Origin of the sequence: Peptoclostridium litorale DSM 5388 (assembly GCF_900141635.1) — a bacterium.
Lineage (GTDB): Bacteria > Bacillota > Clostridia > Peptostreptococcales > Peptostreptococcaceae > Peptoclostridium > Peptoclostridium litorale.
This window is the reverse complement of sequence record NZ_FSRH01000019.1, coordinates 1-45,516: the sequence shown is the minus strand read 5'-3', so window position 1 is coordinate 45,516 and position 45,516 is coordinate 1. Positions and strand designations below refer to the sequence as shown.

At 41.5% G+C, this 45,516-nt stretch carries 44 protein-coding genes and 1 riboswitch; of the genes, 17 read left to right on the top strand and 27 right to left on the bottom strand.

Features of this window, described 5'->3' with window-relative positions; translation table 11 throughout:
• Positions 1 to 170 precede the first annotated feature (170 nt).
• Genes cas2 through BUQ87_RS13905 form a run of 7 tightly spaced genes read right to left on the bottom strand, consistent with a single transcriptional unit; the run spans position 171 to position 7,719 of the window.
• Entirely contained in the window at positions 171 to 461 is a 291-nt protein-coding gene (cas2, locus tag BUQ87_RS13935; protein ID WP_038261386.1) for a CRISPR-associated endonuclease Cas2, read from the bottom strand.
• Positions 462 to 476: 15 nt separating this feature from the next.
• A complete protein-coding gene (gene cas1c / locus BUQ87_RS13930; RefSeq protein ID WP_038261388.1) occupies positions 477 to 1,508 on the bottom strand; it encodes a type I-C CRISPR-associated endonuclease Cas1c in 1,032 nt (343 codons plus the stop codon).
• A complete protein-coding gene (gene cas4 / locus BUQ87_RS13925) occupies positions 1,505 to 2,170 on the bottom strand; it encodes a CRISPR-associated protein Cas4 (RefSeq protein WP_038261391.1) in 666 nt (221 codons plus the stop codon). The genes cas1c and cas4 overlap by 4 nt, the downstream gene beginning before the upstream one ends.
• A gap of 2 nt (positions 2,171 to 2,172) precedes the next feature.
• Positions 2,173 to 3,039, bottom strand: a complete 867-nt coding sequence (gene cas7c, locus BUQ87_RS13920; protein WP_038261394.1) for a type I-C CRISPR-associated protein Cas7/Csd2 — start codon at positions 3,037 to 3,039, stop codon at positions 2,173 to 2,175.
• A gap of 24 nt (positions 3,040 to 3,063) precedes the next feature.
• On the bottom strand, positions 3,064 to 4,878 hold the full coding sequence (gene cas8c / locus BUQ87_RS13915) for a type I-C CRISPR-associated protein Cas8c/Csd1 (RefSeq protein WP_038261397.1): 1,815 nt from the start codon (positions 4,876 to 4,878) through the stop codon (positions 3,064 to 3,066).
• Positions 4,879 to 4,885: 7 nt separating this feature from the next.
• A complete protein-coding gene (gene cas5c / locus BUQ87_RS13910) occupies positions 4,886 to 5,536 on the bottom strand; it encodes a type I-C CRISPR-associated protein Cas5c (protein ID WP_038261400.1) in 651 nt (216 codons plus the stop codon).
• A 17-nt stretch (positions 5,537 to 5,553) separates the two neighbouring features.
• Positions 5,554 to 7,719, bottom strand: coding sequence for a CRISPR-associated helicase/endonuclease Cas3 (locus tag BUQ87_RS13905; protein ID WP_038261403.1), 2,166 nt, complete (start codon positions 7,717 to 7,719; stop codon positions 5,554 to 5,556).
• Positions 7,720 to 8,199: 480 nt separating this feature from the next.
• Between BUQ87_RS13905 and BUQ87_RS13900 the strand changes: the two genes are divergently transcribed.
• From BUQ87_RS13900 to dps, 6 genes are all read left to right on the top strand, one after another.
• Positions 8,200 to 8,877: a corrinoid protein gene (locus BUQ87_RS13900; RefSeq protein WP_038261405.1), complete on the top strand. Its 678-nt coding sequence runs from the start codon at positions 8,200 to 8,202 to the stop codon at positions 8,875 to 8,877.
• Positions 8,870 to 9,955 carry a uroporphyrinogen decarboxylase family protein gene (locus BUQ87_RS13895; protein ID WP_242943849.1) on the top strand — a complete coding sequence of 362 codons (1,086 nt, stop codon included), beginning with the start codon at positions 8,870 to 8,872 and terminating at the stop codon, positions 9,953 to 9,955. The genes BUQ87_RS13900 and BUQ87_RS13895 overlap by 8 nt, the downstream gene beginning before the upstream one ends.
• A gap of 124 nt (positions 9,956 to 10,079) precedes the next feature.
• Positions 10,080 to 10,418, top strand: coding sequence for a hypothetical protein (locus BUQ87_RS13890; protein WP_038261408.1), 339 nt, complete (start codon positions 10,080 to 10,082; stop codon positions 10,416 to 10,418).
• 233 nt (positions 10,419 to 10,651) lie between these two features.
• Positions 10,652 to 10,825 (top strand): hypothetical protein, encoded by a 174-nt coding sequence (locus BUQ87_RS15620; protein WP_242943852.1) that lies wholly within the window; start codon positions 10,652 to 10,654, stop codon positions 10,823 to 10,825.
• Entirely contained in the window at positions 10,792 to 10,935 is a 144-nt protein-coding gene (locus BUQ87_RS15875; RefSeq protein WP_242943851.1) for a 4Fe-4S binding protein, read from the top strand. Before BUQ87_RS15620 ends, BUQ87_RS15875 begins: the two co-directional genes overlap by 34 nt.
• 88 nt (positions 10,936 to 11,023) lie before the next feature.
• The gene (gene dps, locus BUQ87_RS13880) at positions 11,024 to 11,575 is read left to right on the top strand and encodes a DNA protection during starvation protein (protein WP_038261412.1); all 552 of its coding nucleotides are present in this window, start codon (positions 11,024 to 11,026) and stop codon (positions 11,573 to 11,575) included.
• A gap of 139 nt (positions 11,576 to 11,714) precedes the next feature.
• On the opposite strand, the gene BUQ87_RS13875 is transcribed toward dps, so the two are convergent.
• A complete protein-coding gene (locus BUQ87_RS13875; RefSeq protein ID WP_038261415.1) occupies positions 11,715 to 12,353 on the bottom strand; it encodes a class I SAM-dependent methyltransferase in 639 nt (212 codons plus the stop codon).
• 254 nt (positions 12,354 to 12,607) lie between these two features.
• On the opposite strand from BUQ87_RS13875, the gene BUQ87_RS13870 reads away from it, so the two are divergent.
• Positions 12,608 to 13,285, top strand: coding sequence for a YczE/YyaS/YitT family protein (locus BUQ87_RS13870; RefSeq protein WP_143182483.1), 678 nt, complete (start codon positions 12,608 to 12,610; stop codon positions 13,283 to 13,285).
• 21 nt (positions 13,286 to 13,306) lie between these two features.
• Positions 13,307 to 13,867 (top strand): ferritin family protein, encoded by a 561-nt coding sequence (locus BUQ87_RS13865; RefSeq protein ID WP_242943848.1) that lies wholly within the window; start codon positions 13,307 to 13,309, stop codon positions 13,865 to 13,867.
• A 39-nt stretch (positions 13,868 to 13,906) separates the two neighbouring features.
• On the opposite strand, the gene BUQ87_RS13860 is transcribed toward BUQ87_RS13865, so the two are convergent.
• From BUQ87_RS13860 to BUQ87_RS13850, 3 genes are read right to left on the bottom strand one after another with little or no spacing between them, the layout of a single operon-like run.
• Positions 13,907 to 15,124 carry an EAL and HDOD domain-containing protein gene (locus tag BUQ87_RS13860; RefSeq protein ID WP_038261419.1) on the bottom strand — a complete coding sequence of 406 codons (1,218 nt, stop codon included), beginning with the start codon at positions 15,122 to 15,124 and terminating at the stop codon, positions 13,907 to 13,909.
• A 17-nt stretch (positions 15,125 to 15,141) separates the two neighbouring features.
• A complete protein-coding gene (locus tag BUQ87_RS13855) occupies positions 15,142 to 18,288 on the bottom strand; it encodes an AAA family ATPase (RefSeq protein ID WP_052635887.1) in 3,147 nt (1,048 codons plus the stop codon).
• Positions 18,288 to 19,472, bottom strand: a complete 1,185-nt coding sequence (locus BUQ87_RS13850) for an exonuclease SbcCD subunit D (RefSeq protein WP_038261422.1) — start codon at positions 19,470 to 19,472, stop codon at positions 18,288 to 18,290. Before BUQ87_RS13850 ends, BUQ87_RS13855 begins: the two co-directional genes overlap by 1 nt.
• A gap of 296 nt (positions 19,473 to 19,768) precedes the next feature.
• Between BUQ87_RS13850 and namA the strand changes: the two genes are divergently transcribed.
• Entirely contained in the window at positions 19,769 to 20,803 is a 1,035-nt protein-coding gene (gene namA / locus BUQ87_RS13845; protein ID WP_038261426.1) for an NADPH dehydrogenase NamA, read from the top strand.
• Between the two features lie 159 nt (positions 20,804 to 20,962).
• Here the strand turns inward: namA and trhA are convergent, their stop codons facing one another.
• From trhA to BUQ87_RS13830, 3 genes are all read right to left on the bottom strand, one after another.
• On the bottom strand, positions 20,963 to 21,616 hold the full coding sequence (trhA, locus tag BUQ87_RS13840; RefSeq protein ID WP_038261429.1) for a PAQR family membrane homeostasis protein TrhA: 654 nt from the start codon (positions 21,614 to 21,616) through the stop codon (positions 20,963 to 20,965).
• 140 nt (positions 21,617 to 21,756) lie between these two features.
• Positions 21,757 to 22,470: a hypothetical protein gene (locus tag BUQ87_RS13835; RefSeq protein WP_038261430.1), complete on the bottom strand. Its 714-nt coding sequence runs from the start codon at positions 22,468 to 22,470 to the stop codon at positions 21,757 to 21,759.
• 31 nt (positions 22,471 to 22,501) lie between these two features.
• On the bottom strand, positions 22,502 to 23,854 hold the full coding sequence (locus tag BUQ87_RS13830) for a glycosyl hydrolase family 18 protein (RefSeq protein WP_052635888.1): 1,353 nt from the start codon (positions 23,852 to 23,854) through the stop codon (positions 22,502 to 22,504).
• A gap of 134 nt (positions 23,855 to 23,988) precedes the next feature.
• On the opposite strand from BUQ87_RS13830, the gene BUQ87_RS13825 reads away from it, so the two are divergent.
• On the top strand, positions 23,989 to 24,276 hold the full coding sequence (locus BUQ87_RS13825) for a hypothetical protein (RefSeq protein WP_038261432.1): 288 nt from the start codon (positions 23,989 to 23,991) through the stop codon (positions 24,274 to 24,276).
• Between the two features lie 120 nt (positions 24,277 to 24,396).
• On the opposite strand, the gene BUQ87_RS13820 is transcribed toward BUQ87_RS13825, so the two are convergent.
• Positions 24,397 to 25,356 carry an ornithine cyclodeaminase family protein gene (locus BUQ87_RS13820; protein ID WP_038261435.1) on the bottom strand — a complete coding sequence of 320 codons (960 nt, stop codon included), beginning with the start codon at positions 25,354 to 25,356 and terminating at the stop codon, positions 24,397 to 24,399.
• 270 nt (positions 25,357 to 25,626) lie between these two features.
• Here BUQ87_RS13820 and BUQ87_RS13815 point away from each other — a divergent pair, with 270 nt between their 5' ends.
• Positions 25,627 to 25,944 (top strand): hypothetical protein, encoded by a 318-nt coding sequence (locus BUQ87_RS13815; RefSeq protein ID WP_038261438.1) that lies wholly within the window; start codon positions 25,627 to 25,629, stop codon positions 25,942 to 25,944.
• 129 nt (positions 25,945 to 26,073) lie between these two features.
• On the opposite strand, the gene BUQ87_RS13810 is transcribed toward BUQ87_RS13815, so the two are convergent.
• The 3 genes from BUQ87_RS13810 to BUQ87_RS13800 form a co-directional block, all read right to left on the bottom strand.
• Positions 26,074 to 26,757 carry an ABC transporter ATP-binding protein gene (locus tag BUQ87_RS13810; protein WP_038261441.1) on the bottom strand — a complete coding sequence of 228 codons (684 nt, stop codon included), beginning with the start codon at positions 26,755 to 26,757 and terminating at the stop codon, positions 26,074 to 26,076.
• Positions 26,757 to 28,406 carry an ABC transporter permease gene (locus BUQ87_RS13805; protein ID WP_052635889.1) on the bottom strand — a complete coding sequence of 550 codons (1,650 nt, stop codon included), beginning with the start codon at positions 28,404 to 28,406 and terminating at the stop codon, positions 26,757 to 26,759. The genes BUQ87_RS13810 and BUQ87_RS13805 overlap by 1 nt, the downstream gene beginning before the upstream one ends.
• Before the next feature lie 66 nt (positions 28,407 to 28,472).
• Positions 28,473 to 29,537, bottom strand: a complete 1,065-nt coding sequence (locus BUQ87_RS13800) for a Fe(3+) ABC transporter substrate-binding protein (protein ID WP_038261444.1) — start codon at positions 29,535 to 29,537, stop codon at positions 28,473 to 28,475.
• Between the two features lie 322 nt (positions 29,538 to 29,859).
• Here BUQ87_RS13800 and BUQ87_RS13795 point away from each other — a divergent pair, with 322 nt between their 5' ends.
• The 5 genes from BUQ87_RS13795 to BUQ87_RS13775 all read left to right on the top strand — a co-directional run bounded on the left by BUQ87_RS13795 (position 29,860) and on the right by BUQ87_RS13775 (position 34,841).
• A complete protein-coding gene (locus BUQ87_RS13795) occupies positions 29,860 to 30,408 on the top strand; it encodes an RNA polymerase sigma factor SigX (RefSeq protein ID WP_052635890.1) in 549 nt (182 codons plus the stop codon).
• A complete protein-coding gene (locus tag BUQ87_RS13790) occupies positions 30,398 to 31,573 on the top strand; it encodes a hypothetical protein (protein ID WP_038261447.1) in 1,176 nt (391 codons plus the stop codon). Before BUQ87_RS13795 ends, BUQ87_RS13790 begins: the two co-directional genes overlap by 11 nt.
• A gap of 7 nt (positions 31,574 to 31,580) precedes the next feature.
• Entirely contained in the window at positions 31,581 to 32,483 is a 903-nt protein-coding gene (locus BUQ87_RS13785) for an ABC transporter ATP-binding protein (protein WP_038261451.1), read from the top strand.
• Positions 32,480 to 33,331: an ABC transporter permease gene (locus BUQ87_RS13780; protein ID WP_038261454.1), complete on the top strand. Its 852-nt coding sequence runs from the start codon at positions 32,480 to 32,482 to the stop codon at positions 33,329 to 33,331. The genes BUQ87_RS13785 and BUQ87_RS13780 overlap by 4 nt, the downstream gene beginning before the upstream one ends.
• A 70-nt stretch (positions 33,332 to 33,401) precedes the next feature.
• Complete coding sequence (locus BUQ87_RS13775) at positions 33,402 to 34,841, top strand: copper amine oxidase N-terminal domain-containing protein (RefSeq protein WP_038261456.1); 1,440 nt, start codon at positions 33,402 to 33,404, stop codon at positions 34,839 to 34,841.
• Between the two features lie 165 nt (positions 34,842 to 35,006).
• Here BUQ87_RS13775 and BUQ87_RS13770 read toward each other — a convergent pair whose 3' ends face one another.
• From BUQ87_RS13770 to BUQ87_RS13730, 9 genes are all read right to left on the bottom strand, one after another.
• Positions 35,007 to 35,849, bottom strand: a complete 843-nt coding sequence (locus BUQ87_RS13770; protein WP_052635891.1) for a peptidoglycan-binding domain-containing protein — start codon at positions 35,847 to 35,849, stop codon at positions 35,007 to 35,009.
• Positions 35,850 to 36,131: 282 nt separating this feature from the next.
• Positions 36,132 to 36,422, bottom strand: coding sequence for a type 2 periplasmic-binding domain-containing protein (locus tag BUQ87_RS15870; protein WP_038261458.1), 291 nt, complete (start codon positions 36,420 to 36,422; stop codon positions 36,132 to 36,134).
• Between the two features lie 27 nt (positions 36,423 to 36,449).
• Positions 36,450 to 36,620, bottom strand: a complete 171-nt coding sequence (locus BUQ87_RS15865) for a transporter substrate-binding domain-containing protein (RefSeq protein WP_077216435.1) — start codon at positions 36,618 to 36,620, stop codon at positions 36,450 to 36,452.
• A 216-nt stretch (positions 36,621 to 36,836) separates the two neighbouring features.
• Entirely contained in the window at positions 36,837 to 38,273 is a 1,437-nt protein-coding gene (gene thiD / locus BUQ87_RS15860; RefSeq protein WP_074210128.1) for a bifunctional hydroxymethylpyrimidine kinase/phosphomethylpyrimidine kinase, read from the bottom strand.
• A complete protein-coding gene (gene thiM, locus BUQ87_RS13750) occupies positions 38,260 to 39,084 on the bottom strand; it encodes a hydroxyethylthiazole kinase (protein WP_038261461.1) in 825 nt (274 codons plus the stop codon). The genes thiD and thiM overlap by 14 nt, the downstream gene beginning before the upstream one ends.
• Before the next feature lie 131 nt (positions 39,085 to 39,215).
• Positions 39,216 to 39,320, bottom strand: a riboswitch (TPP riboswitch).
• Between the two features lie 68 nt (positions 39,321 to 39,388).
• The gene (locus tag BUQ87_RS13745; protein ID WP_159434350.1) at positions 39,389 to 41,434 is read right to left on the bottom strand and encodes an ATP-binding protein; all 2,046 of its coding nucleotides are present in this window, start codon (positions 41,432 to 41,434) and stop codon (positions 39,389 to 39,391) included.
• 191 nt (positions 41,435 to 41,625) lie between these two features.
• Positions 41,626 to 42,051, bottom strand: a complete 426-nt coding sequence (locus BUQ87_RS13740) for an NUDIX hydrolase (protein WP_038261464.1) — start codon at positions 42,049 to 42,051, stop codon at positions 41,626 to 41,628.
• A 48-nt stretch (positions 42,052 to 42,099) separates the two neighbouring features.
• A complete protein-coding gene (locus BUQ87_RS13735; RefSeq protein ID WP_038261467.1) occupies positions 42,100 to 42,972 on the bottom strand; it encodes a damage-control phosphatase ARMT1 family protein in 873 nt (290 codons plus the stop codon).
• An 85-nt stretch (positions 42,973 to 43,057) separates the two neighbouring features.
• Complete coding sequence (locus BUQ87_RS13730; protein ID WP_159434349.1) at positions 43,058 to 44,647, bottom strand: ATP-binding protein; 1,590 nt, start codon at positions 44,645 to 44,647, stop codon at positions 43,058 to 43,060.
• Between the two features lie 592 nt (positions 44,648 to 45,239).
• Here BUQ87_RS13730 and BUQ87_RS13725 point away from each other — a divergent pair.
• Positions 45,240 to 45,516: transposase (locus tag BUQ87_RS13725; protein WP_143182450.1), on the top strand; the 277-nt coding region annotated here is incomplete at its 3' end.

Genomic DNA, 45,516 nt, shown 5'->3' with positions numbered 1-45,516 from the left:
CTCTAAAAAACATTGATTTTACAATGGTTTTACAAACCATTTTCGCGAACCTCTATTTTCTGTATTATATTATTCAATTATAAAAACTCGTTGTTTCACCAAGCATAAGCCATATGCACTTTCTGCGAATGCCCCTCTGTTTAAATGTGTGCTTTATATTCGCAGCTAGCCTAAAGCATCAAAAAACCTTCTGGATCATATCCCTCTTTTGCTCCTACGTGCTCAACTCTATTCTTCCAATTTTTACCCAAGTAGTAGTATCTAATGCTATCTTTTTCCTTGTCCATTATGTTTTCCAACTTATTTCTAAGTTCTGCAAACTGCACTGGGTCCACCAAGCATTCAAACACTGAATTTTGGACTCTTTGACCATAGTTCTTACACTGCTTTGCTATATTTCTCAGCCTTTTCTGTCCCGCTGCACTTTGAGTTCTAACATCGTAAGTAATCAGCACCAACATAATATCTGCTCCTTTCTATCTGCATAAAAATGGAGGGTATCCATCCAAGTCTCCTCTTAAAAACCTGGCCATCAATAGAGCTTGAGCATATGGCAAAAGACCTACTTGGATTTTTTCACCTAAGAAAGGATGCATTATCTTGTCCTGTTTTCTTTTTTGCCATGTCAAAAGAACCTGTTTTCGGGTATCCTTATCCATAATTATACCCCCGCTTTCCTTTTTAACAAAACCCTTTTCGGTAATCTGCCTGCGGTTAATCAATGTAAGTGCAACCCGATCTGCTAGGTAGGGCCTAAGCTCTTCCATAATATCTAATGCCAAACCCGCCCTTCCAGGCCTGTCTCTGTGCAAAAATCCTACATACGGGTCAAGACCGACTGATTCAATCGCCGACTGGACATCATGAGCAAGAATAGTGTATAAAAACGATAGCAGTGCATTCATATTATCCATTGGAGGTCTGCGTGTACGTTCTTTCATATAGAAAGCTTCCTTTTGGCAAAGAATCAACTCATCAAAAGCAGAGTAATACTCCCTTGCTGCATCACCTTCCACTCCTCTAAGTTCATCTAGTCCTGAGCACCTTTCTATACGGTCGATCTTATACGTAAGTCCTTCACAAACTCTTTTCAGCTTATCCGAATCAAGCGAACTTGAATGATCCCTGATTGACCTTTTCAAAACTGTCCTGCTGTTGCCTATTTTGGCTGTTATGCAATTTCGGGCTACATCAAGAGCCTTCTCAAGATTATCCGCCTGCCTGTATTGCTCCCTTCTAAGAATTACATTCCCAGTCGTTTTGCCTGTAACCCTTGCATAAAAGTGCCCATTTTCACTTAGAAAAGATAGTCCAACATTTCGCTCTGCGCACAAAGCCATCAATGATGGACTTGCCCCCGTATACCCGAAGCATATAATTCCCTCCAAGTTATGTATGGGCATTCTGAATTTTTCTAAATTCTTCACTTTTATAACCACATTCTCGCCATCTCTTGACAAATAAGAATCCGGAGTTGTCACATAAAGTACATTCAACAGCTTTTTCATTCCTCTGCCAACCCCTTTTTTATATAGTCTTTAACCCTACACCTCTTCCCAGTTACTTTAGGCTGACACACTTCTTCCATCGAACAGGCCCTACAATATTTCTCTCTCCTTGCTTTTGGTGTCTTCTTCTCGTTAAACATGCTGTGCATTTCTTTCGATAATTTTATTACGCTAGCTCTCAAACCCTTGTCAAAATCAACCTCAGTTCTTCTTTTTATCGAATTATAAAAAATATATCCTTTTTCAATTTTCAAGCCAAGCATTTCTTCAAGGCACATAGCCTGTGCACAAAGCTGCACCTCGTCCCTTGCATCATCTTTTGGCTCTCCCCTTTTATACTCAACTGGAACGGGCATCCAAAGACCTTCTTTGTCTGAAAAACTTACTCCTTCATTCTTTGTTCTTCTAAATTCTATAACGTCTGCAATTCCATATAGTCCGATTTCACTTGACGAAACTGGGACCGATCTTGCTATTACAATATCTCCTCTTGTTTCAACTATAAACGGATCATCAGCCTTTTCATGTATATGCTTGCCTTCAATAGTTCTGACATTTTCAACCCACTGATTTTCCACATGAATAAGAGCCCATTGCCTTTTGCAAAAATAAAAGTGTTGTATCCCTGAAAGCATAAGCATTTCATCTTCACTATATTTCATTTCTAAAGCTTCTCGATTATTTTAACGCCATTTGGAACAGAACTTGAATCTATTTTAACGTTATAGTCTGAATATGCTCTTGCAGTCATATTTTCCTCTTTTTTCTTCACATCTATAAGATCAAATAATTTATGCGAAGGTGCATTTCCAAGTTCCGACTCATGTTCAAATACAATCAGCTTTCTGACAGCCATTTTTCCTCTTGACGCCGAATGGTCATGTTCGAACATATTTATTATTGCTTCCCACAAAAGCTCCAGGTCTGTTTCTGAAAAACCCGTCGTTTTCTTTGCTATATTCGCGGATATATATCCTTCGGTCTTGTAAAGTGCATACGGCACTATGTGCTTTCTTCCCATTTCATTAGTTTTGCTTTCAGCATCCTTTTCAGTTGTTACAGCCATTCTTGTTATTGTAACCTCTTGAGTAACTATAGGGTCTATGCTTCTTGCAAAGTTTATCTGGATAGGCCCTCTAACCTGGCCACAGTTGATCTTTGTAGTCATAACCGCTCCAAAAGCACGTATGTCATAGAAATTTTTGCACATGAAGTCCCTTAGTGGTTCACGGTTAGCCTTCGCCTTTTTATCATCCTTAACGTCAATTCCAAGTCCTATATACGCCGTTTCATGCTGCTTGTTAAGCACTGCGCCTTCCTTTACATATATCTTATATCCTTCGCTGTCCTCCTTTAAAATTTCTACATAATTTCTGATTTTTCTTTTTATACACACATCGGTCACAATCCCATGTCCGGTTTCCGGGTCAATTCTTGGCATATTCCCTGCATCCGGGTCTCCATTCGGATTTCCATTTTCAACATCAAAAAGTATCACAAATTCATAACGATTTTTTATCGACTCACCCATTCTTAAAACCTCCATATCTGAATTTTATTTTTTTGAATCACTTGATTTTTGGAATAGCGCCACCCTTTGATGATAATACCCCAGCACAAAAATTCCCTGCTGCTCAAGCGTCAAATGTGCTGGAAAACTGCCTATTTTGTCCATTATGGCTTCAATCTTCCTGTCTATGGAGTAGCCATACTCAGACTTAGAAACATGATGCTGTGCAAGTCTCAGCAGTATTGGAAATGAGACAGCTGGAGTTGCAGACGCTGATGAAAAATAACGATCCTTTATGGTTGCATTAATTCCCGGATTGGCATCCTGCTGCGCCTTTTCCAATACTGCAAAAAGTCTTCCCAGCAGATATTCGACATTCGTTGCATTTTCATTCAAGCTCACTGTTAAAACCTCCTCTACCTTTTTGTTATTTTGTATCCTCGCTTTTCTGGTCAAATACGCCTTTATTATCGATGCTCTTACATAGTTTATCTTTTGGATATTCTTGTCCTTATCGTCCATATCAGCCCTTATTCTCCCCATGATGGCATTGAATAGTATCGATGGGTACCCTGCTCCATTTACTATTGAACGCATGAGCGAACCCGCCAAAAGAGGGTTGACTTCTTTTTCCCTGCCTTTAGGCGATGCCGTCTCCTGTAAAAGCATCCACATAGGAATGTTATCTGTCCTTTCTTTAAAATCTTTTACAATTTCCAAATCCCTATAGTGCTGCACTGTTTTTTCTACAAAACCTCCAAAACTGTCTGCATGGAAAAATCTTATCGAAATCCTGGCTGCATTCGGCGAAAGGCCCAGTATGTAAAATTTGGTCTTCGGGTCAATATCGCTGTCGACGTCTCCGATTTTCATCCCTGCTTTCGCCCTTGAAATCACGTCTTTTACCAACACTTCAGTTTTTTCGCTCCTTCTGTATTCACTATTGCCTTTTTTCGCGCTCTTCTCTGCAAAAGGGTTGAAAAGCTCGGCTGCCAAATCCCTGTATATCTCTTCAGGACTCTCAGCCCAGAACACAGTTGTCGCATCCCCGACCTGAATCTTTTGCTTGTTGCTCGAAAGCATGTGATTTAACATCGCCGTATACGCAAAAGCTGAATATTTACCTATAGGCGAATTGTAGCTTTGCTTTTTTCCATAGGACTCATATGACAGTTCATTAAACGACACTATGGACGCCCCGCTCGACTGGGCATTTTTCACATTCTTTACATTGGGGTGTATCCTCTCTATCGGGCCGTATTCCCCCGTTATAAGGCACTGACCTACAACGTCATCTTCGCATTTTAAGATGTATTCATCCCACAGGGATTTTATCTCCCTGTCCTCGTGAATATATCCCTTATTGCCATCCAATTTAAATACTATATTGCTTCCTTCCATGATTTCCTCAACGGAGTCCAGAAGAGCAGGATGTGTTTTTGCATTTTCAATTTCCCATCTGTTTAAAAATGACAGCACAGCCTTTGCGTGGTCTCCCTCTGCATCTTTCAATATGTCTTCATGCAGCTTTTTAAATGCTTCAAAAGCTTCTATTGACCTTTTAGGCTTTCCCTTGTTATCAACTCCCATAACATATGTGCTGTTATCACACATGAAGTTCGACTTGATTCCTGCTGCTCTCACACTTTGTTCTGGCACTATCATTATCCTTGGAACCAGTCTTGTCTTTTTCCCCGACTGCACCTGCTCTTTCAGGGGAATAACATCGAGCAGTTTCCCTTGGAGTGATATATTGAACGCAAATCCAACTTTTGCACTACTATAGCCATATGGCGGCACTCCGCTTTTTTCATCTTCCGCAAGAATTTCATAATACCTTTTCAATGCATCTATAATCACCTTTTGATCACCCCTTTCTCTTAAGTTCTTCCACGTCAACAACCCCGTCTTTCATATTTGCCCTATAAAATATAGCAGCCATATCATTTTTAAAGTCTATGTCCCAGAGCATCCAGCCAAGGTCCCTCTCCCCCTTGTAAAAACTCTTTTCCACATCACCATCCACATGCTCGAATTTCACCGAAAACTCCCTGGTTCCAAAATACGGCTGATGGTAACACTTCCCCTGCCTCATCCTTCTGAGAGCTATATTGTAGTGCTTTTGCGGAGTGTCATCCTCTCCCGCTTTGTCAGTCATTTCAAAATGAGCCTCTATTATGTAGCATACATCTCTTAGCACCAAGGCCGCTCTTTGTTGCCTTATGTCCGGCGCAACCTGATACAATTCCACAGACTTTCCATCCATGGCCTTTTTAATATTCCCCTTTGGAATTTTCTGGCTGATCTCATTTCGCCTTATGTTTGTAAACTTGATTTCGTTAATCACATGAATCCTGTCCACAATCCAACGTATCGCTGGTTTCCAGTAAATAGCTTCAATTATCCCCCTTGCTGCAGACGGAGTCATAACATCATAGCTTACACGCTCCACCTTCATTTCCGGCCTTGTAAAACAGGCGTAATCACCATAGACCTTCAACTTAATCCCATATCCCATTTTTCAACCTCCTGCCTTTAAATAAATATTCCTTCTCCAGACATATCCTCAGGTATTATAAGGCCCGTATTGTCATCATATCCGTTTTTTAAGTCGTCAAGCACTGTAAATCTGTCATTAACTGTTTTCAGAGCAGTATTTTTAACCAGCATCCTGTATTCATGTTCATAAATGGACACCGTATATGGCTGCAGTTTTCTTGCCGAGCTCATTGGATAAGGGCTATACTTTGCCTCTTCCAATATCTCATTTGCCCTTGCATCATATGGTATCACAACGGACCTCATATCATTTTCAATCAGTTTGAATTTTTGGGCAGCCGTCTTAAAATCAAACTCCAGATGTCTGCCCCGTTCTTCAAAGCAGTCTATTATCCCCTTCTTATCAAAGGTTTCTTCTCCCTCTATGTCATACAGCAGTTTAAAGTAAAAATCGATCGCTTCAAGAGAAATCGGATCTTCGTATTTTCTAAAAACCATTTCAGCCACTTTTGCCGTCCTTGCAAGATACCCCTTTGATTTTGCCTCCTGAGAAGCCGGATTGAATACAAAAACCATTCCTTCTTTCATCCGTCCTTCTCTATTACATCTCCCCGCCGATTGGACAATCGAGTCTATGCCTGCCATAGCTCTGTATACAACCGGAAAGTCAACGTCAACCCCGGCTTCTATAAGCTGGGTTGAAACCACCCTGCACTGCTGCCCGCCTTCAAGCCTCCTTCTGATTTCATCAAGTGTTTCTTTTCTGTGTTCGGGACACATGAGTGTGCTCAAGTGGAAAACCTTTCCCTTCAGTAGTTTACATATCTTTTTTGCGTGTTTCCGTGTATTTACTATGCAAAGCACCTGCTCAAGCTCATTCATCTCATTTGCAAGTTCCTCATCTTCAATTTCACCCTTGCTCAAAACCCTCACCTTTTTGAAGTCTTGATAAAGTTGTCTTGGATCTTCCATTATCTCCTTAGGCGTCGCAAACTCCGGGAAAATATCATTCACTGCAGGCTGAGTGGCTGTACACAATATCGCTGTTGAGCCATAATTTTTGACAAGTTCGCAAATCGCCAAAAGACAAGGCTTTAAGTATTCCAGAGGCAGCATTTGAGCTTCGTCAAATATTATTACGCTTTTTGACATATTGTGTATTTTCCTGGATTTTGAGCTCCTGTTTGAAAAAATCGACTCGAAAAATTGAACATTAGTCGTTACTACAATCGGGATGTCCCAGTTTTCAGACGCAAGCCTTAGTTTTTCATTGAGACTTTGGATATATTCATTGTCCGAATTCTCAAATTGATAGTTGCAGTGATGTTCCAGCACATTTTCTTCTCCAAGCACATTCTTGAATACCTTTGCATTTTGCTCTATTATGCTGGTATATGGTATTACATATATTATTCTTTCAAGTCCATTCACATCGGCGTGATTGAGCCCAAATGCAAGTGAAGAATATGTTTTTCCGCCTCCTGTTGGTACTGTCAGCGAATATAGTCCAGGGGGGCTCAACGAAAACTCCATGCAGCATTTTAATATCTCTTCTCTTTTTTTATTTATTTTGCTCTCGTCACATTTAAAATTCCCCATGAACCGTTTCAATCGTCCATTCAAATTTTCAATATTCAGATTATTGCCCCTCTGATTTGCTTCATCAGACATGTACTGTTCCGTATCTATGAAATCAGCATCCACAAGGCAAGAATAAAGCATCCTTATAAAAAAAGACAGCGTAAAGCCCATAAAATTACCCAGAGGTTTAACCGGAACTGCCAGATTCTTCTCCATATCATCCAAATTAATCTCTTCTTTATATGCGCTGTAATCCGGCATATCCTTAGTTTTTCTTGAACAGAGAGTCCCTTCTGTCGACGCTTGTGAACCGTAATCTGGTAGTCCGCTGTGGTGACCTGCTATGCAATATGCCAATAGTATTCCAAGAGCGTCACCATAAAGCCTCAAAACCTCTTGCGCTCCTGCTGTGGAATGGTCAACTTTCACGCTCTTCCCCTTAAGTTTTTCCTGAAATTCTAGTGAATACTTCCCTACATCGTGCAGAAGTCCGCATATGTATCCAAAGTCTCGTGCATTAAACTTCAATGCATTACGACTTGCTATTTTAGCCGTTTGTTCCAAGTGTTCCAGCATGGTCTGCCATTGCTTTCCATCTGAAGAATGGGCAAAATATTTCATATATCACACAACTCCTATAACCTATTTTTAAATACACATGTATAAATAACGTGCTTCCCACTATACATTTCAACTCCATTTATGGAATCATTCTGCTATATTGGAATTTTTTTATAATTCATGTGTATAGTATACCTATTTTTTACATCTTTATAAATCTTTTTTTCAGTAATCTCAAATACAGTCAATCTTTTCACAGTGATCAGATTTGTATTCATTAATTGTTCATGTTTATATTATGAATGCATCCAACCCAAAATCCTGTATTTAAAAGCTCTTCAGCACATATCTCCAGTGCAGCCTGATTATGCTCGTTTTTCTTTATCAAATTTATCTATACTGTTATTTTTCATATAATATTTTTCAATTTGAACAGCAGATATTTTTGAGTTATAGTTGGTTTGTAAAAATGTGTTTTTATCCGCATTATGTGTCATGCGTTTAGTATTTTTATAAATCGATTATACGGGAGGGTACTTTATGTCTGAAATCAAATATAACTTAATAAGCGAACTGTCTGACGCCGTTGTTGAAATGGAAGAGGACCTGGTTGAAGAGCTTTCAAACAAGTACATAGACAACGGATTTGAAGCGTTCGATGCAATAAACGAGGGGCTTGCCGTAGGGATGGACAGGGCCGGAAAGCTGTACGAAGAAGAGGAATACTACATACCTGAACTTCTTATGTGTTCCGATGCAATGTACAGGGGGCTTGACGTTATTACTCCTCACCTTAGATACGATGACAGCGAGGAAAAGCTAAGGGCCGTTGTTGGAGTGGTTCAAGGAGACACTCACGACATAGGGAAGAACCTTTTCAAAATAATGCTTGAAACTGTGGGATTTGAAGTTGTAGACATGGGAAGGGATGTCCCTCCTGAGGACTTCGTTGCAAAGGCGAAGGAAATAAGCGCCTGCGTCATAGGGCTTTCAACTCTCATGACTACAACAATGAACAACATGCAAATCGTTATAGACCTTTTGAAATCGGAGGGCATAAGAGACGACGTAGTTGTAATGGTTGGCGGCGGCCCTATATCTCAAAGCTTCGCCGACAAGATAGGCGCCGACGGATACGCCCCTGAAGCCTCAAGAGCTGCAAAGCTTGCAAAAGAGATAGTTGAAAGCAAGCTAAAAAGAGGTGTTAAGAGTGCTTAAAGACCGAATGAATCCCCTTGATCGCGCAGCGGCCATGGCCAAGGGTGAAAGGGTTGACAGGATACAGTGCAATCCTAACCTTTCATGCGGTATAGCCAGAATAAACGGCAGAAAGATCTCAGAGTTCAACACAGACGCTAGAGCTCTTGCAAGCTCTGTAATTGCAACATACAAGACATTCGGCCTCGACGGTGCAAAGGTATTCACAGACCTTTTCACCCTTTCAGAGGCTATGGGCGCAAAGATGAAGTTCCCCTTGGACGACACTCCGGACCTTCTCGAACCTGCAATAACAGATGTCTCCCAGATTGATCATCTTGAACCTATAGATCCGTACAAGGACGGCAGGCTTCCCCTGCACCTTGAGTCCATGAAATATGTATATGATGAAATCGGCTTGCAGGTTCCCTGCTCGGCACTTGTAGTCGGACCTTTCACTAGCGCCTTTTTCCTGATAGGCGTAGAGCGTCTTATAAAGCTCATGCTAAAAAATCCAGAAGCAGTCCACAGGCTTTGTGAAATATCTCTGCAAAGCTGTATAAGCTTTGCGGATGCAGCCATAGAGCAGGGAATGACTCCCGGCATAGCAGAGCCAATGTCTTCATGTACTGTTGTAAGTCCAAAGCATTTCAGGGAATTTGCAAAGCCATATATCAAAAGGCTCGTTTCCCACCTCAAATCAAGGGGCAAGGGAGTTTCAATACACATATGCGGAAAGACCGAGGGGATATTTGAGGATCTTGTCGACATAGGAATAGATGCTTTCAGCATAGACAATGTTGTAGATCTTAGAACCTGCGTCGATGCCATAGGCGACAGGGTTAAAATAGCCGGAAACGTCGACCCATCAAATGTAATGTTCCTCGGAAGCCCTGAAGACGTCAGGAAAGAAACCATAAAATGCGTAAAAGCCGCTTGGGACAGTCCAAAGGGCTTTATGATAATGCCCGGATGCGGGCTTCCCGTTGAGACGCCCATCCAAAACATCCACGCAATGATGGACACGGCCCGTGAAATAGGCTGGCCTATAGATCCTGAAAAACTTGATTATCTTCTTTCAATAGATAAATACAAATAGCTTTTTCATATTAAATTCCTCCATAATAAAACAAGTGTGCAGTCTCTTTTAAATTCCAAAGAGATTGCACACTTGTTTTTTGGGGAATAAATTATAAGAATAAAACTACATTGGAGGGGTTATTATGAAAAGAGAAAAGCTTTTTGCAGACCTTGCGCAGTACTATATAGAAGATGCTCCGCCGGACAAGCATCTAATAGATGACGGCTACCTTGATGAGGATTACAATAAGACCAAGAAGGCTGAAAAATTCATAGAAGAGTTTTACAATGAAAAAAAGGACCTCATTTTATCAGCCATAGGGGGACAGGGAAGCTATCTTGAGAATCCGGCCCACGTCATGACGAGCTCGGGCCTGAAAACCGAAAGCGCATTCAATGCAATGCTTCATCTACTACACTCAAAAGGCGAGCTAAAGTGCACAAAAAACAAAGAAAACGAACCCGTGGACTACTGCGTTTGATATTGAAAATTTTTATTCATGCCACAGCTTTTTATAATGTGCAGTGCTTAAGAGTGATTTTGATATAAGGCCGATTGTGAAATTAATTGCAGTATGTAATTCAAAAAATTTGCCAAAGAATAATTAAATGAAAAAGTAAGGGGTATTTATAAAAAAATTGGAAATATAGTAACAGGGTATGGAATGGGTAAAAAAGGAATTGAACTAGCCGGAAAATAAGAGGAGGTATTATCGTGGCAAACAAGAAAATCGAAGTGGAAGTGGCCCAGGCTTACGGAAGAACCTTTGTAAGGGGAATATTCCAGAGATTAACGAGATTAGATGTCTTGGCTGCGGACATTGCGTTGCATTGTGTAAAAAGCTTGGACCTGATGTGTTGGAGATTAAAGATGGCATCGCTAAAATAGTTCGTCCAGAAAACTGCATTGGAGATGGCGCTTGCATGGTGGCTTGCCCGACAAAGGCTATTTTTATTATGAGCAAATATGATCCGGACTCTCCTCCAAGTGCAGTATAAGGTAGGTGCAAAAGTGTAGTATTCACAAACAAATAGCATTGGATATGAAGATATGATGATTTGAAATTCGAAAGGAGTGTTGTTTAAGATGGCAAGAGTTGCGAGAGAGATGGTTGAAAAATCAGGTGTTGATGTTGATAAGCTACTTGAACTACTTATAAAAAACGCATCGGCAGAGCTGACCACCTATTATTATTACACTATTCTCCGTGCCAACCTCATTGGACTCAAGGGCGAAGGCGTAAAGGAGATAGCCGAGGTTGCACGAATAGAGGACAGGAATCACTTTGAGGCGCTCGTGCCCAGGATATATGAGCTTGGTGGAAAGCTGCCAGATGACATGAAGGCATTTCACGATATATCAGCATGTCCTCCCGCGAATCTACCGGCAGATCCGACAAATGTCGAGGAAATGCTAAAGGTTTTAGTGAACGCAGAAAGATGCGCTGTCAGAGGTTACACTGAAATATGCAACATGACTGCAGGCAAGGACCACAGGACTTATGACTTGGCATTGGCAATACTCAATGAAGAAATTGAACATGAATCTTGGTTCTCTGAATTCTTAGGCGAGGGACCTTCGGGACATTTTATGAGAAGAGGAGAAACTTCTCCATTTGTTTCAAAATTCTTAAGATAAATATTGAAAACAAAGCCGCTACTTCAGTAGCGGCTTTGTTTTTTGAAATTTCGAAAACGAATTAAAATCCTTTATTGTAAATATATACAACATTCAGAACTCGATCACAATTTTCATTTTTATATAAAACGCCAGATGATCAAGGCCTTATATGCGGCTTTTTTACATTGTGTATGACTATCTTCTTGACTATGTCCTTCCATAGATTTTCCACATGTATGTCCGTAAATCCCGCAGCCCTTACATTTTCAACAGTTCTCCTGTTTATGTTGGCTCCATAAGAGGTTACTACCAATGGATTCAATATGTCCATAAGCGCCCCAACTATTCTTCCTTCGCTTCTGACGTGCTCTATCATTATTATTTTCCCTCCATCCCTGCACACTCTCATTATTTCCCTAAGCCCCTTTACAGGATCGGGTACCGAACAAAATACACACGTGGTAAATACAGTATCGAAAGTATTGTCTTCAAATTCCATATCCTGTGCGTCCATCAGCATGAGCTTGACATTTTTCCCGAGTCTTACCGCTCGATCTTCTGCCCTTTGAAGCATTTTACCGCTAAAGTCTATAGCTGTTATGTCTGCGCCTTCAGGATAGTATTCTATATTTTTACCGGTTCCAACGCCGATTTCAAGTATTTTCCCTTCAAGTTCATACATAAGCTCTTCTCTCCATCTGGAAAGGACCATTTTTTCCATGGGCTCCTCCAAAATATCATATATCCTTGCAATCCTGTCATATCTTCCCGATATCTTTTCATTAATGTCTTTCAATCTGAACCCTCCTGGCTTCTGTCTTTTTATTTTTCAGTTTGCGCTTCCCATATCACATTATATATTTGTATATTCCATATTAAACGCATTATCAATCCTTTTTAGTCGATATTTATTGACATATTATTATTTTTTGTAGTTATGCGCCTGTAAATTTGATAGAATGGAATATATAAAAATACTGTATCCAAAACAGGTTCAATGTCAACTTTTTTATTTTGCAAATTTAATTTTGCACGGAGGTTATCAATTTTATGATGAAGGATATAATAATAAGGTTTTCAAAGCTTTTATTCGGCTTATTCATATGTTCCGTAGGGATAGTCATGCTGATAAACGCCGGTCTGGGACTTGGCCCGTGGGATGTTTTCCACCAGGGCGTCTCTCTCAAAACGGGCATAACAATCGGTCAAGCCAGCATATGTACGGGATTTGTAATAGTTATATTCACAAGTTTCTTTGGTGAAAGGCTTGGTTGGGGAACACTCTTAAACACAGTCCTCATAGGGCTTTTCATGGATTTTTTGATGCTAAACAACATAATCCCTGTTGTTTCCAGCCTGCCCTTTCAAATTTTTATGATATCAGGAGGAATGTTTCTGATAGGCATAGGCAGCTACTATTATATGAGTGCAGAGCTTGGCTCTGGCCCAAGGGACGGACTCATGGTTGTCATTGCAAAAAGATCAAGCAAGTCCGTTCAGTTCATAAGAAATTCAATTGAAATTTCTGCTCTCACAGTGGGATATTTTCTTGGAGGTTTCTTCGGGATAGGCACAGTGATAATAGCCCTTACAATAGGTCATTTTGTACAGCTCGCATTCAAGCTTTTCAGATTTGACGTCAGCAAGATACACCACAGGTTCATAGACGACGACATAAGATGGATGGCCCAAAAAATAGTCGAAATTAAAAACAAAAAAGCTGCATGAACACAAGAAGGAGGAAATGAAGTGGAATCTTTCAAATGCCTTATATGCGGTATGAATGTAAATTCATCCAATATTCACATAAACAAGAATTCATTTTTAAACGGCAACAGTTTTGAGAATCTGTACTGTCCGTTTTGCGGAGCTGACAGCCCATACATTTCATCCGAAGGCGACATATTTATTCAAATAGACGAATCTCTCGACCAAGTGACCCTGGATGTTCTTGACAAGGCCATGAAGCTCGAAGTGTTCAACGGAGAATTCTATAGCGAGGCCTCAAAGCTTGCAAAAGACGAAAATACTAAAATCATGTTCGATGACCTAAGCAACATAGAGATGATGCATGCGCGAATCCACATGAAAATGGGCGGTTTTGAAAGCCTTCCAACGCTTACAAAGCCTACATATTATGAGAAGCTTTCAAGCGACGTACTCCTCATAAAAGAGGCTCATTCAAGAGAAATACACGCCGTTGCATTTTACGAAAAAAACATGGACAGCGTATGTTCCCCCAAAATAAAAGAAGTATTCAAGGTCCTTTCAGAAGTCGAAAAACAGCATATATATCTAACTTCGGAATAAAAAGGCGGCTCCTCGAAGGGGCCGCCTTTTTATTCCGGTTTAGCATTCTTCCATAATTCCGTCGCACCAAAGTATGGCCTCTATGTATGAATCGATTGCGTTCTTTTGGCTTATTCCAAGAATCTTCATATGTTCCATTGCCTGATCCCATCGGCCTCTTTCATAGGCTATTACAAACCTGTATATGTGCACAAGAGGCCCCCTGTCTTTTAAAAGCAAATCCTTTATGTCGTCGGAAATCCTCATTTCATACAGTATTTCCACAATAGGTCTGCTTAAAAGTACGTCAAGCATCGAAAACAGTCCTGCCATGAAAAGCTCCTCCTTGAGAGCCCCAAAAACAGTCCTGCTGGCTATCAGCTCTGCAAATCTCGCCCTTATGAGGGACTGCCTGACGATTTCGTCTGGCTGGTCTTTTCCAATTCCCTTGAGAGCCATTAGTATCACCCATTTTTTTATCTCCTGCTCTCCTATAGCCACAAGCGCATGGCGCACTGACCTTATTTCATTCCTGAACCCAAAATATGATGAATTTGCAAGCCTTAAAATATTGTAGTTAAGCGACAGGTCCATTCTTATGACATCTACAAGCTCATTGAAATCCATTTCGTCCCTGTTTACTTTTTCCACAAGCTTCATATAGCTTATCTTAAGGGGCGAGAGGCTCTTTGCCGAAAGTATTTCGGGCTTGCTGAAAAAAAAGCCCTGAAAAAGCGCAAATCCGAGTTTTTTTGCGTATTCAAAATCTTCAAGGGTCTCGACTTTTTCCGCGAGCAGTTTTACATTGGTGCCCTTGAACATTTTGACCGTTTCAAGTATTTCATGCCTTTCCATATTCAAAAAGTCCACTTTCACAAAATCCGCTATGTCCATAAGGGGCCTGTATTCATCCGAATATACAAAGTCGTCAAGCGCCAGCTTGTAGCCTCTTTCCTTGAGTCGAATGCATTTTTCAACTATCTGTTTGTCCGGCTTTACGTGCTCGAGTATTTCAACCACCAAAAGCTTTTGGGAGAACAGTGTTGCGACCTCGTCCTTTATGAGATTCTCAGTGAAATTTATAAATGCCGGTTTGCCCCCTGTGAGCTTTTTTATTCCGAAATTCTGAAATGTGTCTATTATCACCTTCGAAGTGGCTTCATCTTGCTTTATAATATTTCCAGCCCTGTTGGCCATGCTGCTTCTATAAAATATTTCGTATGCATAGACCTTCTGTTTCCTGTCAAATATAGGCTGCCTGGCCAAGAATGTATACATATATTCACATCTCCAATCTACATCACTAAAAATTCAGTGGTGCTTCCGCTGCTTGTGGAATATACCTCAAGTCTTGCATCTATTCTCTCCTTTAGCTCTGGAACATGGGATATTATTCCGACCAGCCTTCCTGATTTTTGAAGGTCTATAAGGCAGCCTATGGCGCTATCCAGCGATTCGGGGTCGAGAGTTCCAAATCCCTCGTCTATAAACATTGTATCGAGCCTCACACCGCCGCAGTGCGACTGGACTACATCTGAAAGCCCCAGCGCCATCGAGAGCGAAGCCTTGAAGCTTTCACCGCCTGAAAGCGTCTTTACATGCCTTGCCTTGCCTGTATAATTGTCAAATACCTTCAGCTCAAGTCCGCTTTGCTTGTTTTTCCGCTCAAGCTCCTCTGTTCTGAGCAGTTCATACCTTCCCGAGCTCATCTTTTTAAGCCTTGAATTCGCAGCGCTGAGTATGTCCTCTAAAAACGCCGCAAGCACATATCTTTCAAAAGTCATCTGCTTTGAATTCTTCCCATTTGCTATTTTTGCAATCTGTGCTACAAGTCCGTATCTTTTTTCGCGCTGTCCTATGATTTTCATTCTTGAGTCTATGTCCCCGAGTATCCCCCTGTTTTTGGATGATCTCTTTTCAACCATGCTCATTTTTTTCATTATTTCTTCCTGCTCTTGGCTCTGCCCTTTTTTGTTTTTTTTCATTTCATCGATGTTTGCAATGGCTGTTCCCGCAGTTTCGCGTTTTAAGTTTTCAATCTGCTTTTTTAAAGTATACACATTTTGTCTATATTCTTCAGCCTGTTTTTTATATCTTTCAATCTGCTTTTTTTCAAGCTTTGAATCAACATATTCATTGTATCCTTCAAAACCCGCTTCATTTGCTCCGGATTTAAATTCCTCTTTTGCCTTTTCAACTATATTTTTCAGCTTCTCGCTGTCCTTTTCAAGCTGCACTTTCAATGATTCAAGGGATGCCCTTTTGCCCATTGCATTTTCAAGATCCTTCCTGATATTTTCAAGGTCCTCCCTTTCACGGTCTCTTTGCCTTTCCCTACTGCTTATCAGCTTCTCAAGCGCTTCATATTCCCTTATTTCTTCCGGCACCTCTTTGTATATCTGATCCAGCAATGTAACGCTCTTTTGATGATGCGCCTTTTTCTCTTCAAGGGTTTTTGCCGTTTTTTCGGCTTCCTCTTCAAGCAGCCCTATTTTTTTTGTGTTTTCATCTATTTTTTCAATATGGGCCTTTGCAGCCCTGCCTAGCTTTTCAAGCTCCTCAATCTCTTTTTCAATTGCTTCGGCTGCCTTCCCGCTTTTTCCATACTCCAGCCTTGCCATTTGTAGCACTGAATCCCTATCCGTTTTTGAAGCTTCATATTTGAATGCATCGTTGAACCTTTCATAAAGCTCTCCCTCTTTTTGCTCGACTTTTTGTGCACTTTTTATGTGCTGCTTTTCCAGCTCGCTCTTTTCCCTTCTTGATTTTTCCAAACTTTCTGCGGCCTTTTCAACATCCTCGCTAGAAGGAGCGTCGTCTGAAAACTGGGCGAGCTTTTCATGGTGAGTCGATCCGCATACCGGGCAGGGCTTTCCAGGCATAAGGTCCCTCGCAAGGTAGGCTGCCTGGTTCATATTGTATTTTCGGGTCATTTCGTCCAGCTTTTGAGCTTTTTTGTCGTATGCTTCATTTGCGCTCTTTAATAGTTTTTCGTCTTCCAACGACTCTTTTTCCGCCCCTTGCAGCTGCTCGTAAACATGAATGACTCTTTTTAGCTTTTCCATTACATCCTTTATTCCGGAAAGCTTTGCAAATGTCTTTTCAAGCTCTATCTGGGCATCTTTTGATCTGTCTCTTTCAGCTCCAATTCCCAGTACTTCTTCCCTCAGCTTTTTAACTTCCAGCTTTTGCGATTCCCCTTGCTTCTGGAGAAGCAAGCATTCCCCTCCAAGCTCATTTGCAGAAGTTTCCAGCCCTTTTATTCCTCTTACCTTGTCCAGGTAGCCTCTCAACTTTAATATTTCATCCGACAGAGACTGCATTTTAATCTGGGCCTCCTGTGAAGTCGCCTCCATGTATCTTATTTGCAGTTTGTCATGCAGCTCAACAGCCGCATTTAGATCAACGGCCGCATTTGCAAAGGCTCTACTTTTTTCATCGAGCTCTTTTTTCCTATCCATGTAATTCTCCTCGAACACGGCCACCATAAGAGCGCTTTCACCTCTTTGTGCCCTGACATGGATGTCATCCATGTCGCTTTGCCTTTTTAGCTCTTCCTCCAGCGTCTTTTTCGCCGTTTCAAGCTCTTCCAGCTTCCTGTTTGTCTCCCTCGCCTTTTGCATTTCTTCTATTGTCCTGTCTATCAATTCTCTTTTGAGCTCCATTTCCTTTTTGAGCTCCTTCAAAAGATTTCCATCTGCTGTTATTGTCTTTTCAAGTGCTATGCTTATCTCCTCTATGTTTTTGTCCTCTTGTTCTATTAGGCTGCCTATGTCTTCATGTTCTCCGCAATCTATGCCGTTTATAAACGCATCCACAACAGATCTTTCCTTCTCTATTTCAGTTCCCAGCTTCTTCGCCCTTGCCTGGAGCTCGTTTTGGATCATCCTGTATATTCCCGTATCGAATATCTTCTGGAGAACAGATTCCCTTTCCTGGCTGTTTTCTGTAAGAAGCCTTCTGAAATCTCCCTGAGGTATCATCATTATCTGCCTGAACTGCTCTGCGTTTATGCCCATTAAAGACTCAATTTTGTCGTTTACGTCCTTTATTCCTGTTACGACCTTCTTCTCGCCTTCGCTAAGCACTAGAAGCTCCGCACTTGCCCCGTGCTCCGTATATCCGTCTCCTCTGGTCTTCGGCTTCATCTGCCTAGGAGTTCTCGATATATGGTATATTGTCCCGCGCAGTTCAAATTCAAGCTCCACCTGGGTGAGCAGCTTTTCGTCTGCAAACTGGCTTCTGAGGCTTTCAGCGCTTCTTTCATTCCCGCTGGTCTCTCCGTACATTGCAAAGCTTATTGCATCAAATATGGTCGTCTTCCCCGAGCCTGTGGGTCCGCTCACCAGGAAAAGGTTCTTTCCTTCAAGTTTCCTAAAATCTATGCTCTCTTCATTTGCATAGGGCCCAAAGGCCCTCATCACAAGCTTTATGGGCCTCATTACAAGCGCCTCCCTTCAATGTCCATCGCCTGGGTTATTTCAACAAGCTCATCTCTCTTTTCATGGTCAAACGGTTTGCCTGATATGTTCTCGTAAAATTCACAAAAAAGCTCTATGGGATCCCTCTTCACAAACTCATCCGCAGCGGAGCTTCTGTCCTCCCCTGCCTCTCTTTCAATTCCTTCCATCTCTATTTTCAGTATGTTTGGATATACGGCCCTTAGCTTTCCTATGGCGTCGTAAACCTCCTGCCTGTCCGTAAGAACCGCCATTATATAGTCATCTACATTGCCAAGCGAATATATCTCGCTTTTTATAAGGTCTTCAAGCCTTCCCTTTATTACTCTCATGTCCCTCAGAGGCTCCATGTCTGCGAAGCTTACGGATGTCTCCCCTTTTTCTTCCATTTCAATGCAGGTCACCGATTTTTTGTGCATGTGCTCTGAAAACGAGTATTTCATTATGGAGCCCGAATACCTTATGTTTTCAAACTTTACCCTTTGTGCCCTGTGAAGGTGCCCAAGCGCAACATAGTCGAAGCCTTCAAAATACGAAACATCCACGTGCTCACTTCCGCCTATCGAAAGAGGCCTTTCCGAATCGCTTGTCAGAGCCTCTTCTTCCTTGCCGTCTCCACTTGTATACGTTACAAATCCATGTCCTACAAATACATTCCTCTCATTCTTGTCCATGCTTTCATATATCGCCTGGGTTACAGCCTTCATGGCGTCATCGTGGCTTTTAATATCCTCCCTGTCAAAATACGACCTCACAACCGCCGGCTCAGCATATGGAACCACATAAAAGTTCACCCTTCCATGCTCGTCCTCGAGGCTTACTGGATTTGTGATATTTTCAAATCTGCCCCTCATGTAAAGCCCTTTGTCCACTAATATGCTGCTTGCAAAATTTATCCTGTCAGGGCTGTCGTGGTTGCCCGCAGCCGCTATTACCTTTACTCCAAGCTTTTTTAGCATTCCAGACAAGACCTCGTCCAAAAGCTCCACGGCCTCAACGGGCGGTATCGACCTGTCATATATGTCCCCTGCTATGATCACTACATCGGGCTTCTCCCTTTCCAGTATGTCCATGAACCTTTCCATTATGTATCTTTGGTCGTCAGTCATGTGTATATTGTGCACTATCTTGCCTATATGCCAGTCTCCCGTGTGGATTATCTTCATGCTCTGCTCTCCTCGATAAGTTTGGTTTTATTACTCATGGTATAATTCGACACTCCCATAAGTATTCTCATTTGTATAACATAATTATAACAGAATATTCCGCGTTAAGCCCGCATAAAGCCATATAATCCGGAGTATTTTACATCCCATATAATACAAACACCTGATTATTCTTTTAGTATTTGGAAATAATATTAATTGGGCATGCGTGTAATCATTTGCCTGTCTTTCACCCTAAGTTCCATGTGAGTTTCACAAGTTCAACCGCATATATACTATAATATGGAGGTATTTTCATGAAAAGACTTTTCGATTCAATATCCATAAAAAATATGGACATAAGAAACAGGATAATGATGGCCCCGATGTGCATGTACAGCGCTGATGAAAACGGCTATGCAAAAGACTGGCATTCTCTTCATTATGGAACAAGGGCTGTAGGCGGAGTTGGGCTAATAATGCTCGAGGCCACTGCGGTCGAGAAGAGAGGGCGGATATCGTCAAGAGACCTTGGTATATGGGACGATTCCCACGTGAAGGGGCTTTCGAAAATAGTTCAAAATGTAAAAAGTCATGGCGCCAAGATAGGAGTTCAGCTTGCCCACGCAGGCAGGAAATGCGTAGTAAAGGGGGAAGACATAATATCGGCCAGCCCGGTTTCATTCGATACCAAAGACACTGACTACCACGCCCCAAGGGAAATGGATGAAAGTGACATAGAAGATGTCATAAGCTCATTTGCAAAAGCTGCCGAAAGGGCGCATGCTGCCGGGTTTGACATAATAGAGATACATGCGGCGCACGGCTATTTGATAAACCAGTTCATGTCTCCTGTTACAAACATGAGGTCCGACAATTACGGTGGCGATATGGTCAGGCGATCAAATTTCCTGTACAAAATAGTAAGGGCAGTGAGGAAGTCATGGCCCGATGAAAAGCCTATATGCCTCAGGGTATCTGCAAGCGACTACGACAAATGTGGAAACAATCCCTACGACGTTGCGCAGATGATAAACATTGTAAAATGCGAGGGGATTGACATAGTTAATGTGAGCTCTGGAGGAGTAACCCCGGCTCCGGTCCAGTCTTATGAAGGCTATCAGCTGAAATTCGCCGAAACAATAAAAGCCATCACAGAGCTTCCTGTGATAGCCGGGGGCCTTATAATTCAGCCTTCAATGGCTGACGAGGCCATTAGAAACAAAAGAGCTGACATGATATTCCTCGGAAGAGAGCTTCTTAGGAATCCCTACTGGCCCATTCAGGCTTCAGAAAAATTGAAATCTGAAATAGAATACTGGCCTTATCAGTACGAAAGGGCAAAGAGATAAAAATCATTCGAATATTAAACAGCCTGCTTTGAATATCAAGAATATAAAAAACCCGAAAGTCCATCATTTTGACTTTCGGGTTTTGCCATTTCTTTGTAACCTCGCATGCTGTTTACCGCAGTTTTCATTCAGTGGCAAATCCACTTAAAAGCATATTTTTCATGCAAGGTATATGAATATGCCCAAAAAGTGGAGCACGCTTCCTGCAAGCACAAACAAATGCCATATCGCATGGTTGTAAGGTATTTTCTTTATTGCATAAAACACGGTACCTACAGTGTACACTATCCCTCCCGCAAGCAGCCACATGAAAAAACCAATCGGCACGTTTTCAATCATTGGCTTTACAGCTATTACAACAATCCATCCCATAACTATATATAACGCTATTGAAAATGCCTTGTATTTGTCAATTTTTTTATATGTAAAAACTTTGAAAAGTATGCCTAGAATAGCTATTGCCCATACTCCCGACAGTATTCCTATCCTCCAGTACCCCTTCATGGAAAGCAGTGCGACAGGGGTATACGTCCCTGCTATAAAAAGATATATCGAGGAATGGTCGAATATCCTGAGTATCCTCTTTGCCTTTTCATTTTTGAAGCTGTGGTATAGAGTTGAAGCCAGATAAAGTGATATTGAGCATATACCGTATATGCTAAAGCCCACTATTGATATTGCCCTTCTTTGCAATATTGCATACACAAGAAGCATAGTGAGAGCCACAATACTGAAAATCACTCCAACTCCGTGTGTTATGCTGTTTGCAATTTCTTCCTTAAACGAATATCTCCTGCTTAGTAGTTCGCCCATAATTCAGCCGTCCTTTCAAAAAAACAGTCAACATGGAGCCAGGCAGAAGTTGTATTTTCTTCCAACTACTGCCTATGCCCATATTATAGCATAAAAGATATTGTTTCGATATCATGTAATGCTTCCGCCAATATTTATTTTTAGCTTGCCGGATGTTCCCCGAATTCTTTATTTAGAATGTCCTCTATCTCGCCTTCAGGAACCTCTATCTGGATGAACTCTTCTGCGCTGTCGTCAAGAGGCATGTAGAAGAACACTATGCTGCCGTTGTCAAAATAAACCCTTATACCTTCTGCCTCGAATTCCATATTTTTTGACTCCTTTAGCTTTTGTGCAAGCACTTTCCTCATGCTCTCGTCGTCTTTCACGAGATTATCATATGTTATCTCGTTTGATGTTCCAACGTCTATGTTCACGCTTTTCATTATGTTTACGGTTCTTCCTAGACCTCTTGGCTCCGCTGTCCCCTTAAACACAATGCTGAGCACATCCGAATCCATCCTCTTTATGTTGTAGTCTATTTGCGCGCTCGAATAGCTGTCCTTGTCGGCATACATTTTCACAGCATTTTCAAGACTCTGGTTTATATAGTCCTGAGTAAGCTCTCCCTTGTAGTCCTGCATTTTAGGGTAGTACACCCTGCTGTCAGATCCGCCGTCTGCAATATCCAGCTCCATCCTTTCAATAGCATATCCCGATTTCGTAGAATCCGAAGAATATCCATCATCCTGAACCTGCTCCTGCTGATTGGCGTTTGCATCTTCATTTGGCGCTTCCTCCTTGGCGCATCCAGCAGTAATCATAATCCCAAGCGCCCCTGCCAAGGCCAATAGTCCCAATTTTTTAAATTTCATAATATTTTCCTCCTAATGTTTTCATTACATTCTATTTTTCGCCATAGAGCCCTTCAACCACATGCTTCCATGTGCTCTCGTCCTCATATCCAAGCCTCCATGCTGAAACCCCGGCAAGGCCGAGCTCTTTTACAATCTCCATCCTCTTTTTTATGGCCGTCTCATCTTCAAGCCATATCTTGGTAAGGCTTCCGTCGCCATTTTCATATACGGCAATATTTTGTCCCGAAGCCTCGTCGAGCGCCACCTGCATGTTCTTTTCCTTAAGCATGTTGTTTTGAATCCTTATGGCATGGGCTTTAGAAGACGCCCTTCCCTCGTTTCCGTAGTCTAAGGCACTTACATATTTCGAATGTACATATGCCTCGCTTCCATTGTAGTTTATACTGTACCACTTTGAACTCCCCGCTATTTCCTCTCCATCCACGCTTCCAAGCAGCTTGTAGAACGTCCCTTTCTTCACACTTGCCAGCTTTTCACCGTCCGTCGAAGGAGCCTTTCTTACATTTACAAAGGCGTTTGTCACTTCTACGCCCTGACCTTCTACCACTCTCCAAGTCCTCGTGTAAAAAGGTATTCCAAGCACCAATTTTTCAGGCGGAACCTCTTCAAGAGTGCTTTCAATATTTCCCTTAACCCATCCTATAGAAGATACTGAGCCCGCAACCTTGCTTCCAGACCAGTGTTCGTCATATCCCATCAGTATTATATAGTCGCACATTTTCGAAAGCTCCGCCCTGTCGTAGTACGATGAAAGGCTGTAAGAGTCGTATCCCGTCACATCAACGCTTATCACCTTGCCGCTTTCCTTTAGCTTCTGAGAAAGTATGCTCACAAACCGTGTAAACCCTTCCCTGTTTTTTCTTCCGTCTCCTTCAAAGTCCACATTCACTCCGTCTATGCCCTTTGCATCCACATCTTCAACTATAGTATCTATTATGCTGTTCATCTTGTCTTCATTTTCAAATATAAGCCTGCTTCTAGTAGGTGAAAAGCCGTCCGAGAGCATGGCCCAGACCTTATACCCGTTTTTATGAGCCAGATTCACATACTCGCTGTCAGAGGTTATCTTGAGCCTCACTCCGTCAATATCGCTCTTGCTCCCTTCTATCTTGTACCATAGGGGGGCCACCGTATTGTATCCCGACTCGGCTGATTTCTCCGAAACAAACTTCTTGTCTGCAAGGTAGTCCCATCCCATTATTACGTGCTCATATTCTGTCTCTTTTTTGCCGAATTCAAAATCCTTCACCTTGCTCCATATTCCAAACAGTCCTGCTGTTACAACGCAGCCTATTAGAATACCCATTAGTATTCCCTTTTTCTTGTCGCCCGTGATGTCATTCTCCTCCCTTTCTTTTCCTATTTCATAATATTTTATCACATATGCCCCTTAAACTCCCCTGATTTAATCTAAATTTAATCTACATGGCTTTTCCTCTGGATTTTTTGGGTAATAATCCAAAAAGCCTAAAATATAAAGCCATGTAGATTGTTCAATTTGGAAGGGGTGTTTTTATGGATGCAAATGTAAAAAAGATTCAAGACATTCACGGGGATTACATCGAAATAGAAAAAGACGGCAAGACAATGAGGTTTGGCTATGAAATCGCAGAAGACGGCGAGATAATGGACAGGCGGGTAATGCTTGCAAACGAGCACGCAATTGACTTTGTATCTGAAAATATTGAAAAGTTCGACTGGGATGACATACTATGCCTTCACGGGACAGATGCCAAGAAAATGGTCGAAAAGAGGCTAAATGAGCTGGGATTTGAGGAAACTGTATATTTCATAAAAAAATAAAATTTCAAAATCCATAGTTTATTCCAAATATGAAGGCCTTTCAGTATCACTACTGAAAAGGCCCTTCATATTTTTGCTCATTCACTTATACTGTAGATTTATTGCACTATTAATGCACTATCATTTCAGATTTGTTCCCCTGCCCTGTGCAGTCGCTCTTTCATATATCTCTTTTGCGACCACAATGTCAAAAAGCGCCATTCCCACGGATTTGAAAAGACGGGTTCCGTCTTGTATTACATATTTTTCCTCTGCAACCAGATTTGAAAATCTCTCTATTTTTTCTGCATATATGATGCCCTTTTCAAGAGGAACTTTTATATCGCCAGACTCCTCTGATGCAAAATCCGTGTCTATGTAGACATTTGAAAGGAGCGGAAAAAGGGCGTCCGGAAGCTCCCTCATATCCGGCTTATAGGAACCTATCGCGACAAAAAGCTTTCCCTCCAGAATATCCGGATTGTCAGGCAGTACAGTCTTTTGGGCAGACGTTGCGGTTATGACTATGTCGCTTTTTTTAAGAAGCTCCTCTGCGCTTTTACACTGCACTATGTGCACGTCTCCAAGTTGAGCCCTCAGCCTTTTGCAAAGCTCATTTGCCTTGTCCGCGGACCTTCCAAATATGCTTACCTCTTCTATTTCCGCTGCATGGCATGCAAAAAGCGCCTGGTAAAATGCCTGCGTTCCCGTGCCTATCACGCCAAGGCTTTTTACCCCCTCTCCTGCCAGCCGCCTAACAGCACACCCGCCTACCGCTCCTGTCCTCACAGCTGTAATCGCAGCACCGTCCATTATGGAAAGAATGCTCCCGTCCTTTGAACTGTTTAATATCATGATGCCGTCTACTGACGGTTTTCCCTTACTGCTGTTTCCAGGGAAAACCCCTATGACTTTTGTTCCAAATACGCTGTTTGAAAAGCACGGCATGTAAAGCAAAGTATCTTCCCCATGCGATATATGTATCCTGTCAGGCATATCGAAACTTTCGCTTTCATATATCTTATACGCCCTTTCTATACTGTCCATCATTCCTTCAAAATCCATATTTCCTGTTATATCGTCTCTTCCCATGTATAACATATAACCACCCCCAAATAAATTTTAGTCCCGTTTAAAGTATAGTTTACCAGATATATTTTGTTAAAACATTAATAAAATATATCTCCCCGTCCACTGCATTCGGGGCGGATTGTAAATGCCGCTAATATTTATACGCAATATTCAATGTTTTTGTTTTAAAAGGGGTTCTTATGTGGTATCATATAAATAACAATACATCGAGTACATATATTTTTTAAGATATATAGTTAAATAATTAATAAACAAAACATTTTAAAAGGGGTGTGTGTTATGAGTCTAAATATTAAAAAAGTTAACGATATTCTTGGAAATTATTTCGAAATCCAAATCGACAACAAGAAATTCTCTTACGGCTATGAAGGTTCTCAGGATGGAGAATTCCTAGACAAGAGATACGTCCTTTCAAACGAAGCCGCGATCGACTTTATGATGGATAATCCTGATCAGTTCAAATGGGAAAAGCTTTATTCTTCACCTGATGAAGTTGACGCCAAGGAGCTTTTAGAACTCAAGCTTAAATCTCTTGGCTTTAAAAACACTCAATTCTTTGTAAGAGGCCATGTAACTACAACGCTGAAGACCGCTTAAAATTTTTCATACCAAAGGAGCAAGGGGCTGCTAAACTTAGCAGCCCCTTGCTTTTCCAAAATATTCTCCACCGCTTCCCCTGCGGGCATCGCAGCTTGGAAGCTCAAGGCAGTCTCAGATGTTTTATTGTCACACCGCCAGAATATCTCTGGGCCTTCCGTTCCTTACTATTCTGCCCTTTTCAACGACTATTACCCTGTCAGCTATCGAAAGCGCATCCTGCTTGTCGTGGGTCACAAACACCGATGTTATTCCAGAATTTGAAAGTATATCCTTTACATCGGCCCTTATACTGGACTGAAGATTGGCATCCAGACTGCTGAAAGGCTCGTCAAGCAGCATCAGCTTTGGCCTTGGAGCCATGGCTCTTGCAAGGGCCACCCTCTGCTGTTGGCCTCCACTCAGCTCGTGGGGATACCTCTTTTCATAGCCCTTCATCCTCACCATGTGGATAAGCTCGTCCAGCCTTGACTTTTTCTCTTTGCGGGCAATTTTGCCCATTCCAAATATTATGTTCTGCTCGACGGTCATATGCGGGAAAAGCGCATAATCCTGAAACACCATCCCCATTCCTCTTTTTTCAGGCTCCGTGAAAACCCTGTCTGAAACAATTGTCTGTCCATCGGCCCTTATGATCCCGCACTCCGGCTCCTCAAGCCCCGCCAGAATCCTTAGTATTGTGCTCTTTCCACTTCCGCTCTCACCAAGTATCGCAAGAACCTCTCCCTTTGCTATTTCCATGTCCAGATTGTCAAGTACGCACTCTTTCGATCCCGGATATTTAAAGCTCAGACTCTCAATGCTGACAAACATTACTCCGCCTCCCTACTTCCTGTTTTGTTGAATGCATATATCGCCGCAAGACTAATTCCTATTATTATAAGAGACGCTATTGATGCCTCGTGTATCATCTCGTCATTCGCATACTGGTAAGCCTTTATCGCAAGCGTGTTGAAATTGAAAGGCCTGAGTATCAGCGTGAGCGGAAGCTCCTTTAGTATGTCCACAAACACCAGAAGAAATCCCCCTGTCAGCGCCGGCTGTATCAACTTGAGGTCTACCTGCCAGAAAGTCTGGATGCTGTTTTTTCCAAGCATTCTTGAAGATTCATGGAACCTCTTGCCTGTCTTTTGAAAGCCTGACTCCACGCTGCCGTATCCCACCGCCAAAAACCTCACACAGTATGCAAATACAAGCATAGCTATGCTGGTGCTGAGTATGAGCTTGGGCGATTCTATCCCTATGCCGCTCACCAAAGCATACAGACTTTTATCCACCGATATGAAAAATACAATCATCGCTACTGATATGACAGCTGCAGGTATTGAATATCCTATAGAGGTTATCCTTGAATATACTTTTGAAATACGACCTCCTGACAGCCTGCAATAGTTTGCCATCACAAGTGCAATTCCCATTATTATAAGCGAAGTGATGATTGCCATAAACAAAGATGTCATTGTCATGCTTATAAACTCCCCAGTAATTATGTCCCTGTATGTCATAATTCCCCAGTATGCAAGCTGCATTAGCGGCACTGCAAATCCAAATCCAAAAACCAAAATGCATGCCAGCGAGGCCATGGCCGAATGCGCTCCCCTTAGCTTTTTCCTTACTATGCGTCCAGCCCTGGCGCTGTTTAAACTGTATCTTCTCCTTCCTCTCATGAAGTTTTCTCCTACAAGCACAGATACCACCATGACCATAAGTATCGATGAGAGCTTTATCGCGGAATCAATGTCCCCCATTGAAAACCACGCCTTGAATATGGCCGTGCTGAATGCCGGAATCCCAAAATACTGGACGACTCCGTAATCATTTAAAACCTCCATTGCAACAAGGCTTGTTCCCGCAACTATTGACGCCCTGCTGACCGGCAATATGACATTGAAAAAAATTTCGAGTGAACTCTTCCCCAGAAGCCTGGCATTCTCTATGAGAGATGAGCTTTGCCTTTCCAAGAACGACTTTGTAATTATATATACATACGGGAATAGAAAAAAAGTGAATATGAAAATGGCGCCCTTCATTGACATTATGTCAAAGTACTTCTGGTCAGGCTGAAGCCCCATTCTGTTTCTCATGAATGTCTGTATCACGCCGGTGTAGCTTAGCATGCCACCGTATATATATGCTGCTATATATGGAGGAATAGCCAGCGGCAACATAAGGGCCCACTTCATGAATTTTCGAAGCGGAAAATCGTATGCACATACAAGCCAGGCGCACAGTGTTCCCAAAACCGATGCAAAAAGCCCGGTAAAAGATACAAGCATTATTGAATTTGCTATATAGTCCCTAAGGAGATATTTCCTTATATGCAGCCAATTTTCATTTGGTCTTTTAAATACAGCCGCAAGAACGCTTATGTTGGGCAAGATTATGAGCACTATGAAAAAAAAGCTCATTACAGCCCATATGTTAAGGCTCCTTTTTATGCTTCTTGTTTTAATACTTTGCATGGCAGTTCCCTCTAATCTCATTTATAGTCAGTGCAAAAAAGGCGCCTTTAAGCCGCCTTTTTTGCACTATTTCCATCCGACCTGGTTGAATATTTCAACTGCGGCCTTGTTGTTTTCTCCAAGTTTTGAAAGGTTTATATCCTGAGTTTCAAATTCTCCCCATGACTTTAGAAGCTCTGAAGGCTCCACATCAGGTTTTACTGGATACTCGTAGTTAGCCTGTGCAAACATGCCCTGGGCCTTTTTGTCCGACATGAACTCTATAAATTTCACAGCATTTTTTGCATTCTTAGAGTGCTTTATAACTCCTGCGCCGCTGACATTTATATGAGTCCCCTTTCCGTCTTGGTCAGGGAAGAACACTCCAACCTGCTCGCCGACCTTGACCTCCTCAGGGTCTGAAGAGTTAATCAGCTTTCCGACATAATAAGTGTTCATTATTGCAATGTCACCCATTCCAGCGACAACCGCCTTGGCCTGATCTCTATCGTTCCCTTCAGGATCTCTCGCCATGTTGTTCACTATCCCCTCAGCCCACTCCTTGGCGTAACCTGCTCCCTCCTGCTCTATTAGCGATGCCAGCAGCGACTGGTTGTATATGTTTGATGAAGATCTTACAAGGATTTTACCTTTCCACTTTGGATCGGTAAGGTCTGCGTAGCTTGAAAGCTCAGAAGGATTTACCCTGTCCTTTGAATATACTATGACCCTTCCTCTTACAGTGAGTCCGAACCACTCATTGTCCACATCCGTAAGATTTGAGGGTACGTTGCTTGAAAGAATGTCGCTCTCTACGGACTTCAAAAGCCCCTTCTCCTTAGCTCTGTAAAGCCTTCCCGCATCCGCCGCTATGAGTACGTCAGCCTGAGTATTCTCTCCCTCTCTCGAAAGCCTTTCTATAAGCTCATCAGACTTGCCTTCCACGACATTGACATTTATACCTGTCTCTTCTTCGAATATCTTGTACAGCTCTTGATCCGTGTCATAATGCCTGTCTGTATATACATTTACAGCGCCCGCCTCTTCAACAGCCGAATCCTTTAAAACGCTTTCCCCCTTGGATGTGCATCCCCAAAGAATTGATGTCGAAAGCATAAGTACCGAAATAAGTAGTGCAAATTTTTTGCTCATATCTGAATCTCCCTCCAATGTGTATTGTCGATATGTATAATCATTAACGTTTGATAACGATTATCATATTCACCATTCTAATTGATAATCTTTATCAAGTCAATAGTTTTTTAAAATTTTTTTCTGATCATTTTAACATCCGACATGCTGCTCCGGAATATAATGTGTTACTATTGTCTGGACATTAGTAATTCCCTATTGCTTTTTATTTTATGAATTCATGTAATGGCTCTTATACAAACCCTACATGAAAAATCTAAAATTTTTTTAAAATCTGTCATTTTTTTTTAACTGGCGGTGTCTATATATATGACAGGAGGTGGTGACAATACTCGGGATCCCATTTTTTAAGAAAAAGAAAAAAGAAAAAGAATTCAGCCTCATATACTCCAAGTACTACCCTGCTGTGTACAAGCAGCTTTACTATATGACTGGGAATAACGAACTTGCAGAGGATATAACACAGGAGGTATTCATAAAGCTGTACAGCTGCCAAAATGACATAGAAAATACAGGCTCCTGGCTTTCAAAAGTTGCTTCAAATACCGCCCTAAACTACATAAGGTCTCAAAAGCGGACCTTTGGGCGGGAAGAAGACGCTTTTTCAAAAGACCAGCCTCTTACAATGGCACTGTCGCCTGAAGACATCATCTGCAAGGATGAGGAAATATCCGATGTGAGAAAGGCTCTTTACAGTCTTCCTGAAAACCAGCGCATATGTCTTATACTCAAGTTTTCAGGATACTCGTATGAAGAGATCAGCTCAGCCTCTGGCATTCCCCGTTCAAACATAGGCCAGCTCATATCCAGAGGGAAAAAGAATTTCTTGAAAACATACAAAAAAGAGGAGGGTGATGCTAATGTGTTATGATGTTCAAACTCTTCAGCAGATACTCGATGGGAACTTTGATGGCGACATTCAAAAATCAATGGCGCACATAAACTCGTGCCCTCACTGTAAAGAGGCTTTTGAAAAGCTGCAGCTCGAGGAAATCGACGTCTTTGAACTTTTAGACATTGGAATAGACATGCCGCCGCCAAATCCAATTAGGCAGCTTGCGGCGTCAAAGGCCCAAAGCGACTATGCGGAAGCTTTAGAAAACATTGGCAAACCAAAAAACAATAAATTTATGGGGGTAATTAAATTGAACAGTGGATTAAAAAGATTTTCAGTGGCTCTTGCAGGAGTTGTAATTTGCTCAAGCATATTTTTCTCGGAGCCTTTAAAAGTAAAAGCCCAGGAGCTTCTCCAGATGTTCAGGGTCGAAAACATGCAGACTATTTCATTCAGCCGGGAAGATGCATACGAACTTGAAAAGGCATTTGAAAGCGGATCCGGAACCGCCGAAATTGAAAACTTTGGAAAAGTGGAAATGGATTCCGAAGTGGAGCCTGTATCAATAGACGGCGTCTCTTCCCCAGATGACATAAAAGCAGTAATGCCTGATGCAAAAGTGGCAAATCCTCCTGAAGGTTTTAAAATAGAAGATGCCACTGTTACAGATGACATAAACATGAAATTCACACTAGACATCGAAAAGATAAACGACTTTTTGAAATACATGGGCGAGGATAACCTTCTTCCGGAATCCATAAGCAACAAGCCTTTTTTCGTTCGTACAGGCTCATTTTTAAACTATGGCTTAGAGATAGAGCCTGATGACTCAAATTCAAGCAGTTATGCTCATGTATCAATATCTCAGACCCAGGCTCCTGAAATAGAGATCCCTTCTGATGTGGACAAGAACGAGCTTGTACACTCGCTTCTTTCACTTAAACTCATACCTCGAAATTTAAAGACTCAGCTGCTTGCGATAGACGATATAACAACTACAATTCCAATACTGTACAGCGAAGACGATGAAACTGCAGAGGATATCAGCATAAGAGGGCATCAGGGAATACTGATACAGCCAAAGGATGCAAACGACGACTATATAAGAGTGTGCTTCAAAGAAGACGGGTACCTGTTCTTCATAAGCTCTTACAGCGTGGACGAAGATACTTTACTTGAAATAATAGAAAGCATGGAGTAGTGATATCATGGTGATAGAAACTTACAATCTTACAAAGACATTCAACGGCAAAGGCGGGTTTTCAAACGTCTCCCTCTCAGTTTATGAGGGGGAGGTGTTTGGCTTTCTCGGAAAAAACGGTGCCGGAAAGAGCACCTTCATAAGGACTCTCATAGGCCTTTTGCATCCGACATGCGGCGAGGCTCTCATTCTCGGAAGCCCCATAGGGGATGTACCCACCAGGAAAAAAATAGGCTATCTTCCCGAGCTCTTCCAGTACCATTCATGGCTTACTGGAAGGGAGCTTCTTTTCAACCACGGCCTGCTATACAAAATGAGTAGAAGCGAAATAAAAGGCAGGATAGACCATGTTCTTGACACAGTCGGCCTTTCAGGCCATTCAGACAAGAGGATACGCGAGTACAGCAAAGGGATGAAGCAGAGAATCGGCCTTGGGTGCGCAATAATATCAGATCCCGAGCTTCTTTTCCTCGACGAGCCCACATCCGCACTCGACCCCGTTGGAAGAAAGCATGTGAGGGACATAATAGTGGATCTCAAATCGCAGGGAAAGACCATTTTTCTAAACACCCACCTTTTGAGCGAGGTTGAAATGGTGGCCGACAGGATAGCCATACTCGACAAGGGAAGCCTAAAGACCACTGGAACAATGAAAGAGCTTTTAAAATCTCCCGTCCAGATAAATGCATTGGGAATTAATGAAATAATAGTCGAACAACTCAAAAATATTGATTCAGGCCTCGAAATAAATGGTCAGACCATAAGCCTCATACCCCCTTCAAAGGATTCCCTTCCTGAGATAGCGAGAATTGTAGTTGGCGGAGGCGGCCAGCTTTTCGAGCTTAAAAATGTTGAAAATGCGCTTGAAGCGCTTTTCATAAGCACTGTCGGAGAGGAGGACTCAAGATGAGCACAATAATAAGACTTACACTTCTTGAAATGCTGAAAAAGAAAATACTATACATTACAATGGTGCTGACAATGATATTTATGATTCTCTACGGAACGGCCCTGCATTTCGCATACGAGTCGCTTCCAAACGAGGACCTTATAGTGAGACTTGCCGTGTCGTCCCAGCTCCTTTCAATGGGAATATACGCATCGAGTTTCATAATATCCTTCTTGTCGATATTTGCCAGCGTGGGCGCAATTTCATCAGAAATAGAACAGGGCACATATGACGCAGTGCTTTCAAAACCAATATCAAGAACTGAGGTACTTTTGGGCAAATTTTTTGGAATAATAGGAATTCTCATTCCATACCTACTTCTCCTGATAGCCGGAATACTCGGCCTGAACATGTTTTTTGCAGGAGATGCCTCGGCAAGCATTCCCTCATCGTCTATTGCGGGCTCATTCGCCACAATGTGCATACTCCCTGTATTTTTGGCTTCAATGGGCATATTCCTGAGCACCTTCATGCCCACAGTGGCCTCCGGAGTCATAATGGTGCTTCTTTATTTTTGCGCAATGGTAGGTGGAGTACTCGAAAAAATAGCGGGCTTCATGCAAAGCGCAGGAGCAAAGACGGCGCTTACGAACATAGGAATAGGCACAAGCCTTGTAATGCCATCTGACATAATATACCGGAAGGCATCCTCTCTTCTTTTCACCACAGCTTCCGGATTGAACCTTTCGGCAGAAGGGATGCTAGGCGTATCATCCCAGCCGAGCAAGGCAATGATGATATATATCGGAGGTTATGTAATAGTCCTTCTGATTACGGCTTTAGGTAAATTTAAGGTTAGGGACCTTTAGAAAATATAGTTAATATGTTAAAATATATCTTGATATTTGAAAAAATCAAAATTTTTAGGGGGTAATATCTTTGAAAAGGAAAACAATGATCAGTCTGGCACTTGCCTTTCTGATGACAACTTCTGTTGCCTTTGCTTCTAAGAAGGAACAGGCCCTGAAATGTAATTTCAGGGACATCAAAATCAAGAAAAACGGGCAAATGCTTAGTGTTACAAGGGAGCCCTTCATTTACGACGGAACCACATTCCTTCCTCTAAGGGACGTAACTGAGAACTTCGGATACACTGTAGGATGGGACGAGACTACAAGCACAATATCTCTTTCTGGCGGCGCCAGCGGTGATACAACGCTTCTTCAGCAGGATTTAAGAAACAAGGACGTAATGATACAGCAGCTTCAAAATCAGATCAAGTTCCTTAAGGATGAAAATGACAAGCTTAAAAAAGACCTTAAGGACGAAAAAGCCAAAGAAGACGACAGCGATGACGACGACATAAAAGACCTCAAAAATGACCTTGAAAAGGATTATGAAGAATATACAAAGGGCAAGAAGAAGCTTGAGTTCGATTTCGACCTTGATGATAAAAAGAGCGAGCTCGAAATAGAAATGGAAGGCGACTTCAAAAAGTCTGACGACGAATGGAAAGACAGAAACGAAGACAAGTTCCAAGACTTCATAGAAGACATCGCCAAAGCTGCCGCCAAAGAACTTGACAAGGACGTCGAGATAACAGTAAAGGATGAAAAAGGCGACAAGTGCGGCGAATACACTTACGACGAAGGCAAAAAATCCTTTAAGGTTAAAGACGAATACGGCTCAAAAAGCAGCGACAGCGATGACGACGACGTAAAGGACCTTAAGGATGACCTTAAAGACGATTACGAAAAATATACAAAAGGCAAAAAAGAACTTGAATTCGACTTCGACCTTAAGGATGGCAAAAGTGAAATTGAAATAGAAATGGAAGGCGACTTCAAAAAATCTGACAGCGAGTGGCAAGACAGAGACGAAGACAAATTCCAGGACTACATAGAAGACATCGCCAAAGCTGCCGCCAAAGAACTTGACAAGGACGTCGAGATAACAGTAAAGGATGAAGATGGCGACAAGTGCGGCGAATACACTTATGATGAAGGTAAGAAGGATTTCAAAGTTAAAGACGAATACGGCTCAAAGAGTAGCAGCAAAGACGTTGAAGATGAAATAGAAAAGATGCTTAAAGACGACTATGACGAATATGACAAAGGCAAAAAGGATCTTGAATTCAAATACAACATCAAAGTTAAAGACGATGAAGTCGAAGTCACTATGATACTTCAAGACTACGAAGAAGACGACGACGAGTGGAAAGACAGAGATGACGACGAGTTCGAGGACTTCATGGAAGATCTTGCAAAAGACATCGCCAAGATAAAAAAAGACACCGATGTTTCAATAAAGGTTTACAGCGAAAAGGATGACGACAATAAAATAGAGTCAAAAAGCTTCGATGCTAAAGACATAGACTAGATAAATCAACTACAATACAAAGAAGGTGGAATTAACAGCGTACTCTGTTAATTTCACCTTCTTTTACATCATTTTTATTTCCATAATGCACATTGAAATATCAACGCCCTATTAGCAGATATATATCCATGTTTTTTAAATTTCAAAATACACATATGCTCCATACTATTTTATTTGTCCTGATGCACGCTTTATGGCCTGCTGGTGCTTATAATCTACTTTCCCATTTTTATGCAGGGTACTGTTTTTAAAGTGAAGGCAAAAGTGACCGTCAACTCCATTTCCCTTTACCATGTCGTAATTAATACCTCTTCCATAGCCAGCGCTTCGGCTGTTTACAACAGCCTTGTACGGCTGATTGTCAAGTCCTGCATGGGGCATTCCATTCATAGAAGCTGCAATTACATTTGTTTTTGTAACCACGAGAACAGCTCTTCTTTCCCAACTGTAATTTCCACCCCAGAGCGACTTTATTGTCTCGGCATCTTTTTCTGTCAGCGGCTCTACGTCGGCATGGTTTGTCCCACCTTCGACTGCTATTTGAAAAGATTTGCCCGTTTGAAAATCCTTTATGAGCAGTACGTCATCCCTGTTTATTATTTTGCCTTTTACCTCACTCCACCAGTCAAGGGCCTGTCCATATCTTGAGCTTATAGATTTGCTCCTGTTTACCAAAGGTACACTCACTGGCATAGACTCCAAGAGTCCAAGCCCTTCCATTTTCTGTATTGTCACAGGTCCGGCCACTCCATCTGCAAAAAGGCCATGCTTTTTTTGAAAACTCTTGACCGCATTTTCAGTTATGCTTCCATAGTAATTCGTAAGCTTCGGATATGTAAACAACCCGTCTTTCTTAAGAGCTTTTTGTATCACCTGTACATCTTCATCTCTTGTACCAGTTTTGTATATGCTCTTTGAAAGTAACTGTCCATCTGCAAATGCAGCCGTGCCGCTCGCCAGTACTAATACCATACCTATAATTATCGACATTATACGTTTTTTAATCATGAAATTCCTCCCTATTGGTTTTTTCAAAACTCAAATCGCGTTTTAAAATTTACTTTTGTATTATATTATAAAAAAGTTTAAAAAGCAAATAGGTATAAAGTTGTATATTGTCGTATTTGTGTTTATTTTTCATTTCTTTGTGTACCCCACAAAACACTGTTTTAATTTGTCCATGTGATTTTTAGAAATAAAAAAACCAGACATTCCAACGGATGCATGGCTCTTTTGCTTTTATAAATCTCTACTGCCAGCAGCGTATATTGCGCACCCGCCACATAGCTTTTATGTTTCAATACTTGTTTGACTATGCGCACTTTCAATATCGACAAACAAATCCACAAGGTCAGGATCCAAATGGTATCCAACAGTGTCTACTGCTATAGACTCGATATCCATGTCCTTTCCCTTCAAAAACTCATGCACAATATCGTCTTTTTGGACAACCACCTTTTTTCCTCTGAGCTCTTCCCACGAATCTATGTCAGTGTCCTTTCTGGTGAAAATATCGCCTAATGCAACGCTGTGCTTTGCTGTAAACAGATACAGCTGCTTCCGGTCATTGGAGTAAAACATCCCCGATACGGCGTCTATTTCTCCTTTTTAAAGGGAAGCCCTCACGTCTTTCCATTCATCCAGCTTGAACACCATGTCAATATCCATGACTTTTGCTATCGCCTGGACAAGTTCTATGTTAAAGCCCGCAGGCCTGCCATTTGTATCTACAAAGCTGTAAGGAGGATTTACAATGCATTGTATATGTATAAGAACCATAAAAAAAATTAAATATGCTATGATTTATTCAAAATCATCAATGCCAAATAAAAACCCTGCATGATAACTAAAAACTTATCACATGCAAGGCTTTTACTTTTTATAATAATTATTAGTCTAATTCAAATAAATACTAAGGCACTATGCCATTTCAAAATCCACTTGATTTATTATAGCAGACCCATTTCAAAAGCTCTTTTTCCTGATCAATGCAGTCTACTGTCCACCGGCTGTTTTCAAATTATAGCAGTGATTCAAAGGCCCGCTGCCTTTTCCAATGTCCATCTGGTCTTTAAGTGCCCCGGTTATATACCCTTTGGCATTTCTCACGCTCTCCTCCATGCCAAACCCCTTTGCCAGATTGCTTGCAATTGCAGACGAAAGGGTGCATCCCGTTCCATGGGTGTTTGGATTGTCTATCTTTTCTCCTTCAAGCCATATGGCCTTTCCACCCGTCCAAAGAAGGTCATTTGCACTGTCCTCAAGGTGTCCACCCTTTATCAGTATGTTGCCGCTGTACTTTTGGGCTATCTTTTGTGCCGCATTTATCATGTCCTGCGCATTTGATATTTCAAATCCGCAGAGTATCTCTGCCTCGAATAAATTTGGTGTTATCAACGTGCCCAGCGGAATAAGCACATTGAGCAGCTTGTCTATTGCATTGTCGTCAAGCAATTTACCTCCGCTTGTCGCAACCATTACAGGGTCTATTACCACGTTTTTAGGGCCGTACTCCTTTAGCTTTTCGGCTATCGCCTCTATTATTTCAACAGAAGACACCATTCCTATTTTAACGGCATCCGGGAAAATATCGCTGAACACGCAGTCCATCTGGTTTTTGACAAAATCGCTGCTGCACGCCTGAACGCCGTACACCCCTGTTGTATTTTGCGCAGTCAAAGCTGTTATCACGCTCATGCCGTAGCATTTGTGGGAGGCTATCGTCTTAAGGTCCGCCTGTATGCCGGCTCCTCCGCTGCAGTCCGAGCCTGCTATTGTAAGCACTTTTTTCACGTCTGTCTTGAGCCCTTCGCACAGTGTCCTCAGACCTCTTGTAGCGCCTTCAATGTCATCTTGTGCAAGTATCGCAGATATGAGAGCAACTCCGTCTATTCCGCTTCCATTAAGCTTCGATATGTTGTCCTTTGTTATTCCTCCGATGGCAACAACGGGTATGTCAACAGCCCTGCATATATCGCTTAACATGGATATGCTGACTCCCGATGCATCTTTTTTGGTGTCAGTAGTAAATACCGCACCTACTCCTATATAGTCAGCGCCGCTTCTTTGTGCGTCTAGCGCCTCCTCCACAGTCCTAACTGACACGCCAAGTATCTTTTCAGGCCCTATGAGCTTTCTCGCCTCTTCTGCCGGCATATCTCCCTGCCCTATATGAACTCCGTCCGCATCACTCTTTTTTGCGATTTCAACATCGTCATTGATTACAAATGGAACACTATACTTTTGAGCCAGAGACTTCATTTCAATTGCGCTTCTCAAGAATTCATCCTTTTCAATATTTTTTTCCCTGAGCTGTAAAAACGTAGTTCCGTTTTCAAGACTCCTCTCCACTTGGCTCGCAAGGCTTTCATCTCCAGTCCAGCTCCTGTCCGTAACAAGGTAAAGCTGGAGTGATTTTCTATCTAGTTTCAATACTGGCACCTTCTTTCAAAGTCTTGTAGTCCATAAGGCTGACTGCGTCAATAAGGTATCTTCTGAAGCTTCCAGTTCCTTCTGACATCCTTTCCACCTTTTCATATGCAATCTCGCCGCAAATCCCCATTGCAGCCGCTGCCATTGCAGTTGCTTCATAAATATTATCTTTGTTCGATCCGCAGTACGTTCCAATCACACTGCCGCTCATGCATCCCGTCCCTGTGATCCTCGACATCATCGGATGCCCGTTTCTTATTATCGAAACCCTCTTGCCGTCTGTGACTATGTCAATCGCTCCTGTAGCCGCTATTACGCAGTCAAATTTTCGGGCCACCTTTTTTGCGAATTCAACGGACTCTTCTATGTTTTCATCCACTATGATGTCTTCTTCCTGAGCATCCACGCCCCCTGAATTCTTGCAGCTTGTATTAAGGGCCTTTATTTCCGACATGTTGCCCTTTATGACCGAAAACTGCACTTCCTGAATGAGCCTGTTTACGGATTCATTTCTGAGCCTTGAAGCTCCCATGCCTACAGGGTCTAAAACTACAGGCAGCCCCAGCTCATTCGCCTTTTTGCCGGCCTTGACCATGGAGTCGACAGTCCTTGAGTTGAGAGTGCCTACGTTTATATAAAGCGCGCTGCTTATTGAAACAATGTCTTCAACCTCTTCTATGTCATCAGCCATAAGCGGAGACCCTCCAGCAGCAAGCACTATGTTCGCGCAGTCGTTAACAGTCACATAGTTTGTGATGTTGTGTACAAGAGGCGGATTCTTTTTTAGATTTTCCATAAGTTTTTCAAACATAATATTTCCCTCTTTCCCTTTTATTAAAGTCTCTTATTTCAAGTTCCTTTGAAAAAATATTTTAAAGCACTTCTTCCGACTCGCAAATTTATGCATTAAAAAAGCGCACGACTATACTAGCGCACGCTGAAATACAAAGTTTACATATTCCCTACGCTGGCATTATCCAGATCAGGTCGATTGGTCAGAAGATACATCCTCTTTCTCAGCCGTTTACACAGCTCCCACATGCTTTTCCATTATATGTGTGTTTTTTCACCTCATTATATCTCATTAATTTCTTTTATGCAAGCCCATGATGACTTTATTCCGCATGTGAATATATGTCGGAAAACTCTATGTTTATCTTTTCAACCTTTTCATGAATATCTGAAACGCCTTCGGCAAAAGAAATATCTTCCTCTCCGCTTCCCACTGCCGGCATTTCTATTATGAATTCACTACCCTCTCCCTCTTTGCTCTTAAGGCTTATATTTCCATTATGTGCTTCCACTATCGACTTTACAAGTGACAGCCCTATACCGCTTCCCTCACTCTTTCTATTTAAGAGTGGGTGAACCTGCCTGAATCTTTCAAATATGTAAGGCTGTTCTTCTTCCGGTATTCCTATTCCGGTATCCCTTACTGACACCTGTACACTCTCGCCCCTGTCATATACATTTACAAATATACCTCCCCCTGAAGGCGTGAATTTTATGGAATTCGACAGAAGATTTAGCATGACTCTTTCAATATTATCGGCATCACATGAAATTATTTTTTCCTCGACATCCGTATCAAATATTATGTTTATTCCCTTTTCTTTTATGTATCCCACTACGGACATTGTTATGTCCTCTACCACCTGAACTATATTGCGGTTTTTAAAATTCATATTTAAAAATCCCAAGTCTATTTTAGTTGTATCTATGAGATTGTTCACAAGCCTTATCAATCTGTAGCAGTTTTGCGTAAGCAGCTTTGAATACCTGCTGTAATATTTGCACTGGCTCCAGTCGGCTCCATTTTTCGAAAAATCCCTGTCCATCAGCTGAATTGCTCCCAGAAGTATATTGAGAGGGGTTCTTAATTCATGGGATATATTTGCAAAAAACTCGGTTTTAAGCCTTTCATATCTGAGCTTTTCCCTTAGCACCCTTTGTTTTTCCTGCTCCCTTTCATTTCTTTGCGAAACGTCCCTTATCATTATAAGCTCCGACGGGCTTCCCTTGTAAGTCATGGGGCTTACAGACATCTCTACGTCCACAAAATTCCCGCTTTTTCTAATGAGCTTTTCTTCAATTGTAAGCACCGCTGAGTCCAGCTCTCTAATCGCTTTAATCTTGCTTTCCATGCTGTTGCGCGAAGATGGTCTTATGAAATCCGAAATCCGCCTTCCCTTGATGCTGCTGTAGCTTGTGTGGCCTATTATGTCCAGCGCGGCATTGTTGATATATGCTATCTTCCCATTTTTTTGTACAAAAATCCCGTCTGGGCAAAGCTGCACAAGCTTTTTATAGCTTTCCTCACTGTCTGCAAGCCTTTTCACTCCGGCTTCAATCCTCTTCCTGAGAAACAATGTATTCACAAAGAGAATCAGAATTACAGCAACACATATGCCCATTATTGTCTTTTGCAGTTTGTCCTTTGTAAAATATATCGCTACATATTCCCAATTTGAATATATGTCTGATTTTTGCGACGGAGACATCCTATTCATTCTCTCATTTATAAACTCCAAAAGCTCCTTTTCTCCTTTTTGGACCCCTGCCCTTAAAGGCTGAGTGTATAGGGTCTGAAGCAGATTGAAATTTTTTAGTTCAGGATAATAAAATGATATCTCCCTAAAATTGTTGTGGTAATCTATACATACTGCATCTATGACTCCTGAATCAGCAGCCTCCATGACACTGTCAAGATTATCATATATGTACAAGTTTACTTCCGGATAGTTTTTTTCCATGTACTCCCTTGCATAATTGCTCTTGGTCACTCCCACTCCTATATCCTTCAAATCCTTAATGTCAAATGCATCTACACTGTCCCTAACATATATTCCTGTCATAAGTTCAATTATGGGAGATGAAAAATCCATATACTCGTTTCTATCATCATTATAAAAAAGTCCTACAAAGACATCCCCTTCACCCTTTTTCAAGGCATTCAGTCCCGCCGTCCACGAGTCTTTGACATCAAAAACCACTTCGACATTGCTTACATTCCCCCATGAATTCCAGTAGTCTATAAGGACTCCCTTCAGCCTGCCCTTTTCATCGACATAGCTATAGGGCCTCCACTCACTTACAGCTACAATTTTCAGCTGCTTAGGCTTTTTAAATTCGGCACTTGATATGTAACCAAGTCCAATCATGATAGAAATGCTTAAAGCAAGCAGCATTCCCAATATTTTATTCCTTAATCCCCCTGAGTTAGAGTACATATGAAATATATCCTCCCATCCTTTATTCCCTCTGTTCAATCTTTAATATGAATTACATTTAAACCATCCATTTTTGTACGGCGGACTTTCTATGTATGCTATATGATATTTGGAGCATACTATCATATGCTTTTTCTCGCCTCGGCAAGCCTTTTGAATATCTGCCTTTGCACCGGATATGTGAGGTTTTCGGGCAAGTCGGCAAACAACGCTATTTCGTCTATCTCAAAATCCGGAAGCTTTCCAAGCCTTTCGACCTGTGCATAAAAAATCTTTCCGAAAGACCTTATTCCGTCCTCTTTCATGGAGTATATGCAAACCGGAGTGATTTCAAACTCCAAAGCTCCAGTCTCTTCAAACAGTTCTCTTGCCGCCGCAGAGTCTATGTCCTCTTCTTTTTCCCTGTGTCCGGCCGGAATCTCCCAGGTATCCCTTTCTCCGTGTCTCACAAATATCCACTTTCCCTTGTATACAGCTCCTATTATAGCAATTATAAGTTCCTTTCCATCAGCCTCTTTGTCATCCAGGCTGTGAAATTTCATGTCCATAACATATCCCCTTTGGCATTTTTAATATGACACTTTTATGTTGTCTTTTTACTTTGCATTTTCCATGCACAGTATGCTCATCTCGTCCACGCCCGCATATCCTGCCACAACCGGGCATTTCGCCATGAACAGGAAGAACAGTCCTTCTCTTTTGACATCGCTCAGGCTCTCATAGTTGCCCTGGCCCTTTGCTATTATCACATCCGCACTTTCAAACATCTTTTGAAAGCGTTCCCCCGTATTTTCGAGTATGGTTCCCGGGGTGCCGTCCTCGCTCTCTATTATGCTTGCAACCTCTTCCATTTTAACCATTTTTGCGTCCTCTAAAGTCACGTCGTTTATTATGGCCTTTCCCCTGACTCCAAAATATATATCAAGCTTTGGAAATTCGCTCTTTATCTGCTCAATGAACACCTTGTCGAGCACTATCTCCCCGCAGTTGTCTCCTATATAAAGCAGAGTATGAGAATCTGCAAGCATGTCCTTAAGCTTTTTGCTGTCGTCCACAACCATATTTTGTGAATCCAAATTGTTTATCATTTCAATAAGTATGTCCCTATCGAATTTGTGGCTCGGCCCAAAATCTATAAGATTCCCCGTTATAGCCATTTTCAGGCCTGTCTGGAAGCTGTCTTTTGAACTTTTCACTATCCCCATAAGCTCATTGTACATCATCAGCATTTCTTCATTATAAAACCTCTTTATATCCTTGTATGGATTGTCATTCCCAAGTTCCTCTACTATTATGTCCCAAGTCCCCTTCATAATCTGAGGGTTTGAAAGACCGTAGTCGGCATCTCTTAGATACCCAAGTACTTTCCTCATTATGTTTTCCCTGTTTTTATCGTCCACATCCAAAAATTCTGCTATTCTGATTGCCTGCTGTATGTTGCAGACAATGCACTTTGTGTTAAGCTTCATATGTATCCTCCCTGTTTTGAATTTCACTTATTCATTATACCATCTTATTCAACTTAAAAAGACGGGTTTCCCCGTCTTTAAAATATTAAATAGCCACATAGAAAATGCTCCCTATGCCGCATTTACTCTCAACCCATATGTCTCCCCCATGCCTTTGTATTATCTCTTTTGTTATGTAAAGCCCAAGCCCTACAGATTCACTATTTCGGTTCTCCCCTCTATAATATCTTTCAAATATATGCCCAATGTCTATCTCGCTTATTCCCAGCCCTTCATCCTTTACATGTATTAGTATTCTTCCATCGCTCCGTTTGATAGTTCTGATTTGGATAACATCTCCTTCTTCGCTATACTTTATTGCATTTGTAACTATGTTTTCAATAGCCCTTCTAAACTCAACCCTGTCGACTTTTCTTACAGCATCTGCTCCTTCAACAAGTTTGACCTGAATTTCAATTCCCTTTTCTGCCGCTTTAAACCCCAGGTCCTCTGCCACGTCACTTACGAGTTCATTTATGCTCGTATCTTCCATTTGGAATTCAAATCTGTTGTCTTCAAGCCTTGATGCCATGAAAATTTCCTCTATCAAAGAGCTAAGTCCTTCCGCCTTTTCATATATTTTAGATATATAACGCTCGATGTCACTTTGAGTTTTTGCCTTTTTCCCATTTATCATCTCCGAATATCCCATTATTATTGCTATGGGCGTTCTAAGGTCATGAGCTATTCCTGACATGAATTTTGACTTTTCATCACTCGCCTCTTCAGCCTGCTGTTTTGCATTAACAAGCTTTTCAAATGTGTGGTACAAAAAGTAAAAGGTCGCCAGTAGCGCCATGCTTAAAAATATCACTGTCATTCTAAGCCTTGCCCCACTTGTGCTGTCCACCGGAAATACAAGGGCATTTTCATATATCTCATCATAATTCAGGTTTTCAATCACCTTGTTTATTATTGGTATCATACCTTCAAATTCTTTACTTGTAGCCATTGCAGCCTTGTTTTTCTCCTTGAACTCTCCAACTATGCGGATGCCATCATATATCCCCTGCTCCTTGTAATACGTATATACAGGTATTTCGCATATCGTATAATCTGCACGGCCCTTTGAAACATACTCCAGAGCCTCTTTCATACTCTTCACTTCCACAATGTCAATTGCTGGATTTTGGGACTTGATTAGGTCTAAGAACCAGTATCCTCTTGGAACTGCAAAAACTCCCTCTGTAAGTCTTGACAAATCGCTTATGAAACACTTTTTTTCCTTTCGGGACACTACGACTTGTGTGAATTCTGTATAAGGCTTTGAAAATTGCAAATACCGGCTTCTTTCCTCCGTATATGAAACCAATGGAAGCAGGTCTATTCTCCCAGCCCACATGCTTTGAAGTATTTCTTCCCAGGTTTCATTCTCATTATTGTAATACAATTCGAACTCCAAACCCGTCTCTTCAGATATTTTTTTCAGCATCCCACTTCCAAGACCCCTTTGGATTCCATTCGAATCTATGTACTCTACAGGAACATAATCTTGAGCCACACCTATTCTTATTTTGCTTTCCTTGTGCTCTCTGATCCATTCAAGCTCCTTATCTGTGAATTCAATGGCTCCTTGATCTTTTTTTGCATGCTCTCCAAAAGCCACATTCTGGCTTGAAGCAATAACCATTGCCATTAAAAAACATATAATAGTGCGCATTGTTTTTTTGAAATCAAAGCTAATATTCATAATGAGCCTCTCCCTGAAACATAATATGAATTTTGAATATCAGATTTATAATGAGCATCATTTTTCCTCCCCATATTTTTTAAACACCGCTTCCTGATATACTTTATGATCAATCAGCATTTTTCCATCTTTTTGATTCTTATCCGTATAATTCTATTTTAAACATAAAAATACATTTAAGTCCAAGAAACACCAATATTCCACTAAATTCCTCAACTGTAAATCGAATTAAACCATTTCAGGCTGTTAAACTAAAATCATATGTCAAAATGCATACTATACACACTATTTCAGTGTATAAAATTCAGCACTCACTAATCATATTAAATTTATATAATTCTTTTGTATGTATAATTGGCCCTTCAAAAAAGACTTTAGTCCCATTTTATTGTATTATACCATAAATATTACATTTCCATAAACCCATATAGTCATTTTTATACATTTTTTTACAATACACATCATTTTTTTGATATGATACCTCCAAAGTAGACAGTCTAATTAATTAAAATTAGACAAACTACTTGGAGGTATTTTTATGGGGAGAAAACCGAAATTCAGCAAAGAAGAGAAAATAAAAGTATGCGAAGCTTATAAAGCTGGAGAAGGAAGTTACAAAAGTCTTGCAAAGAGTATTGGTGCAAGCAGCATTACTATTAAAAAATGGTACTTGTTGTATATGTATCATGGCGCTAGAGCGTTTGAATACTCCAACAGTAATGCGTCATATACTAAAGAATTTAAATTGGAGATTGTCGAAGCGTTCATAACCGGGAAACATTCCAGACTAGAACTAAGTGGGAAATATAATGTTT

What these genes read in the sequence shown, in the direction of transcription:
- cas2 (WP_038261386.1), bottom strand. Translation starts at nt 461, where the DNA reads ATGTTGGTGCTGATTACTTACGATGTTAGAACTCAAAGTGCAGCGGGA.
- cas1c (WP_038261388.1), bottom strand. Translation starts at nt 1,508, where the DNA reads ATGAAAAAGCTGTTGAATGTACTTTATGTGACAACTCCGGATTCTTAT.
- cas4 (WP_038261391.1), bottom strand. Translation starts at nt 2,170, where the DNA reads ATGAAATATAGTGAAGATGAAATGCTTATGCTTTCAGGGATACAACAC.
- cas7c (WP_038261394.1), bottom strand. Translation starts at nt 3,039, where the DNA reads ATGGGTGAGTCGATAAAAAATCGTTATGAATTTGTGATACTTTTTGAT.
- cas5c (WP_038261400.1), bottom strand. Translation starts at nt 5,536, where the DNA reads ATGGGATATGGGATTAAGTTGAAGGTCTATGGTGATTACGCCTGTTTT.
- BUQ87_RS13905 (WP_038261403.1), bottom strand. Translation starts at nt 7,719, where the DNA reads ATGAAATATTTTGCCCATTCTTCAGATGGAAAGCAATGGCAGACCATG.
- BUQ87_RS13900 (WP_038261405.1), top strand. Translation starts at nt 8,200, where the DNA reads ATGTCTGAAATCAAATATAACTTAATAAGCGAACTGTCTGACGCCGTT.
- BUQ87_RS13890 (WP_038261408.1), top strand. Translation starts at nt 10,080, where the DNA reads ATGAAAAGAGAAAAGCTTTTTGCAGACCTTGCGCAGTACTATATAGAA.
- dps (WP_038261412.1), top strand. Translation starts at nt 11,024, where the DNA reads ATGGCAAGAGTTGCGAGAGAGATGGTTGAAAAATCAGGTGTTGATGTT.
- BUQ87_RS13870 (WP_143182483.1), top strand. Translation starts at nt 12,608, where the DNA reads ATGATGAAGGATATAATAATAAGGTTTTCAAAGCTTTTATTCGGCTTA.
- BUQ87_RS13860 (WP_038261419.1), bottom strand. Translation starts at nt 15,124, where the DNA reads ATGTATACATTCTTGGCCAGGCAGCCTATATTTGACAGGAAACAGAAG.
- BUQ87_RS13855 (WP_052635887.1), bottom strand. Translation starts at nt 18,288, where the DNA reads ATGAGGCCCATAAAGCTTGTGATGAGGGCCTTTGGGCCCTATGCAAAT.
- BUQ87_RS13850 (WP_038261422.1), bottom strand. Translation starts at nt 19,472, where the DNA reads ATGAAGATAATCCACACGGGAGACTGGCATATAGGCAAGATAGTGCAC.
- namA (WP_038261426.1), top strand. Translation starts at nt 19,769, where the DNA reads ATGAAAAGACTTTTCGATTCAATATCCATAAAAAATATGGACATAAGA.
- trhA (WP_038261429.1), bottom strand. Translation starts at nt 21,616, where the DNA reads ATGGGCGAACTACTAAGCAGGAGATATTCGTTTAAGGAAGAAATTGCA.
- BUQ87_RS13835 (WP_038261430.1), bottom strand. Translation starts at nt 22,470, where the DNA reads ATGAAATTTAAAAAATTGGGACTATTGGCCTTGGCAGGGGCGCTTGGG.
- BUQ87_RS13825 (WP_038261432.1), top strand. Translation starts at nt 23,989, where the DNA reads ATGGATGCAAATGTAAAAAAGATTCAAGACATTCACGGGGATTACATC.
- BUQ87_RS13820 (WP_038261435.1), bottom strand. Translation starts at nt 25,356, where the DNA reads ATGTTATACATGGGAAGAGACGATATAACAGGAAATATGGATTTTGAA.
- BUQ87_RS13815 (WP_038261438.1), top strand. Translation starts at nt 25,627, where the DNA reads ATGAGTCTAAATATTAAAAAAGTTAACGATATTCTTGGAAATTATTTC.
- BUQ87_RS13810 (WP_038261441.1), bottom strand. Translation starts at nt 26,757, where the DNA reads ATGTTTGTCAGCATTGAGAGTCTGAGCTTTAAATATCCGGGATCGAAA.
- BUQ87_RS13805 (WP_052635889.1), bottom strand. Translation starts at nt 28,406, where the DNA reads ATGCAAAGTATTAAAACAAGAAGCATAAAAAGGAGCCTTAACATATGG.
- BUQ87_RS13800 (WP_038261444.1), bottom strand. Translation starts at nt 29,537, where the DNA reads ATGAGCAAAAAATTTGCACTACTTATTTCGGTACTTATGCTTTCGACA.
- BUQ87_RS13790 (WP_038261447.1), top strand. Translation starts at nt 30,398, where the DNA reads ATGTGTTATGATGTTCAAACTCTTCAGCAGATACTCGATGGGAACTTT.
- BUQ87_RS13785 (WP_038261451.1), top strand. Translation starts at nt 31,581, where the DNA reads ATGGTGATAGAAACTTACAATCTTACAAAGACATTCAACGGCAAAGGC.
- BUQ87_RS13780 (WP_038261454.1), top strand. Translation starts at nt 32,480, where the DNA reads ATGAGCACAATAATAAGACTTACACTTCTTGAAATGCTGAAAAAGAAA.
- BUQ87_RS13770 (WP_052635891.1), bottom strand. Translation starts at nt 35,849, where the DNA reads ATGATTAAAAAACGTATAATGTCGATAATTATAGGTATGGTATTAGTA.
- BUQ87_RS15870 (WP_038261458.1), bottom strand. Translation starts at nt 36,422, where the DNA reads ATGTTTTACTCCAATGACCGGAAGCAGCTGTATCTGTTTACAGCAAAG.
- BUQ87_RS15865 (WP_077216435.1), bottom strand. Translation starts at nt 36,620, where the DNA reads ATGGTTCTTATACATATACAATGCATTGTAAATCCTCCTTACAGCTTT.
- thiM (WP_038261461.1), bottom strand. Translation starts at nt 39,084, where the DNA reads ATGTTTGAAAAACTTATGGAAAATCTAAAAAAGAATCCGCCTCTTGTA.
- BUQ87_RS13745 (WP_159434350.1), bottom strand. Translation starts at nt 41,434, where the DNA reads ATGATTGGACTTGGTTACATATCAAGTGCCGAATTTAAAAAGCCTAAG.
- BUQ87_RS13740 (WP_038261464.1), bottom strand. Translation starts at nt 42,051, where the DNA reads ATGGACATGAAATTTCACAGCCTGGATGACAAAGAGGCTGATGGAAAG.
- BUQ87_RS13735 (WP_038261467.1), bottom strand. Translation starts at nt 42,972, where the DNA reads ATGAAGCTTAACACAAAGTGCATTGTCTGCAACATACAGCAGGCAATC.
- BUQ87_RS13730 (WP_159434349.1), bottom strand. Translation starts at nt 44,647, where the DNA reads ATGGCAATGGTTATTGCTTCAAGCCAGAATGTGGCTTTTGGAGAGCAT.